Below are 56,977 nucleotides of genomic sequence, written 5' to 3' on the forward strand. Positions count from 1 at the left end.
GCGGCGCGCTCTCGCCATTGCCGACGAAGAGATAGGAGCCCGGCCGCTCCAGAAGCATGAAGGCGAAATCCTCGCTCGCCGTTCGCGGCTGAAAGCCTTCTGCAACCTGTTCGGCTGGAAAATGCCGTTTGGCGACGTCGCGGGCAAACGTTGTCTGCCTGATGTGATTGATGACGGGCGGGAAGCCACGGGAGTAGGTGACATCGGCGCTTGCGCCGAAGCTTTCCGCCTGTGCTTTGGCAAGGGCGGGAAGCCGCTCCTCCAGTCTGTCGCGCACGGCGGGCGAAAAGGCCCGCGCGGTAATCTGCAGTTCGACACTCTCGGGAATGACGTTGGAAGCAGTTCCGCCATGGATGGAGCCTACCGTCAGCACCGCCATGTCTCGCGGGTCGACATTGCGCGAGACGATGCTCTGCAAGGCGGTGACGAAGCTTGCCGAGGCAAGAACCGGATCAACCGTTTCATGCGGCGCCGCCCCGTGCCCGCCCTTGCCGATGATCCGAACCTTCGCCTTGTCGACGGAGGCCATGGCAGGCCCTTCGACAAAGCCGAATTGTCCGGTTTCGACACCCGGCCAATTGTGCAGCCCGAACACGGCATCGACGGGAAACCGCTCGAAAAGCCTGTCCTTTATCATCGCTCTAGCACCCGCACCGATTTCCTCGGCGGGCTGGAAAATCAGCGTCAGCGTGCCGGAAAAACTCGATGTTTCAGCTAGATAACGGGCAGCGGCGAGCAGGATAGTCGTGTGACCGTCATGACCGCAGGCATGCATCACACCCTGTGTCTGGCTGGCATAGGCAAGACCGGTTTCCTCGACGATGGGCAGGGCGTCGATATCGGCGCGGATACCCAGACGCTTGTCACCATGACCACGTTTCAAGGTGGCGACGACGCCATGGCCCCCGACACCCTCGGTCACCTCATATCCGAAGGAGAGGAGATAACGGGCAACGAGCGCCGCCGTGCGCTTTTCCCCAAGCGAAAGCTCCGGATGTCGGTGAAGATCGTGCCGGATGGCGATGCTTTCCTCGATGAAGGCAAGGATTCCCCGTTCGGCGTCGTCCTGCGGACGCGCGCCGTCAATGCGGATATTCATGGTTCTGGTCTCCTGCGCTGCGCTTTACCCGCACAGCACCTTGAAATTCTCTCCGGGCGGCAATGGCTGCCGCCCGACCCCGCTTTTATGCGATCGCCTTGCTGGAACCGCTTTCAGCGTGGGAATAGATGCTGTCCTTGAAAGGCAGGCCGAGATGCTCACGCAGCGTTCTGCCTTCCAGATGCGGTTCGAAATATCCGCGCCGTTGCAGCACCGGTATGACGAGGCGGATGAAATCATCCAGCCCTTCGGCAATCACCGGGAAGCCCAGAATGAAACCGTCGGCCGCATCGTGCTCAACCCAGCGGATGATCTCGTCCGCCACCTTGTCCGGAGTTCCGATGAAACCTTCGCGCGGGGTCGCCGCCTCCAGCGCCGCTTCGCGCAACGTCTGGCTCTTTTCCTTCGCACGGCGCTTGATGCGGTCGGTCGTCGAACGGAAGCTGTTCTTGCCGATCTCGCCAAGTTCGGGGAAAGGCTCATCCAGCGGATAGACACTGAAGTCGTGGTGGTCGAAGAAACGGCCGAGATAGGCGAGCGCATCCTCGATGGTGATGAGGTTGCGGATGATGTCGTATTTCGCTTCCGCCTCCTCCTGCGTTTCGCCCACAATCGGCCCGATGCCAGGGAAAATCTTCACGTCGGCTGCGGATCTGCCCTGCGCGACAGCACTCTGCTTCACGCGCTTGAGGAATGTCTGGTTTTCCTCGAGCGACGCAGAATTAGTAAAAACGGCGTCGGCATGTTTACCCGCAAGCCCTATACCGGCATCCGAAGAACCCGCCTGGAAAATCACCGGCTGCCCCTGCGGCGAACGCTGGATGTTCAGCGGGCCTTCCACCTGGAAGAAGCGACCCTTGTGGCCGAGCGTGTGGAGTTTTTGCCTGTCGAAGAACTGTCCCGTCTCGCGGTTACGCACGAAGGCATCGTCGTCCCAGCTGTCCCACAGGCCCTTGATCACCTCCAGATATTCATCGGCGATCTCGTAACGCAGCGCATGTTCGGGATGGTTGCGGCTGTAGTTCTTCGCCGTACCTTCGAGTGGCGTCGTCACTGCATTCCAGCCGGCCCTGCCACCGCTCAGAAGATCGAGCGAGGCGAACTGGCGCGCGATGGTGAAGGGCTCGCTGTAGGAGGTCGAAACCGTGCCGGCAAGACCGATCTTCGAGGTGACGGAGGCGAGCGCCGAAAGGATGGTCAAAGGCTCGAACCGGTTGAGGAAATGCGGAATGGACTTGTCGTTGATGTAAAGCCCGTCGGCAACGAAGGCGAAGGCGATGCCGGCGGCTTCTGCCTTCAGCGCGTTCTTCCTGAAGAAATCGAAGTTGACGCTGGCATCAACAGGGCTTTTCGGGTGCCGCCAGGCGTTCATGTGCCCGCCGGGGCCCTGGAGCATAATGCCGAAATGGATTGTCTTTTTCGTCATGTCATTTCCTCCTGAGGACAAGTTCACGCGGCCCTGGAAAGGCGGTGTGTGGCCAGCAATTCGATCGAGGCGAGCCTCTGATCGGCCCCCACATGCGGCGGCTCCACGATGAATTCCTCGATACCGTGCTCATCGGAAAGCGCGCGCAGCGCCTTGTGAATATCGTCCGGCCCGCCATGCAGGACGTTGGGCTTACGCTCCTCGATGCGATAATCGGTATCGCCGGACTGGCGGGCGAATTCTTCCGCCTGTTCACGGCGGCCAAGGTTGAACGCCTTGCCGTCGCTGAGGAACACCCGGTAGATGCGCTGACCTTCCACCTGCCGCGCCGCATGGTCGGGATCACTGGCGGCAAAGACGGAGAGGGCAAGGATCGGCGCCCTTCCGCCGCTCTCCTCACGGAAAGCCGAGAGGCTGCTGCGAAGAACCTCCGGATCACCATTGAGGTGGCCGGCAAAGACGAAATTCCATCCTTTGGAAGCTGCAAGCCTTGCGCTTTCCGGGCTGGCACCGAGCAGAAACCGTTCCACCGCAACCGGCGGCACCGGTGTTGCCTGCAACCCGGCCTGCGCATGCCCCTTCGGCGCGGCACCGGAGAGAAATGTGGTAAGCTCACCAAAAGCCGTTTCGAAATCCGGCTTGCGAGCGGGATCATAGGCCTGCTGTAGGGCAGACGTCGCAAGCGGCAGCCCGCCCGGTGTCTTGCCGACGCCGAGATCGACCCGACCGGGGGCAAGCGACGACAGCACGTTGAAAACCTCGGCGACCTTGTAGGGGCTGTAATGCTGCAGCATCACGCCGCCCGAGCCGACGCGGATACGAGAGGTCTTCGCCAGAATCCATGCAACCAGCGCTTCCGGCGCGGAACCGGCAAGCTCCGGCGAATTGTGATGTTCTGCCACCCAGAATCGGCGATAGCCCAGTTCTTCGGCGCGTTTGGCGAGATTGATCGTGTCGCGGAACGCGCTTGCCGCGTTCTCACCCGTTGGAACAGGGCTCTTGTCCAGCAAACTGAGAGTATACATCATCACCTCGCATGTCTTTTGATGCATACTTTGTCTACTGATTTTATATAGTAATAAAGGACGTTCGTTCCACGTTGCGACGCGATCAGAGAAAATATTGTTTCCCGCTATGGTTTCGGCAGGCGTCTTTGGCAAAGCAATCCGAAACGATGAGGAAACAGGGCGAAAAACGATGGTGTAAAGCCGCTTTGTGCATCGAGCCGGGACGAAACGGACTTGCGCGGGAATTCGGTAAAAACTACTTAGTAAGTTGAGAACACCATAACCCGGCACTCAGAAGGTGCTGGCCCTCTTTGCGGATCATGCGATGTTGACCAAAAAAGGCAAATACGGACTGAAGGCTCTTGTCGATCTGGCGCGGTTGCCCCAGGGCGAGACCGCCTTTGTGACCGAGATTGCAACCCGCAACAATATTCCGAAAAAATTTCTGGATACTATTCTTCTGGAACTGCGCAACAGCGGCATTCTGCGTTCCAAGAAGGGACCGAATGGCGGTTATTCGCTGTCGAAAATGCCATCGGAAATCATGATCGGGCAGGTCATCCGAACGCTGGACGGGCCCTTGGCCCCCATCCGCTGTGCCAGCCGCACCGCTTTTGAAGCCTGCGACGACTGCGACGATCCCGAGACCTGTCAGGTCAGGGTTTCGATGACGGACGTGCGGGACGCCATCGCAACAATCCTGGACAATATGACGCTCGCACAATTCGTGGCAAAAGGCGGACAAGACGCGCAATTTATTCCGGCAGGCGAGTAAGCGCCGTTTACTGCCGGCGCAGATCGTCTCCCAGGGTCGCAATCAGGCCGGATTCGCTTGCACCATCGATAAGGCCGAGACGGGCCATTAGAATTTCCAGCGTGATGGCATTGTTGCGGACAGAGCGAAAGGTCACGCTTTCCGCCCCCACCTGCGCCGCATCGATATTGGCCGCGAGGCGGGAAATCTGTGCCTTCAGCAATTCGATTGCGAGAAATATTTCGCCGATAAGGGGGCGCGCATCACCGTCCTCGGCCAATCTGTCAATCAGCAACGCTGAAAGCTCACGCTGTTTCTCACCCAGAGCCACGGCGGCCTTCAGAAGGGTGAAAACGGAGGCTGCCAGATTTCCAGCGCCCTGCGCAAGAAACGCGACCTGATCGGCGCGCAGCAGGCCGTCCCATGATGTATCCGGGCGATTGCGAAGAACAACGAGCACGGCCTGCCCTGCCGCGTTGACTGCCGGGACAACGATCCAGTCTGCATCTGAGGTAACAGATCGGGCAATGTCAGCGGGCAGCCGCAAGCCATAGTCGTCGCCAGTCAACAGAACCGCCTGATCCACGCCGGCGTCAGATGAGGCAAGCGCAAAAGTCTCACCAAGATCGAGGCGGGCGAAGAGGGTTTTGCGCTGCTCTTCGCTACCGGCGTTCCTGATGAATTCGAGCGCCGTGAAGTGTTCGGCAAGCGCATGCGCCGCCTCCGCATCCGCCGCGGAAATAATCGAGAGAGCTTGCGAGAGAACGTCGTTTGTGATGTCCGCCCCGCCCAGATCGTTTGGAACGGAGAGGGCGAGAAGGCCGGAACGGGCAATCCGCGCGTGGATTTGTGCGGCACTTTCCACCGCGCATTTTTCGGCAATCGTCCGGGCAACGGTCAGTACATCCCCATCCGCGCCGAGACGCGGGGACACGAAACGAATTCTTTCGCCGAGCGGCGTGACAGATCCCATGCTCAACTCCCTCAAAGAATGACCCAGTGAAAGCGCCGGAAAGGCCGGAGCTCAGTCCAGCGAATGATAACGGCCGTTTTGATAGACCAGCGAGTGACCCGACCCGATGCGGATCGCCTCCACCTTGCCGATGATGATGACGTGGCTGTGGCGCTCGATCGCCTCCTCGATGGTGCAATCGATCGCGGCAACGGCGTCCTCGAGGATGGGCGCGCCGCTCGCCAGACGGGTCCATTCCGCGCCGCGATAACGGTCCACACCTTTCAGACCGCCAACACCGGCAAACTGGTTGGCGATGAACTGATGGTTCGGGCCGATAATATTCACCGCCAGATGGCCGAAGCGCTGCACCACAGGCCATGTGGAGGAGGAGCGGTTGAGCGCAACCAGAATTCTTGGCGGATCGACCGACAGGGCTGTGGCGGATGTTACCGTAGCACCCGTGCGCGCATCACCCTCGCCCGCCGTAATGACACTGACACCGCCGCCCAGCGTCCTGAGCGCCGCCTTAAGGCTATCGGCATCCGGCGCCTTGCCAGAGACGGGATCGCGGAGATTGATGAATTGTTGATCCTTGGCCGCATATTGCAATGTCATCGATCGCTCCTGAAAACAGCTTGTTGCTCAATAGTTAGCAGCGGCGGCGGGGCGTGAAATAGACATCGTATTCCATAATACTTATATTCTATGGAAATAATGTTTTATATGCCGCTCTCCCGTGAACGCTCCGCCGAATGACGCCCATAGGAAAGGCTAACCGGAAGACAGGGCCGCCTGCCTTCCGGCGATTGATCACGAGCCGGATACCAGCTTGACGTTACCGCCGTGGCCGCCGCCGCCGAAAACCTGTTTTGTGCCGAAAGACGAACGGATCTGATTACGTGGCCCATCAAGCCCGATTTCCGGAAACAGCAATTCGGATAGACGATAGGCTTCCTCCAGATGCGGATAGCCCGATGCGATGACGGTATCGATGCCCAGCGCCTGATACTCCCGCAGCCGTGCCGCAACTGTCTTCGGCGAACCCACCAGCGCGGTGCCGGCGCCAGAGCGGACAAGACCGATTCCCGCCCACAAGTTCGGAGAGACTTCAAGCTGGTCACGCCGGCCATTATGCAGCGCCCGCATCCTTGCCTGACCGACCGAATCCGACGCCTTTAAGAAGGCCTCCTGAGCGGAAGCGATGGTTTCGTCGGAAAGCTTGGAAATCAGTTTGTCCGCATCGGCCCAGGCCTCCTCATCGGTTTCGCGCACGATGAAATGCAGGCGAATGCCGAATGTCACTTCTCGCCCCTTTTTCGCTGCGGCGGCGCGAACCTTGGCGATTTTTTCCGCCACCTGTGCCGGCGGCTCACCCCAGGTCAGATACTTGTCGGTGATACCGGCCGAGAACTCGATCCCGGCATCGGAGGAGCCGCCGAAATAAAGGGGCGGACGCGGTTCCTGCACCGGTGGCAGGCCGAGCCTGGCACCCTGTGCCTTGATATATTTGCCGTCGAGATCTCCCTTGCCAGTTTCGATCAACGAATTGAACACCTGGAAGAACTCGTCAGCGTGGTCGTAACGCTCGTCGTGCGGCAGGAAGATGCCATCACCAGCCAGCTCCTGCGCGCTGCCGCCAACGACGATGTTGAGAAGCAGCCGACCATGGGAAACACGGTCCAGCGTGGAGGCCAGCCGCGCATAATAGGCCGGCGAGGCAACGCCCGGACGGATGGCGACGAGGAATTTCAGTTTCTCGGTATAGGCGGCGAGATTGGCCGCGAGGATGAAGGATTCCTCGCAGGCGACGCCGGTAGGAATAAGCACCCCGGAATAACCGAGCCGATCCGCAGCCTGCGCTATTTCCCGAAAATAGCCGGGATCGGCGGGACGTGACAGATCGTCGGAGCCAAGATAGCTGCCGTCGCCTGAGGTGGGTATGAACCACAGAAAATCGAGTGGTTTGTCAGCTGTGCTCATCGACAGGTCCTTTGCAATCCGCCCATCGGGCAATTCGGCTGGGTACTAAAAGGGTAGCCAATTCCCCGCCGCGTTTAAGAAATTTTGTTCCAATTTCCGTGCCGCAAGGAGAGTTTATCTCCGCTGGGAAATGGGTCTGGGAAGCGAAAACAAACCTTTCGCCTCCCTGTGTCAGAGGACCGGATAAAGTCCGAGCATCGCAAAATTCATTTCGTAAATCTCTTCCCGCTCAAGGTCGAGATCGCTCTTTTCCCGCTTGATACGACCGGAATGATCCAGCGGCTGGAGACTGCCCTGATCAACCCCTCGCGGCCTACGCCTGGCCAGACCGAACAGATCGACAGTAAACGCATGAAGTCCCTGCGGCATGTGCGCCTCCTTTGGTCAATTCGCTCTATCCTCCGGCGAGCGCCCAGATTGGTCAATATTTTCCATAAAATTACTATTCTATAATTGGCGGATTGCCGGCAAACGTGGACTAAGGTTGCGGCAGCGGGAAAAATTCCGTTTCGAACCGCCAATAAAGGGGTCATCGCAATGGCACCGACACGATGGCCGCTGAAAGCACGGACTTGGGACGAAAAGACTATAGAGCGCCGGCATCACCCTGCAGCAGCGCACCGTGCAGAACGGGTGATCCGCGCTTCCTCGATCTGCTGGCCTTGATTTCGGACGCCGCTTTCAGGCGTGCGAAAAGAGCATAGCCCTCGGACCACCGGCCGAAACCGGCGGCAATATTGATGTGTCCAACGGAGCCGAGATTGACGATATCGCTTCCCCAGTCAGCAGCGGTGCGGGCTAACTCGTCCGGGTTCATATAGGGGTCGTTCATGCTACCTACGACGAGACTGGGGAAGGTGAGCGGCGACCGAGGAAATGCGCCGAAGCGGACGATGCATGGATGCATTGCCTCCACTCTGTCGAGATGGGCGGGCGCCACCAGAAGCGCACCCCTGATTTTGCTGGCCACGGGTCGTGTCGCCATATTGGCGACGAGCAGGCAACCCAGGCTGTGGGCGACAATATAGGCGCTTTCGGTTGCGGCGAGCGCCGCTTCCAGACGCTCAAGCCAGTATTCAAGAACCGGGCATTCCCAATTCTGCTGATCGACCAGCTGCGCCTCCGAATCTTCCAGCAGCCAGTGCCGCTGCCAATGCCCCTCATCCGAACCGTTGAGGCCGGGGACAATCAAGGTGGTACACATGCCTACTCCGTGGTTTGCGGGCGGGGTGTGCCAAGAATGGTGAATTTCGCAATTTTAGTCGACTATTGCCTTGCTCAGCTTTTCCGAACTCGAGAAAAATCGATCCAGACAATTCCGTTGCGGCAAAAAATACGTTCTCGGCAGCAGCCTTGGCACTGCGCATGTGGAATCATTGCCTAAAATATTTTCCATAGAAAATATGTTCTAATCGAGCAAACCGCGCGGAAAGCTTTTCCTCTGCCGCATTCCAAAAGAAACGCCGCTGCTTGGCCGTGCCGCCGCCGGTTTGTCATTCTCGCACTGTCGGAGACCTCAACCTCCCGAACCTCAAAATGGCAAATGCCGAGCCTCGGCACGGCCATTCCACCGCGACATAAAGCGAAAATTCAGGCGGATAATGTGAGCAGCACGAGCGAATTTCTCTGGTACATCCCCAATGACGTCAAACCCGGACATCGGGGCGACGCCGTCAGCGAAAACCACAACAGCCTCGATACTTTAACTACCCATGCCAGGGCGCTGGAAAACCATGGCTGGAAGGGCGCGTTGATCGGCACAGGCTGGGGGCGTCCGGATACCTTTACGGTTGCGGCGTCGCTTACCGCGCGTACCACCACTTTCGAGCCACTGATCGCTATCCGCCCCGGCTACTGGAAGCCGGCCAATCTCGCATCGGCCGCCGCCACGCTCGATCAGCTTTCTGGTGGCCGGGTACGAATCAATGTCGTTTCCGGCAGGGACGAGCTTGCGGCCTATGGCGACGAAGAAGGCGATCAGGCGCAGCGTTATGCGCGCACGAAGGAGTTCATGCGGCTGGTGCGGCGGCTCTGGACTGAGGAAAACGTCACTTTCAATGGCGACCATTTCCGGGTCAAGAACTCCACCGTCTCGCCGCGCATCAGCGAGAGTGCCGGCCGGCCACATCCCAAACTTTATTTCGGCGGCGCGTCCGAGGCCGCCGAACAGGTTGCCGCAACTGAAGCCGATGTCCAGCTCTTCTGGGGCGAACCGCTCGCCGGCGTGCGCGAAAGGATCGAACGTCTCAGACATTTCAGTGAGACCCTCGGCCGTGACCTGCCGCCGCTGCAATTCGGTCTGCGGATCACCACGCTAGTGCGCGAAACCGCGGCTGAGGCTTGGCGCGATGCGGAAGCAAAGGTGGCGGAGATGGCTGCGAACAATGGCGTGCGCTGGAACGATCATCTGCAAGGTGTCGCGGTCGGCCAGCGCCGCCTGCTGGATCTGCACACGCAGAGCGATGTGCTGGACGACAATCTTTATACCGCACCCGGCAAATTTGGCGGAGGCGGTGCCGCAACGACATGGCTCGTCGGTTCGGCGGAAGACGTCGCCGCGTCGCTGCGCAAATACCGCGCGCTTGGCATCACCCATTTCGTGCTTTCCGACACGCCCTATCTTCAGGAAATTGAACGGCAGGGCGACAAGCTGTTGCCGCTACTCCGGGACTGATGCGGGCGGCGTCAACATGGGCGGCCTGCCAAACAAAGCCGCCCATGTCTTCTACGGTCAGCCGCCAACAGCCTTGATGCTCTGACGGCCGAGGATAGTTCGGATCATGTGGCTTTGCGGCGCATGCGCCCTTGCCGTTATGGCGTCGCGGTGATGCCGCTCGAGATTATAGTCCCGGCGAAGGCCGCGATTGCCGCCAAGCTCCAGCGCCAGATCCGTCACTGCCAGCGCATTGTCGATCACCACATGACGAACGGCGAGCGCATCCGTGCCTACCCTCTCACCCGCATCGATATCACGCGCGACGGAGCGGAGCAGACGCCTGTTGGCCGCAAGAAGTACCTCGATCTCGCCCACACCTTCCTGAATGCGCGGAATGGATGACAGCGGCGCGCCGAGGCTTGCCGGAACATGGCCTGTCAGATGGCGCAAGAGGGCGTCACGCGCCGAAAGCGCGACACCGTGATAGACGGAGGCCAGCAGCACGAAGAAATTGTAACCGTCCGCCTCATCCCGCCGCAACGGCTCGTCCGCCGGCTGTTCGGCAACGATATCGGCGAGCGGCACCCTCACATTCTCAAGCAGGAGATCGTCGCTGGCGGTGGCATACATTCCTGTCGCTTCCCATGCCTTTTCCCGGCCGATGCCCGGCGCATCGAGCGGGACCAGAAGCTGGATCAGACGCGGCGCCTCTTCCGTCGTGACGGCAAGTACAATCGCCCATTTCAGACCCGGCAGGCCGGTGACGAAGCTCTTGCGGCCATTGACCACCCAGAAATCGCCCTCGATCCGCGCCGTCGTTTCCGGCAGTCCGCCATGGGCCGGGGAACCGATCCCCGGCTCTGCCTGCGCATTGTTCAGAAGCGCCCGCTCCCTGTTATTGGCGGCCAGCACTTTTGCCGCGAGATCTGCCGGCCACCTGCCGCGCCGGATGGCAGCATGAACGCTGTAATGCATGGCAAGGATGAGGGCGGTTGACGGATCACCCTTGGCAATGGCGGCGATGACGGCATGCGCGGTTTCCATGCCCTCTCCCCAACCACCGTCCTTTTCAGCCGTCACGAGACCAAGCAGGCCAGACTTGAAAAGTGCCTCGAAATTACCGGCGGCGAATTCGCCGCTTTTGTCATACTCCGCCGCAGTCAGGCTGAAATCTTCGGCGAGCGCGGTTGCGATGGCGACGGGATTCAAGTGCTGCTCCGGGCTCGGAACGGCGGATAAAGCGCCGCTCATGCCACCGCCCTTTCACTGGTCGTGACGAAACGGTCATCGATCCACGCAGCGAGATCGAAGTCGTTTTCAAGGAAACCCCATTGATGCAGGAAATCCTTGTAATGGCCGACGGCGGCGACGAGGTCTGCATCGAGGCCAAGACCTAGATGGCGGTGGACATCCGGGCCGTTGGCGGCCAGAACCTGCTCTTCGGTCGCACCCGCCTCGCGCGCGATAAAACGGCGGGTCTCTTCCGGATGCTGCTCCGCCCAGAGCGAGGCTTTGGCAATGGCGGCAACCAGCCGCTCCACCAGATCGGGGCGCTCATCGGCAAGTCGTCCGTCAACTGTCAGCACGCGGGGAGAGCCGGAGTTGATACGTATCTTCGGGTCGGGGTGAAAACCGAATTCCGCCACTTGCACGGCGCCGATCAGGTTCGCGGCGGCGATACCGGCAGTACCCTTGACGAAAATCGCATCGACCTCACCCCGCAACAGCGCGATGATCTCCTCACCGAAGGATTGTCGCCGCTTCAGGCCGAAAAGGGATGGTCCCTCCTGTGTCGCCAGCACGGAATCCTTGATCACGATATCCTTCAGCTCGATATCCTCGACCCTCAGCCCCTCCAGCGAAAGCGCCGAAACGATGCCCTTCAATGCTGTCGCTCGCATGAAATCGACAATCCCATCAGGTCTGCGCGGCACACCGAAACGGCGGCCGACGAGATCGGCAAGCGAGCGGATACCGTTTTCCGGAAGGGTGATGATCGCCTGGAACTCATCGGTCCAGGTAATGCCGATAAGACGCGTATTGCGCCCTTCCGAGCGGGCGCGGATAGGGGGCACATTACCGCCGTGGCGGAAGGACCATTCCAGCGTGTGGTTGAAATGGCTCTGCCGCACAGAACGATCCGGTGAATCGATGATGGATTTCAGCGATATCCCCACATCCTCAAAGGTCTGCGCGAGATAACCGAGCTGCGCCGCAAGCCCCACGGGCGTGGGCACCGGGCAACGTGTGTACCAGATTTCAGAAAGTGTCGTGCTCATGGCTTTGGCCTCGATGAAAACGATGACACCAGAAAGCGATGCTGCGGTGCCCGTCGACGAAAGGGAGATGCCCCTGCCCGCCGCAAACGGCGGGCAGGGGCTGGCGAGACGATCAGGATGCCGCGATATGCGCGAAGGCCAAGCTGCCCGCGACGCCTTCTGCACCGATAGTGTGATCGGCAATGCGCTTGTTGAAGATGGTGATTTCAGGTGCAGCAACGATATCGATGGCAGGAACGTCATCGACGAGGATCTGCTGTATTTCCTTCCATTGCGCGACGCGCTTGTCCGGATCGATCTCGACAGCGGCAGCTTCCAGCAGCGCATCCACCTTGGGGTTGCTGTAGGCGGCGCCATTTGAGAAGGGCACGCCCTTCTTGAAGTTTTTCGACCAGTATAGCCGCTGCACACCGACGGTCGGGTCGAAGAGATTGCTCATGCCCTCATAGGCAAAATCGAAATCGCGATCCGTGTAGATGCGCTTGGTATAGGTGGCGAAATCCTGCGTCCGCACCGTCACATCCACACCGACCTTCGCCAGCGCCTGGCGAATATAGTCCGCGCCACGCGGATAGGCTTCGGTGCTCGGCACATAGTCCAGATTGAGCTTGAAACGGATACCATCCGCGCCGCGCTTGTATCCCGCCTCGTCCAGCAGCGCTTCGGCCGCCTTCAGATCGATCGGATAGGTCTTCAGATCGTCCACGAACCATTTCGTCAGCTTCGGATTGATCGGGCCGGTGATTGTCGCGCCATAGCCATAATTGACCGTGTTGAAGATGACTTTGCGGTCAATGACATGCGCGAAGGCGCGGCGGACGCGGACATCCTTGAACACGTCCTTCTCGAGGTTGAACTCCACGCGGCTGATCGAATTGGTATATTGATAGCCATTGGTCTCGAAGCCGAGGCTCGGCAGCTCCTTCAGCCGGTCGAGATCGCTATAGGCGACCGGGGTGCTCGGAGCGAGATCGATCTCACCGGTTTCGATTGCGATGGCACGGGCCGACGCATCTGGAATGAAGCGAACAATCAGCTTGTCGAGATAGGGGCGCGGCGCATCCCAATAATCGGCATTGCGCTCAAAAACGATATGGCTGCCGCGCACCCATTCCTTGAACTTGAACGGGCCGGTACCAACAGGCGCGAGATTGATGGGATTTTCGGTGACTTTCGTGCCTTCATAAAGATGCTTGGGCACGATAGGCGTTTCAGCAGCGGCAAGCGCCGTTATCAGATACGGCGCAGGCTTGGAAAGAACCAGCACGGCCGTCAGATCATCCGGGGTCTCGACAGCAGTGAGGTTCAGGAAGGTATTGCGCCCGCGCGGATGCACTTCCTTGATGGTGTTGATGGAGAACGCCACATCGGCAGATGTGAAAGGCTTGCCGTCATGCCATTTTACACCGGGTCTCAGATTGAAGGTGTAACGCAGGCCATCGCCGCTGACATCCCATGATTTGGCCAGGAGCGGCTTGGGGTTGAGGTCGAAATCATAGGTCAGCAGGCCTTCCGTGACCTTGGGCGATATGTAGACGGAATTATAGGCCGTGTGCGCGATCGTCGTCAGAACCGGCGGCTCCGATGAGATGAGTAGGGTGGCTGTGCCACCGCTTGCCGGCTCCGCCGCGTTGAGCTTCAGCCCCGGCAACGACACCACGCCAAGAGCCACCGACGCCAGCAGAAATCCGCGGCGCGTCGTCTGGTTGAAAACAGTCATGCGATACCTCTCCTTAATTGAACCGGCGAAAAACCGGCAAAACTGAACGGCCGCGCTTGGGAAGAAGTTTGTTCCGCAGACGAGAGTGAGATTGGCATGAAGCACCAACCATTCTCATAAATAGGAATTATCTTTTCTTTATGGCGCATTTTTCCGTAAATTTCAGAAAATAATTCTATTACTCTTTGACAAATTCCATAAAATTAGTCAACTAATACCAACGCCTTTACGGGCCGATTTCATGTTTTCAAGCGAATGGACTGGAGCCGATGTCGAATTCGAAACGGATTTTATCGCAGGCAAGGCGGGTGGCCATTCAGGCCGTCCCGACGGTTCTCGGTATCGTCATCCTGAACTTCTTCCTGCTGCAGCTGGCGCCTGGTGATGCGGCTGACGTGCTGGCCGCGGAAGCGGGTTCGGCGACCGTCGAGACCATGGCCGAAATTCGCTCACGCTTCGGGCTCGACCTGCCGGTCGTCCATCAGCTCATGAACTATCTCGGCAATCTGGCCCAGTTCAGCCTCGGCTTTTCACCCCGCTACGGCATGCCGGTCGCCGATCTTATCGGCCAGCGGTTGCCCGGCACGCTGGCGCTGATGGGAGCAGCACTTGGCATTGCGATTTTCGTCGGCGTTTTCCTCGGCTCCATCATGGCGCTCTTTTCCGGCAAGCTGCCGGACCGGATCATTTCGATTGGCTCGCTAATCTTTTATTCCGTGCCGGGCTTCTGGATCGGCCTGATGCTTATCCTCACGTTCTCGGTCAAGCTCGGCTGGCTTCCGTCTGGCGGCGACAGCACCATCGGCAGCAGCCTCACCGGCCTCGACGCTTTTCTGGACAGGCTGCGCTATATCGTTCTCCCCGCCCTTTCGCTGGCGCTTTATTTTCTGGCGATTTATGCCCGCCTCACCCGCGCGGCGATGCTGGAAGTCAAATCCCAGGACTATGTGCGCACGGCACGGGCAAAAGGCGTTTCGCCTTTCCGGCTCACCACACGCCATATTCTGCGCAACGCGCTCATCCCAATCACCACCATGGCCGGCATGCATATTGGCGGCCTGCTGGGCGGTGCGGTCGTGGTCGAGACGGTCTTCAGCTGGCCAGGCCTTGGCCGTCTTGCTTTCGAGGCCGTCATGGCCCGCGATTTCAGCGTGCTGCTCGGCATTCTGCTTCTCTCTTCCCTTGTCGTCATCATTGTCAATGCCGCCGTGGACCTGTTGCAGGCATGGCTCGACCCCCGCATCGGAGAAAGCCGATGAATTCCTCCCAGACATCAGCAGTTCTCGACGCGGCCGAACTCAGTGCCGAAGAGAGCAATCCCAAACCTAAAAAACCTGAAGAAAAAGTCTGGCCCTATATCCATGCGCCGGACGCGCTTTCAGCCCGCTCCGTCTCCGTGCCGCGGCGCGGCTTGCGGCGGGAACTGAAGATTTTCCTGACCAATCCCAACGCCATCGTTGGGCTGCTGTTCCTTGCCACCGTCCTCATCGCCGCTGTCACGGCCCCGCTGATCTATCCGGGCGATCCGCTGGAAATGGTGGCCCGCCCCTTCCTCTGGCCCGGCCAGAATCCAGCCTATCCGCTCGGCACCGATTCCATGGGGCGTGATGTGCTGGCGGGCATCGTGCATGGCGCAAGCATCTCGCTCACCGTCGGTGTCGTCGCCACCCTGATAGGGCTGACGATCGGCATAACAATCGGTGCTTTCGCCGGTTATTTCGGTGGCATCATCGACGATATTCTTGTAAAGATCATCGAAATCTTCCAGACATTGCCGAACTTCGTGCTGCTGGTGGTGCTCGTCGCCATTGCCCAGCCTTCGGTCACCACGGTAACCTCGGCAATCGGCATCATTACCTGGCCACTTGTTGCGCGCCTGACCCGCGCCGAATTCCGCGCCATCCGCGAGAAGGACTATGTGCTTGCCGCACGAAGCCTCGGTTATGGCCATGCGCGTATCGTGTTTCAGGAAATTCTGCCCAACGCCCTGCCGCCGATCATCGTCACCTCCTCCGTCATGGTGGCGGGTGCGATCCTCATGGAAGCAGCCCTTTCCTTCATGGGACTTGGCGACCCCAACCGTGTTTCCTGGGGTTCGATGATCGGGTCGGGACGCGACGTCATTCGCACCGCCTGGTATCTGACCGCCCTTCCCGGCCTCGCCATCGTCTTCACCGTCATTTCGCTGAACCTCATCAGCGACGGTCTCAACGATGCGCTCAACCCCCGTTTTTCGGAGGAACGCCGATGAGCAAACTTATCGAAGTCCACGATCTTTCCGTCAGCTTCGGCTCAGCCCAACCGGTCAAGGGCGTCAGCTTCGATGTGGAGTCCGGCGAAATGCTGGCAATCGTCGGCGAAAGCGGCTCGGGAAAATCACTGACTGCGCTCGGCCTGATCGGCCTGTTGCCGTCGCATGCAAAAACCGGCGGGCGTGTTCTGCTCGAAGGCCGCGATCTCCTGCCGCTTTCCGAGCGGCAATGGCGCGGCATTCGCGGCCGCGATATCGGCATGATCTTTCAGGAACCGATGACCTCGCTGAACCCGGTCCTGACGGTGGGCGAACAGATCATCGAGGTGCTGCGCATCCATGAAAGGATCGACAGGCACCAGGCGCGCAAACGCGCCATCGAGCTTCTGGACCTCGTCAATATTCCCGACGCCCAGCGCCGCGTGGACGATTATCCGCACCAGCTTTCCGGCGGCATGCGCCAACGCGTCATGATCGCCATCGGCGTTGCCTGCAATCCCAAACTACTGATCGCCGATGAGGCGACGACCGCGCTCGACGTGACGATACAGGCGCAGATCCTGCAGCTGCTCGACAATCTGCGCCGCGATCTCAACATGGCCATCATCCTCATCACCCACGATCTTGGCATTGTGGCGCAATGGGCCGATCGGGTCATGGTCATGTATGCCGGCCGCAAGGTGGAAGAAGGATTGCCTGAACCGGTTTTCTCCAATCCTTACCACCCCTATACGCGCGGCCTGCTGGCTGCCTCTCCGCGCGCCGAAGACGGCCAGCATTATCGCGACGGGCCACTCATCGAAATTCCGGGTTCAATCGTTTCGGCCACGGGGGAGCGCGGCTGCGCCTTCCGGCCACGCTGTCCGAGCGCCCGCGGTTTCTGCGGGCAGTTCGTACCGCCGCTGAGGCTCGTCTCGGAAGGCCGCTACGCCGCCTGCCCCTTCGTATCCCCCACATCCCAAGAGGTATCCGATGACGCTCTTGTCAGTGCATAGTCTTTCCACCCACTATTCGGGAGGACGCGGAACAGTCCGCGCCGTCGACGATGTGTCGCTCGACATCGAGGCGGGCGAGACCGTGGCGCTGGTGGGTGAATCAGGCTGCGGCAAATCCTCGCTCGGCAAGTCGCTGATGCGGCTGGTGGAGCCCACTTCCGGCAGGATCACCTTCAAGGGCGCCGATGTCACGGCGATGTCGTCGTCGCAGCTGCGCGGCATCCGCCGCCGCATCCAGATGATCTTTCAGGACCCATTCGCGTCGCTCAATCCGCGCCAGACGGTGCGAACCATCCTTACCGGGCCGTTGAAGGTGCACGGCATTGGCGACAGGGCGCAACAGCGGGAGATCGTCGAGGCGATCGTCGCGCAGGTGGGGCTGCCGCCTGATGCACTCGACCGCTATCCGCACGAGTTTTCCGGCGGCCAGCGCCAGCGCATCGGCATTGCCCGGGCGCTCGTTCTCGAGCCGGAACTGGTCGTCTGCGACGAGCCTGTCTCGGCGCTCGATCTTTCCATACAGGCGCAGATCCTCAACCTTCTGGTGGAGATGAAGAAACGGCTTTCGTTGTCCTATCTCTTCGTATCCCACGACCTTTCGGTCGTACGCTATTTTTCCGATCGCGTTCTCGTCATGTATCTCGGCAAGATCGTGGAAAGCGCGCCGACCGCGGAGCTTTGGGCCTCGCCGAAACACCCCTATACCCGTGCGCTTCTCGCAGCCGTTCCCGATCCCGCGCGCCGCAAGCAGGCAGCGCCCATTTCCGGCGACCTGCCGAGCCCCCACAACCCGCCATCCGGCTGCCGGTTTCACACCCGCTGCCCGCTCGCCACCGATCTCTGTCGCGAAAAAGCGCCGGATTACACCCTTTTCGGCAAGAACTACGCCGTGGCTTGCCACCATGCCCAATAAACTGAAGGAGCAACCATAATGGTCGACTATCGCTATCTCGGACGCAGCGCGCTGAAAGTTTCACCGCTGAGCCTCGGCACGATGATGTTCGGAGGCCCGACGCCGGATGACGTGGCCTTCCGCATCATCGACAAGGCACGCGAGCAGGGCATCAACTTCATCGACACTGCCGATGTCTATCACGACGGCAAGTCGGAAGAAGTCGTTGGTCGCGGTATCAAGGCCAGTCGCGATCACTGGGTTCTGGCAACGAAATTCGTCAATTCCCACACCAAGGGTCCGAACCTTGGCGGCCATTCGCGCAAATGGGTGATCGAGACCGTCGAGAATTCGCTTCGCCGTCTCAACACCGACTACATCGATATCCTCTATTTCCACCGCGCCGTCTTCGACGCGCCGCTGGAAGAGCCGGTACGCGCCATTGCCGATCTCATCCGTGCGGGCAAGCTGCGCTATTTCGGCGTTTCCAACTTCCGGGGCTGGCGCATCGCCGAAATTTCGCATTTGGCCGATCAGCTCGGCATCGACCGGCCTATCGCCAGCCAGCCGCTCTACAACATCGTCAACCGCACGGCCGAAGCCGAGCAGCTGCCTGCGGCACATAATTACGGGCTGGGCGTCGTTTCCTATTCGCCGCTGGCACGTGGCGTGCTGACCGGCAAATATCAGCCGGGTGAGCAGCCGGGCGCAGATACCCGTGTCGGCCGTGGCGACAAGCGGGTTCTGGAAACCGAATGGCGCCCCGAGTCGGTCGAAATCGCCCAGAAGGTTGCGGCGCACGCCGCATCAAAGGGTGTTTCGGCAGCGGATTTTGCGCTCGCCTGGGTGCTGAACAACAAGTTCGTCACCGCCGCGATCACCGGCCCGCGCACTGAAGACCATTGGGACGGTTACGTCCGCGCCCTCGATGTGAAGATCGATGCGGAAGACGAGGCGCTGGTCGACAGCCTTGTGACGACAGGCCATCCCTCGACACCCGGCTTCAACGATCCGAGCCATCCCGTCGAAGGCCGCGTGCCGCGCAATATCGAACCGGCTCCCCGCCCGGTCGTCAAGCCGCGCGCGGTCGCCTGATCGTCCAGAAGAAAATGCCTGCGGCGCGACCGTGCCGCAGGTCATCACATCCGCTCAGGGAAATCCGCAATGTCCAATCCTAAAATACAGACCGCAACCACCGATAATTCCAGCGTGCCGAGCCGAGACGACATTCTGGCCCGCGCCAGGGACATTGCGGCTGTTGCCGCCAAGGATGCCGCTCGCCGTGAGCGTCAGCGGGAACTTCCCTTCGAAATCTTCGGCCTGATCAAAGAAGCCAGGATCGGCACGCTGCGCATCCCCGAGGCCAAAGGCGGGCCGGGAGGCTCGATTGCGGACTATATAGAAGTCCTGATGATCCTCGGGGAAGCCGACAGCAATATTCCGCACGCACTCCGCAGCCATTTCAATTTCACAGAAAACCTCGCTCTCACACCGATCGAGCTCGAGGATCGGCGGCACCTCGAAAATGTCCTCACCGGCAAGCTCTTTGCGGGCGCCAGCACGGAACAGGGCACCAAACGTCCCGGCGAAATCACCACGCGCCTCAGCGCCGATGGCGACCGTTATCGTCTGAACGGCCGCAAATGGTATGCGACCGGCACCGCCTTCGCAGATTTCGGCACCTTTAGCGCTGTCGGCGACGACGAACAGCCGATCGGCGTCCTCATTCCGCTTGATCGGCCCGGGATCACCATCCTCGACGACTGGGACAGCATGGGCCAGCGCATGACGGCAAGCGGCGGCGTTTTGCTTGAAAATGTCGAGGTGCTCCCGCATGAACTGACGACCCGCAAGCTCGGCAGCCAGATCGGGCGCCACAGCTCGGCCATGCGACAATTGCACCTCGCTGCCTCTGCCGCCGGTGCCGTTCAGGGTGCACTCAACGATGGCATCGACTATGTTCTGCGCCAGGCGCGCACCACGCTCCACAGCAGCGCCGAAACCGCCAATCAGGACCCCTTTGTGCAGAAGATGCTCGGCGAGATCAGCGCCGGTGCCTTCGCCGTCAAGACGCTGATCCGCGAGGCGGCAAGAACGCTCGACAGGACCGCCGCCGCCTTTTCCAGCGGCGACGAAGAGGCGATAGAAGCGGCTTTGCTGGAAGGTTCTCTCGCCACCGCCCGTACCCAGATCATCGCATCGCAGCTTTCACTAACGGTCGCCACCAACCTTTACGAACTCGGCGGCGGATCGGCGACGTCCAGCGAGCGGAATTTCGACCGCCACTGGCGCAACATCCGCACGGTCTACAACCACAATCCGCTTGCCCACAAGGCGCGTGTCATCGGCGACTATTATCTCAACGGCACCACGACGCACCTCAGGGAAGGCCGGGTATTCTAGCGATAAAGGGAAAACGGCCATGAGAACGGAATTCATCCCTCCTTCGGTCGCAAGAGCGGCTTTCCGGTTGCCGACGCTTTCCCGGCTGCCGCCGCTGACGGCCCTGCGCGCATTTGTCGTGGCCGCGCGTCACGCCAGCTTCTCGCGGGCGGCGGAAGAACTGCATGTCTCGACTGCCGCAATCGGCCAGCAGGTGCGCATTCTGGAAACCCATCTCGGGCAAACACTCTTCAGCCGCCAGCGCGGCGAGCTGGTGCTGACCGAGGCCGGCAGCACGCTTTACCCCGGCCTTGCGGACGCTTTCGAGACGATGATCGGCAGTCTTTCCGATCTCATGGCCTCCGGCGGCCGGCGGCAGGTGAGGGTTCTGGCGGAAGGCTGTTTTGCGGCCCGATGGCTGGCACCACGGTTGGGAACCATCGTTCCAGCCCTTGGAGACGTAGATATCTCGATTGAATCTCTCGAGGGCGACGCCATCGACCTCACGCATTTCGATGCCGATTGCGCGATCGTCGCCACCCACGGACAAATCCCCGGTTTCATTCACGAACCGCTTTTTGCCGACACCGTCAGTGCCGTCTGCACCCCGGATTTTGCCACCCGCTACCAGCTTGGTGGTGAACCCGAGCGGCTTCGGGATATCTCTTTTGCGATGTTGCGCGGCAACGGCACCGATGCTGCCTTCGAATGGGCAAACTGGCTGCGCGCCTGCCGCATTCCGCTTCGGCTTTCCGCAGCAGGACCGCGCTTTTCGCGTCAGACCGCGCTGATAGAGGCACTCTTGTCCAGCCACGGCATCGGCCTTGCGCGCCACTCGCTCATTTCCGAAGAGCTTCGAACCGGCCGTCTGATCGCACCTTTCGGTGTGCCTCAGCCGACCGCCAGCCGGTATCATCTTCTGACCAGTCCTGACAGGCGGCGGCTGCCGGAAATCGCATCTCTACTCGCCTTGTTGCGCGAGGATACACGCTCTCTCGAAGCCGCCGCCTGAACACGCCCGTCCCACATCAGGCGCGTTCCCTTTGCAACTCCCTGGTCGTATGGATGTTTTCCGGCCGGGGCAGGCCGTAATGATCACGCAGCGTGTCGCCCTCGTAGTCCTCGCGGAACAGCCCGCGCTGTTTGAGGATCGGCACGACCTCGTCCACGAAAATATCGAACCCGCCATTCAGCCATGGCGGCATGATGTTGAAGCCGTCGGCAGCACCTTCACGGAACCAGGTCTCTATCCAGTCTGCCACCTGTTCCGGGGTTCCCGAAATCACCTTGTGGCCGCGCCCGCCGGCAAGCCGGTGCAGCAATTGCCGGATCGTCGGATTTTCCCGGTCGATGACATCGAGAACCAGCTGATGCCGGCTGCTGTCCGCCTGCGCACGCGTCGCTTCCACCGCCTCCTTCGGCAACGGCTGATCGAGATCGGCCGATGAGAGATCAATGCCTGTAATGCGCTGCAACTGCCCAAGCGAAAAGGCCGGCTGGATGAGATCGTTGAAACTCGCCTCGAGCTTTCGCGCCTCCTCTTCGGTGGAGGCGATGAAGGGGCTGATCCCCGGCAGGATTTTCACATGGGCGGGATTGCGCCCCGTGGCCGCCACGCGCCTCTTTATGTCGGAATAAAAAGACCGCGCACTCTCCAGAGTTTGATGCGCGGTAAAGATTGCCTCGGCATAACGGGCAGCAAAGCCACGACCGTCCTCCGAAGAGCCGGCCTGCACATAGACCGGCCTGCCCTGCGGCGAGCGTGGCAGGTTGAGCGCGCCCCGCACCCGGTAGAACTCGCCCTCGTGATTGGCAGGATGGATGCGGTCGGTATCGGCGAAAAGACCGCTCTCCTTGTCGGCGACGATGGCATCGTCTTCCCAGCTGTCCCAGAGCTTCGTCACCACATCGACGAACTCAGTCGCCTGCCGGTAACGGTCGGCATGCGGCGGATGCTGCTGGAGATTGAAGTTTCCGGCCGCCGCATCGGCCGAGGTCGTCACGATGTTCCAGCCGACCCGGCCGCCGCTGATATGATCGACCGAGGCGAACAGCCGCGCTAGATTGTAAGGCTCGTAATAGGTGGTGGAGGCCGTCGCAATGAAGCCGATCTTTTCGGTGACGGCCGCCAAGGCCGCCAGCATGGTGATCGGTTCCAGCCGGTGCCGGGCGGCATAGCGGATATTGGCGTCCAGCACCGGCGCATCGGCAAAGAAAATGGCATCCAGCTTTGCCGCCTCGGCCTTGCGGGCGATATCCTGGTAGAGCCTTATATCCGTGACGCGCAGTGGCTCCGACTCGGGGTGGCGCCAGGCTGCTTCATGGTGCCCACCCGGATAGATGAACGCATTGAGGACCAGCTTCTCGGATTTTCTGCTCATGGCGATGAACCCTTTTCAACTTTGACGCGGCTTTAAACGAGAGGTGAGGATGCGCTTACGCCTCCTTCGTCACCCACGCTTTGGCGAGATTGCCGCTGAGCCCCTCCGCCCCTGTCGCGTAATCCTTGATGCGGACGCTGCCGACGACCGGCTGGATTGGCGAAACGAGATTGATGACGGGAAGATCCTTGGCGACGACGGCCTGAAACTCCTTGAAGAAGGCTGCGCGCTTTTCGATATCCGGCTCCACCGCGGCCGCTTCCAGCAGCCGGTCCACTTCCGGATTGGCGTAGTGGCTGGCGTTTGAGAACGGCAGGCCGATCTTGAAGTTCTTGCTCCAGTAGACACGCTGCACGCCGGCCGTCGGATCGAAGGTATTGGAGAGGGATTCGACTGAAAGGTCCCAGGCGCGATCGGTATAAACGACCTTCACATAGGTGCCGAAATCGAATTTCTGGATATCCGCCTCGATGCCGATCTTGGAAAGCGCCTGCGCTATGAAATCCGAATAGGTCTGCGGGTTGAACGGGTTGGTGGTGACCCTGAGCTTGAAGCGCTTGCCGCCATCCTTGCGCGGAAAGCCCGCCTCATCCAGCAGCTTTTCCGCCAGCGCGACGTCGAATTTGGCAAAACCGATATCCGGATTGTGGAACTTCGCAAGGCCGGGGCTGATCGGCGTGGGCGATGGCACGGCGTAACCGTAAAGCACGGTATCGATCAGCGCCGGAACGTCGATCGCGTGGGCAATAGCCTGCCTCACCTTCAATTCCTTGAGATATTCGTTCTCAAGGTTGATGACGAGCTGGTTCTGCTGGCCGGCATAGGCGTAGATGCGGTCATCCACCTTCAGCGTCGGGATGGATTTCAGTCGTTCCAGATCGGCAAGCGCCACCGGGTTCGGGCCAATGTCGCCCTCTCCGGTTTCCAGCGCCGCCGCGCGAGCGCCCGCATCATTGATGAGGCGAATGACGACGCGGTCGAGATAAGGACCTGACGCGTCCCAGTAGTCGGCATTCTTTTCCAGAAGAATATGGCTGCCCGGCACCCATTCCTTCAGGACGAAGGGGCCGCTGCCGATGATCTGGGCGGGTTTTGGATTGTCAGTCGGCTTGAAGGTCTCGAAGATGTGCTTTGGCACAACAGGCGATTCCGACGAGGCGAGCGCGGTTATCAATCCCGGCGCCGGCTTGGAAAGCTTCACCTTCGCGACCAGCGGATCGGAAGTATCGACGCTTTCAACATGCGAGAAAGTCGCCCGGCCGCGCGGATGGGCTTCCTTCAGCCGCAGGATCGAGAACTCCACATCCGCCGATGTCACCGGCTTGCCGTCATGGAACTTCGCATTCGGCTGCAGATGAAAGACATATTCCAGCCCGTCGGCGGAAACGCTCCATTCTTTGGCAAGGCTCGGCTTGGGCGAAAGTTCGTAATCGTACGTCAAAAGCCCGTCGTAAATCTTCGAGCCAATGAACTGCGGACCGCCCGCACTGGTATTGATTGCCACGAGCTGCGTCGGCTCGGGAAAATAGACGATCTTGAGCGTGCCGCCCGAAACCGGCTCTTCAGCAGCAGCGAAAGAACCACCTGGAAGCGCCACGAAAGCGCCGGCGGCGAGTGCAATTTTATGAAACTGGCGTCTGGAAAAGGTCATGTCTATCTCCGATAAAAATCCGATGTGCGGGGTGCGGCATCTCAGTGCAGTTGCGGGAACCCGTGACGCTCGGCGAGGATTTGCAAAATGCGTTTCGTGTCCTGAATGAAGTGCGTGTCGCCTTTGGTCGTCGCATCGGCTGGTGCATCGCCGGTAAAGACGAACAGCGGCAACGACTGGTTTTCCTCACCCACGACGGCGATGACCGCTTCGCGCGGACGCTGAAAACCGACCCGGTGGATATCGATCCCGGCGGCAAGGTCCGGAAAGGCGGCAAGCAGGCCTTCGATCTGGTTACAATGCGGGCAGACGAACCGGACACCGGGGTGCTTGGGGTCTTCAAAACCGGGGGCGATCAAAAAAAGCGTATCCTTGGCCATGGCATCCATCGTGTGCGGGTGAGATTTCATGGACACAGTGCAGGCAGAGAAATCAGAGGTCCAGAAAGCTATTCTTCCCGCAAAACGAAGAATTCCTTCGCCCTAAATTATTGAAGAAATTGATTTTTTTAGAGTTCCGATAATTGGCATCACCGTTCCTGCCGGCCTGTTCCAAAGGCAACGTTTTTCCCGAAAACGCCGTTATCCCGCGATAGTGAAAAAAGGCCGGAGGGCCGTTTTCAGCAATAAAAAACCCGGCAAAATTGCCGGGTTTTTTATTGCCATATGCAAAACGCTCACTCGTTCTTCCAGGCCGTCGACAGATCGCCATAGGCAATGTCGATGGTGGTGACGAGAGACTGCAGGCTGGTGTTGCGCAGAATGACGGTCGGCAGGGCGACGATAGAGAAATTCGGCAATTCGTCACCGGTGATTTTCTGGATATCGTGGAACTGCCCCGCCCGTTTCGTTTCATCCACTTCAATCGCAGCGGCGCGGAAAAGATCATCCACCCTGGGATTGTTGTAGTGGGCGGCATTGACGTATGGCGCGGGTTTCTTGATGCCATCGGACCAGTAGAGCCGCTGCACGCCCGCTGTCGGATCAAACAACCGGCTGATGCCGTTCACCGTCAGGTCAAAACCGCGCTCCGTATAGACGCGCTTGATGAAGGTCGCGAGATCGCCTTCGACGATATCCACCTTCACGCCGAGCTTGCCGAAGGACGAGCGTAGATATTCGGAGGTTTTGCGGAAAACGTCGGAGGGCAGGAAGGCCAGCCGCAGCGAAAAACGCGTGCCATCCGCACCCCTCGGATACCCCGCCTTGTCCAGCAGCTCATTCGCTTTGGCCAGATCGAAGGGATAGGTAAAGGGCTTCTCGTCATTATAGGCGGTGAATACCGCTGGAATGTTCGAACCGGCGGGTTTCGCCGTGCCGAAAAAGATCGCGTCGTTGATGAAATTGCGGTCGATGGCATGTGCCAGCGCGTGCCGCACCTCCTTTTTCGCGAGGATCGGGTTCTCCAGATTGAACTCGAATATGGCGGCGTTATTGAGATAGGAGTCGGTATAGACCTCCACCGAAAGCTTGGGATTCTGCCGCAAACGCTCCAGATCGCTGTAGGAGACATCGGCGGTATAATCCGCCTCGCCCGTTTCCACCGAGATGGTGGTGGAGGCCGCGTCAGCGACGAACCTCGCCACGAAGCCATCTAGATAGGGAAGATCGGCCTGCCAGTAGTTCGGGTTCTTCCTGAGCTTCACATAGCTGCCGCGTTTCCATTCCTCAAACACAAAGGGGCCAGTGCCAACGGGCGCGTTGCCGTTCGGACTCTCATTGTAGTTTTCCGAAGCATAGGCATGGGCCGGCAAAATGGGCGTTTCGCCACCAGTCAGCGCCCTCAGAAGATAAGGCGCAGGTTTGGAAAGCACCACTACCGCCGTCAGCGGATCGGGCGTTTCGATATCAGCAACATTGGCGAAAGTGATACGGCCGCGTGGGCCCACCTTCTTGAAGGCAAGCAGGGAAAATTTCACATCCTGTGCGGTGAAATCCTTGCCATCATGCCATTTGACGCCCTTGCGCAGCTTGAAGGTGTAGCGCAGCCCGTCGGTGGAGGTTTCCCAGCTTTCGGCGAGAACCGGATGCGGCTTGAACTCGCTGTCGAAGCGTACCAACCCTTCCAGGATCTTGCTGGAAATCGCGCGCGTTCGCGTATTGGAATCGGAAAGCGGCACAAGCGTCGTCGGCTCACCGAGACCCGCAAGGGTGACAATACCACCCTTTTTCGGCGTTTCTGCCGCCAGCACCGGCACGGATGGCAGCAGCATGGCCGCACCTAGCGCAGCACTCAAAAGCAATGTCTTACGTCTTGTAATATCCATGGATGTTTCCTCTTGCAGGCTTGTTTTCAAATTTTCAGGCAGGCTTCAGCCGGGTTTCGACCAGCCGGGCAAACAAGGTGGCGCCGACCGGCAGGATGGCATCGTCGACAATGAAACCGGGATTATGGGCTGGCACGGTGCCGGAATGACCGAGGGTGAAAAACGCACCGGACGCATGTTTCAGGAGGTCGGCGAAATCCTCGCTGCCCATGAAGCGGCTGGGCTCGGTGGAAACGCGCTCGTCTCCGAGAACTTCGCGCGCCACCCCGGCCACAATCTCCACCGATGCGTCATCATTGGTCAGAACCGAGAATATGTCGCGAATATCCACCTCGGCGGTGAGCCCGTAAGCGGCGGCAATGTGATCGGAAATCGTGCGGATTCGGCCCCTTATGGTCTCGCGCACGCTGTCGGAGAAGGCCCGCACCGTGCCTGCAATCGAGGCCGTTTCGGGGATGACGTTATAGGCAGATCCCGCCTCGATGCGGGTGATCGACAAGACGGCCGGATCGGTCGGCGGCACATTGCGGCTGACGATGGTCTGCAATGCCTGGATGAGTTCACCCGTCGCCGGCACCGGATCACGCGAGACATCCGGGTGAGCCGCATGCGCGCCCCTGCCCTTCAGCCGGATATCGAAGAAATCGGCGCCTGCCAGAATGGTGCCGGGCGAGACCTTCAGATGGTTGGGTGCTGCATGGGAGGAATTGTGCAACCCGTAAATTTCATCGACGGGGAAATCCTTGAACAACCCATCGGCGATCATGGCGCGTGCGCCACCCAGTCCTTCCTCGGCGGGCTGGAAAATGAAAATCACCGTGCCGGCAAAATCACGGGTTTCCGCCAGATAACGGGCGGTGCCAAGCAATATGGTGGTGTGCACATCATGCCCGCAGCCGTGGAACTTACCGGGATAGACCGATGCATAAGGCAGCCCTGTTTCTTCCGGCATCGGCAGGGCATCCATATCCGCCCTCAACCCGATTGAACGGTTGCCAGCATGACGGCCACGCAGCACGCCGACCACGCCGGTCTTGCCATAACCGCGATGCACCTCGATGCCCCAGGAGGTGAGCTTCTCGGCGACGATGCCGGAGGTGCGCACCTCTTCGAAACCGATTTCCGGATGCTGGTGCAGATCGTGGCGGATGGAGACGAGTTCGGGAACATAGGTCCCGATCCGGTCTATGACTTTCGGCGCGGGCGTTTTGACGGGATCGACGGCAATATTCACGGTATCTCCTCAGGGCAAAAAAGATCGTTCTCGCAATCTCTGTGATTGCGAAGTGCTAAGCTTCAGAACTGGAAATCTGAGGCGGGAGAGGCGTCAGAGCCTCAGGCCAGCCTCCTTCATCAAGGGCAGAATGCGCTCAGCGAAATATTCGAGATCTTCGCGGAAATCGTAGAAATTCAGCTGCACGCCATCGATGCCAGCCTTTTTCAAGCCGACAAGCTGCTCGACCACCTGCTCCGGCGAGCCGATGATTTCGATATTGCCGCCGAGATTGCGCCCCTGCTTTTGGCGTGCATCGCCGCGACCCCGCCAGGCATGGGCGTCGCTGTCGTAATTGTTGGTCGCAAAGGCACGGGTGCCGGGCTGCGGTTTTCCCGCCTCGATGGCGTCGGCATAGGCGATCGCTTGCCTCTCCGTATCGCGGCTGACGATGATCGGATTGATGAGCGTCTTCACATGACGGCCATAGGCCCTGGCGCGGTTCTTGATGGTGGCGATATGATCGGGAAGCGTTTCCAGCGCGCTATCGATATGCGCGCCGCCGGGCGAGGTAACGAAAACCAGATCGGAATGGCGGGCGGCGAAATCGATACCGGCCGGCGAGCCGGTCGCCGTCACCAGCGGCGGGCGGCCAAAGGCGGGCTTTGGCGTTATCCAGCCGTTGTTGATGGCCCAGGGGTTAAGCTTGCCCTCGTAGGAGAAGTTTTCGGTTTCTCCCCACAGGCGATGCAGCACATCGAACAACTCGCCCGCCATGTCGTAGCGCTTGTCATGGTCGATCCGCTGCCAGCCGAACATTTCATGCTCGATGGCGCGGTGGCCGGTGACGATGTTGATGCCCCATCGTCCCCTGGCGATATGATCCAGCGTTGCGCCATATTTCGCGATATGAAGCGGATGCAGGGGACCGTAAAGCACATGGATGGTGGAGATTAGAAGAATACTCTTCGTGACCGCCGCCATGGCGCCGAGTGCGATGAAACTGTCGAGCGAGGATTCTCCGTCATAACCGCCCTTGGGCAGCCATTGCGTGCGGCTGAACGCGATTTCGAAACCAAGCTCCTCCGCGCGCTTCACCAGCTCCGCATTGTAGTCGAAGGTCCAGCTATTGCTGGTTGGCAGGCTGGAGAAGTTGATGTCCTGCAGATTGAGGAACAGCCCCAGCATCAGTGGCTGCTTCACCGCGCGGCTGAGCGGGCTGTCTTCGAAATCAGTGGGGCTTTTCAGTTCGGGACCTTCAGCCAGTGAAACAGTCAGCGCCATGTCTTTTCTCCCTCGGAATGATTACTCTGCGGGGTGGTCGCTGCCAGCCGGGCGCGCAAATAGGCCTCCACGCTGCGGGGCTGCCGACCGGTAATCCGCTCGATGTTGTCGTTGACGGGGGCCGCGAGGCCCTCGCGGATGAGTTGGCCAAATTCACCAATCGCCGTCTGTTCGAACGCTCCGATATGCGGCGGAAAAACGGAAGCGGAATGATGCGATATCCCCACGGGGCGATGCAGGATACGGGCCGCGATGCGGGCGATTTCCAGTGCCGTCAAGGCTTCACCGCCGGTTAGCACCAAGGCGCCGGAAACAGACGTGCTCGCAGTCAAGGCGTGAACCGCCACATCGGCTATATCGTCGGCATCAATGAAGGAAACGGCCGCATCGCCGAAACGGGCGGGCACATCCTCCCCCTGGCGTAGTGCTGCGACGACGGGTTCCAGCGCCACCTGCATCCAGGCATTCGGCCGCAGCACCGTATGCGCAATGCCGCTCCCGGCCAGATGTTTTTCGACCTCGGCATGGGCGGCACCCGAGATGGAGCGTGCGGCATTGGCGATGGTCCAGTCGGAGCCGGATATTTTCACGATCCGCGATACGCTGGCGGAGAGAGCGGCATCGATGACCGCTTTCTGGTCCGCCGCCAGCGTTTCACCGATTGGGGAAAGCAGGAACACCGTGTCTGTTGCGCGTGAGGCCTCTTTCAGGCTGGCGGGATCGGAGAAATTACCCTCCGAAATATCCACCCTGTCGCCCCAAAGCTTGAGCGCGTCCTCACCCCGCCGGGTCAGCACCCTAACCTTCGCCTCTTTCTGCAAAAGGCGGCTGACGACGCGTTGGCCGAGCTTGCCGGTTGCACCCGTTACAAGAATGGTTGCTGTCATGACGCCCTCACTTCGCCGCAGCCTGTTGCAGTAAAGAAAGGGCGCGCGGATCGGCCCAGTCGTTCACATCGAAATCGTCAGGGATGAATTTCCATTCCAGCAGGAAATCCTTGAAGTGGCTGAGCGCATCCAGCTCCGCCGGATCGAGATCGAGCCTCAGGCTTCGGTACACATCCGCCCCGTTGGCGACGATAACCGCTTCCTCGCTGACGCCGATCTCGCGGGCGATGAAACGCACCGCTTCCGCCGGATTGTCATTCGCCCAGCCGGCAACCCGCTGTACCGTGGCCACGAGGTCGGCGACGAGATCGGGCCTTTCATCGGCAAAGGTGGCATCCACGGTCAAAGGACGTGGCGTGCCGTTATTGATGCGGATTTTCGGATCGGGGTGAAACCCGGTCGACACGACGACGTGCGCGCCAATGAGATTGGCGACGGTGACGCCCTCCGCTCCTTTGACAAAAAACGCATCGATCTTTCCGCGATGCAGTGCCGCGATCTCCTCCCCATAGGGCAGCCGTCGGTGCAGGCCATGGAACCTGTCGTCAGGCGGTCCGAGCAGCACCGGCTCGGTTGCGGTGAGATCGACCAGCTCGACCTCCGCCACGGAAAGGCCGGAAACGGTCAGTGCCGACACGATGCCCTTGAGCGATGTGGCGCGCTGGAAGTCGATGGTTTCGTTCGGTCGTTTCGGCAGCCCGATGCGCCGGCCCTTCAGCTCGCCGCCCTTTGTTATACCACTGGCTGGCAGCGCTATGACCGCCTGAAACTCGTCGGTCCTGGTCAACCCCACCAGACGCGTCTGGCGTCCGCCGGATTTTGCCCAGATAGGCGGAATATTGCCGCCCTGACGGAAGGACCAGTCCAGACGGTGATCGAAATGGCTCTGGCGAATGGCCGGATCCGCCGCATCGCGAATGGAGGACACAGTAATACCGTGGCCGGCGAAACTCTCCTCGATCCAGCCAAGCTGCACCGCGATGGAAAGCGGCGTCGGCGCCGGGCAGCGCGTGTACCAGACGGTTTCAGGGTGGGTTATCTGGCGAAGGGCCGCATCAGCCATGGCGTTCGTCCTCTCAATTGCGATCTCTACGACACGCTACACGCCATAAAATATTTTCTATAGATAAAGTGTACTATTTGAGAGGCCATTGAGGAAATTCGTTTCCATATCAGCATGGCTTCGTGCTTCCGGTAAAATATCCTTTCGGAAACGGCGTCATTCGCGAGCGATACTTCGGCTGAGAGCGGCACGCGATGTGAGCCTCTCCTTGGGAGCGTCGGCCATGGCTCGGAAGTTTTTCTTCTCCTGACAGCAAGGATTTTTAACTCGCGACCGGAACACCGGCTGTTACGCTTCCCCGCAATTGCGCCGGACCCGCAAGCCGGCAATCCAACAGACCTGAAAGAAAAAGTGGCAGCATGAGCACGAACAAACGCCGGCTCAATCTCAATGTCGGCATCAATACCACCGGATACCTCGCCAATGCCTGGAAATACAGAAGCGGAGACCGGCACGATATCAACGATATCGGCTATTACCGGCGACTGACGGAACTGGCTCACAAAGGCCGGTTCGACGCCGTTTTCCTTTCGGATCACCCGGCATTGCTGACCGACCCGACAAGCCGGCCATTTCACACCATCGATCCGCTCATCCTTTCCACATCGCTTGCCGCACAGGTGCCGGACATCGGGTTCGTGGCGACCGTGTCCTCCACCTATAACTCGCCCTATAATTTTGCGAGACGAACGCAATCCATCGATATCGTCACGGGCGGTCGGCTGATCGTGAACATCGTCTCCTCCTTCAATCCGAACGTCGCCGCCAATTTCGGCAACGACCCGCTGCCGCCGCGCAATGAGCGATATGCCAAGGCCACGGAATTTCTCGATGTCGCGAAAAAGCTCTGGTCGAGCTGGGATCCGCGCCGCGAAGGCGAGATATCGGAAGACCGCTTCTGGGATGCGGCGACGGCCGAGACCATCGATCACGAGGGGCAATATTTTCATGTCAAAGGCCCGCTCAACGTCCCTCGTGGACCGCAGGGGCACCCCGTCATCGCCCAGGCGGGCGCTTCCGAGGGCGGCATCGATCTGGCGGCACGTCATGGCGAGATTATCTATTGCAACATATTGTCCCGTCCCGCCGGCCAGGCCTTTGGCAAAAAGGTCCGTGACCGCGCAGTGTCTTTCGGCCGCGATCCCTCCGGCATCCGCATCGTTCCCGGCCTCGTCGTCATTCTCGGCGAGACGCGCGAGGAAGCGCTGCGCAAACACGAACTCTACAGCGGAACCGGCTCGGAAGACGGTCTTCTGGCACGCTTCGCCAAGGAAAACGGTATCGATCCCCGCGATTTCGATCCCGATGCGAAACTGGATGGCGAGCGCTTCATTCCCGACCAGAACCGGCAATGGGCTGTCGGCATGGGGCTTGGCCTTTCCGAACTGCTGACCCATGAAAAGCTCACCGCCCGCGAGGCCGTGCGGCGCTCGGAGGGGCATCACCGGCTGCTGCTCGGCACAGCGGAAGAGGTGGCGGACGGCATCATCGATCTCTGGCAGGACGGAACGGTTGACGGCTACACATTGCAGCCGCCCCGTGCCCCTGACGATATCGCCGAATTCGTCGAACAAGTCGTGCCGGTGCTGCAAGACCGCGGCGTTTATCCGCGCGAATACGAAGGCACGACCATACGCGAGAGATACGACCTGCCTCAACCAAACTGACGCTGTTCGCCTCGTTCGCCATTCCCACGCTCGGCGCAGGAATGGCGACGTTGTGAACGCACTATTGAGCTGTTGCCACTTTCAAAACCGGCCTTTCGCCGGAAAGCTGCGGCAGCACAGATGCGAAATCCGTCACGATCTGGCGATAATCTTCCGGCTGGAATTCATAGGGCAGTTCCAGACGGAATTCCGAGACAAACGGCAGAACGGGGTCGCGCGACAGCTTCTCCAGAATTTCATCCGTCGTCCCGACAATATCAGGCAGAAAAAGCGTGCGGCGCGCACCATGCGGCGTATGCGTGCGCTTGTCGCGCTCGGCCGCAAACTCCGCATAACGGCGGCGTGTCGAAGGGCTGGCACTGTCCGTCGGTAAAATCACGCGGCCAAGGGCGACGCGCGGCTGGCGCTCATGCGCCCATTCCTGCCGGAACCGGGCAACGAGGGCCGCCTGCGCCGTCAGAAAATCATCGGTATTTTCACCGCTGACGATATTGCCGGTCAGCAGATTGAATCCCGCCTTCCCCGCCCAGCGAGCGGAATTCTGCGATCCGCCGCCATACCACAGCCGGTCGGTCAACCCCTTGGCGAAGGGCCGAAGGCGCGGCACCTGCGCGCCCGCTGCATTGCCCGCCTCCGTTTCGCTGGACAGCGGTTCTGATCTCAAGGCCCTGGCGAGCTTCTCGGCGCGGGCATGGCTGTAATCCGCATCGGGCGCCGTATCGACATAATCCGAAATCAGATGGGCGAAGGGCGGCGCGCCGACAGAGACGCCGACATTCAACCGTCCGTGTGACAGCACATCCACGGTGGCGAGATCTTCCGCCAGCCTGAAAGGGTTTTCATAACCCAGTTGAATGACGGCGGTGCCGAGGCCAATCCGCTTGGTGCGCTGCGACGCCGCCGCGAGAAAGGTGGCGGCCGAGGACACGCCGCGTTCCAGATGGCGCTGGCGGACCCAGGCGCTATCATAACCCAGCGCCTCGCCGGCTTCGAAAAGCTGCAGAGTTTCCTCCAGCCCCTGCGCAGGATCATCATCGTGATAGTTGCCGGGAACCAGAAAAGCAAAATGCGAGATATGGGAAATAGGCATGGTGTGCATCCGGGAATGTTTGTTGAGGCATGATGAAGCTCAGACAGCGCAGGTGCGGCCATCATCCTGTACCGCGCATACCCAAGCAGAATGCACGATGACCGGCATCGCTGGCGCGGCATGGTCTTTTATAGTCCCGGCGATTTTTGAAAGATCGTTGCGCGATTCAGTAGTCTACTAAAATTATAGATTAATCCTCAAGGAGCGGTCGCTTTGTCCCCTCTCCATCCTTTTAAATACGCCGACGTATCGAGCGCCGCGCGAATGCCCTTGATTTTCCTCCCCAACATGTAATACAGATTATCATACATGTTGACAAATAATGCATACATGTATGACATTGCAGCCATCACGAACGCTGCGATACCTGCATGAGGGAGGAATTATGATCATCACCGACGTCGAGGTCCGTGTTTTCCGCACGACGACCCGTCGGCACTCGGACAGTGCCGGTCACGCACATCCGGGTCCGGCGCATCAGGTGGAACAGGCCATGCTGACCATCCGCACGGAAGACGGGCAAGAAGGCCATTCCTTCACAGCGCCGGAAATCGTTCGCCCGCATGTCATCGAAAAATTCGTCAAGAAGGTGCTGATCGGCGAGGATTATCGCGACCGGGAACGCCTTTGGCAGGACCTTGCTCACTGGCAACGCGGCTCGGCGGCGCAGCTGACGGACCGCACGCTGGCGGTGGTGGACTGCGCGCTCTGGGACCTTGCCGGTCGCAGCCTCGGACAACCTGTATACAAGTTGATCGGCGGTTATCGCGACAAGGTGCTCGCCTATGGCTCGATCATGTGCGGGGACGAGCTGGAAGGCGGCCTAGCAACGCCTGAAGACTACGGCCGGTTTGCCGAAACGCTGGTGAAGCGCGGTTACAAGGGCATCAAGCTTCACACCTGGATGCCGCCCGTCAGCTGGGCGCCGGATGTGAAGATGGACCTCAAGGCCTGCGCGGCCGTGCGCGAAGCGGTCGGGCCCGATATCCGCCTGATGATCGACGCCTTTCACTGGTATTCCCGCACCGATGCGCTGGCATTGGGACGTGGCCTTGAAAAGCTCGGCTTCGACTGGATCGAAGAGCCGATGGATGAGCAGTCGCTCTCCTCCTACAAGTGGCTCGCCGACAATCTCGATATTCCCGTCGTCGGCCCGGAAAGTGCTGCTGGCAAGCACTGGCACCGCGCAGAATGGATCAAGGCCGGCGCCTGCGATATTCTTCGCACCGGCGTCAACGACGTCGGCGGCATCACGCCGGCGCTCAAGACCATGCATCTGGCCGAAGCCTTCGGCATGGAATGCGAGGTGCATGGCAATACGGCCATGAACCTGCATGTGGTCGCCGCCACCAAGAATTGCCGCTGGTACGAGCGCGGCCTCCTGCATCCCTTCCTCGAATATGATGACGGCCACGACTATCTGAAGTCTTTGTCCGACCCAATGGACCGCGATGGGTTCGTTCACGTTCCCGACCGACCGGGCCTTGGCGAGGATATCGATTTCGATTTCATCGACAACAACCGGGTGAGATAAGGCTATGAAAACCGTGCTCGCCTTTGGAGACAGCCTCACCTGGGGCGCAGACCCGGCAACGGGTCTCCGCCACCGGCCTGAGCATCGCTGGCCGGAGGTGCTGGAGGCAAAGCTTTCCGGAATGGCGAAGGTTCATGCCGAAGGACTTGGCGGACGCACCACCTGTTATGACGACCATGCCGGCCCGGCCTGCCGCAATGGCGCACGGGCGCTTGAAGTCGCGCTTTCGTGCCACATGCCGCTTGATCTCGTCATCGTCATGCTCGGCACCAACGACATCAAGCCGGTGAATGGCGGTCGCGCGGAAGCCGCCGTTTCGGGCATGCGGCGGCTGGCGCAAATCGTCGAGACCTTCATCTACAAGCCGCGAGATGCAGTGCCTAAGCTTCTGATCGTCGCGCCACCGCCCTGCGTCGCGGGCCCCGCCGGAGAACCGGCGGGCGGCCGCGATATCGGACAATCACTACGGCTTGCGCCGCTCTATCACAAACTCGCCGCCGAACTTGGGCATCACTTCTTTGATGCCGGATCGGTCGCCAGCGCCTCGCCAGTGGATGGCGTGCATCTGGAAGCGCTGGCAACGGCCGCAATCGGCCGGGCGCTCGCCGCTCCGGTCAGAGACATTCTTGGCTGATCACACGAAGCCTGTGGAGGAACAGGCGCGCGGATCGAAACGTGGAAGGCCGTATGAACCGGCCGTATGGGAGGAAAAATGAGACATTTTCTTGCAACCGCAGCCCTCGGTGCACTGCTGATCGGCGCCGTGCCGCTCAGCGTCTTTGCCGAAACGCCGAAGGACCAGCTCATCGTCGCCACGACCATGAGCAATATCCTGACCCTTGATCCAGCCGCCATTACCGGCCGCGAGACGGTGCAGGTTCTGAATAATATCTACGACACGCTGGTCGTGCTTTCGCCCAAAGACCGCAGCGTCCAGCCCCGCCTTGCCGAACGTTGGGAAATCGCCGAGGATCGGAAATCGATCCGCTTCCACCTGCGGGCCGACGCCAAGTTCGCGTCGGGCAACGCCGTGACGGCAAAGGACGTGGCTTGGAGCCTGAAACGTCTGCTCGCCCGCAATCTGGCGCAATCGTCTTTCCTCAAAACGCGCGGTTTCAAGCTGGAGGATGCCGACAAGCTTTTCGTCGCCGAAAACGACCAGACCTTCGTGCTTAATATTCCGAAGCCTGATGATCCCAACCTGCTGCTGATGATCCTTGCACAGAATGGGCCCGGCTCGATCATCGACAGCCAGACGGCGCTTGCCAACGAAAAGGACGGCGATCTCGGTGGCGCGTGGCTGACGCTCAATTCGGCGGGCTCCGGCCCGTTCAAGCTGACCCAGTGGAAATCCAACGAATATATCATTCTCACCCGCAACGACGATTACTGGGGTGAAAAAGCCAAGATGAAGCGCGTCCTGATGCGCCATCTGCCGGAATCGCAATCGCAGCGGCTGATGCTGGAAAAGGGCGATATCGATGTCGCCTATTCCCTGCAGGCGCCGGACCTGAAGTCGCTCGAAGCCGACAAGACCATCGCCATCGAATCCACACCCGGCTCCGGTTTTTATTACCTCAGCGTTTCGATGAAGGACGAGCGCTTTGCGAACAAGAAAGTGCGCGAAGCCCTGCGTTACCTGATCGACTACGACGGTCTCGACAAGGCGGTCATGCCCTATTACGGCAAGCTGCATCAGCGCTCTCTCAGCACCGGTGTGATGGGCGCGCTGCCGGATCAGGGCTACAAGCTCGATATCGCAAAAGCCAAGGCGCTTCTGGCTGAAGCCGGTTATCCAAACGGTTTCAAGACGACGTTGCGCGTGCTCTCGGAAGACCCCTTCATGAAAGCGGCAACGGCCATCCAGAACACACTGGCCCAGGCCGGCATCCAGGCCGAACTGATCAGCGGTTCCGGCGACCAGATTTACGGCGCCATGCGCGAGCGCAACTTCGAACTGCTTCTCGGCCGCGGCGGCGGCGGTCAGCAGCCGCATCCGGACAACAACCTGCGCTCCATCGCCTATAATCCGAACAATGCGGACGACGCCAAGCTCACCAACTATCAGAGCTGGCGCACGAGCTTCTTCGATGAAAAGCTGAACAAGATGATCGAGGAAGCCCTTGTCGAGCGCGACGTGGCGAAACAGACGAAGCTCTACGAGGACCTTCAGGCCTATATGGACGAAATCGTCATGTCCATTCAGCCATTTTCCGAAGTCGTCGACACCGCCGCTTTCCGCAGCGACATCAAGGGTATGATCGTCAGCCCATGGCTCTCGCGCTTTGAAGAGGTGAGCAAGGAGCGGTGATCGGCTGCCATATCTGCGATTAGGAAAAGGCGCGGCTAACCCCGCGCCTTTTTGCTGTAGTGAAGCTCCATTCACCCAAGGTGTTAGGCGCAAGCGAAGCCTCCGCACTCCGTAACGCCGGACGAGATCCGGGGTCTTGTGTGAGCAGCCCAAGCGCAGTTGGCGGCCCGCCCTCCCGCCGTAGCCATCCAAAAAAATTGCCCGGCACTGAAGGCCGGGCGAGGAAGGAGGATTTTATTATTCGTGATGCCCCGGAGGAGGACGATCACGCTTTGGGAGGTGTCATGCGCCTTCATATTCCAGCGAGGCACCGATCAGTTCGCGCGCATAGGGATGTGTCGCGCCATTGCCGGCGATTGCCTCACGCGGCAGGATTTCGGTGATTTCGCCGCGCAGCATCACGGCGAAGCGGTCGCACATGTGGTCGACCACGGCGAGATCGTGCGTCACCATGATATAGGTGAAGCCGCGCTCTTCGCGCAGGCGCTGCAACAGGTTGAGGATTTCGGCCTGCACCGAAACATCGAGCGCCGAGGTCGGCTCGTCGAGCAGAAGCAGCGACGGTTCAAGGATCAGCGCACGCGCAATCGCCACGCGCTGCCGCTGGCCGCCGGAAAGCTGATGCGGGAAGCGGTCCAGGAACGACACGGGCAGACCGACATCCGTAATTACCTTGCGCATGCGCTCTTCACGATCGCCCAGTTTATGGATGGCAAGCGATTCTCCGAGAACGGTGCGCACCGACTGGCGCGGATGCAGTGAACCATAGGGATCCTGAAACACCATCTGCAACGTGCGGCATCGCTCGATCAGCGGCATGTCGCGAACCGACTTTCCATTGATGAGGATTTCGCCGCTCCAGAAATCATTCAGCATCGACACGCAGCGCAACACTGTTGATTTGCCCGAACCGCTTTCACCGACTAGACCGAAACACTCGCCCGGCTCGACGCGAAAGGACACCGAAGGCAACACTTTCAGCGCCGTGTGGCCGCTGCCGAAGGTGATTGAGAGATCGCGGGTTTCAACGGAAACGGCCATTATACTTTCTCCTCCAGCCATTCGGGGCGGCGATCCAGCACCGCAAGTGGCGCACGCGTGCCGCCAATCCGCGGCTGCGCCGCGAGCAGGCCGCGCGTGTAGGGGTGCTGCGCTTGATCGAGGTCGCGCGCGGCAAGCGTTTCCACCACCCGGCCGGCATACATGATGAGTACCCGGTCGCAGAAATTGCGCACGAGATTGAGGTCGTGGCTGATCATGATGAGACCGATGCCTCTATCCCGAACGAGGCCATCGAGAATATTCAGAACCTGCAGCCGCACCGTCACATCCAGCGCAGAGGTCGGCTCGTCGGCAATGACCAGATCAGGATCGGCAAGCAGCATCATCGCAATCATGACGCGCTGGCCCATGCCACCGGAAATCTCGTGCGGATATTGCTCGTAGACGCGCGCGGCGTCGCGGATTTTGACCGCATCGAGCATGGCGAGCGCCTTTTCCCGGGCTTCCGATTTCGACGCCTTGAAATGGCGCAGATAGGTCTCCGTCACCTGATCGCCGACACGGCGGATGGGATTGAGGGAGAATTTTGGATCCTGAAGGATCATCGACATGCGCCGTCCGCGAACCTTCAGCATCTCCTTCTCGCTGAGCGACAGAAGATCGAGGCCATCAAAATCAAGCTTGTCGGCCGTTATCGTCGCCGATGGCAGGAGGCGCAGCAAGGCCCGGCCGACGGTGGACTTGCCCGAGCCGCTTTCGCCGACAATGCCGAGACGCTCCCGGCCAAGGGTGAAGGAGATGCCGCGCACGGCCTCGGTGGGCGAGCCGCCATAACGGATGCGAAGATTTTCGACGTCGAGGATTGGTTTTTCCATGGCCCTATTTCCGGTTCATCTGCTTCGGATCGAGCGCATCCCGCAGGCCGTCACCCAGAAGGTTGAAGGCGAGGCTGACGGAAAGGATCGCAACGCCGGGGAAAGTGACGAGCCACCAGCTGTCGAGCATGTAACGGCGTCCGGTCGCGATCATCGCGCCCCATTCAGGCAGGGGCGGCTGCGCGCCAAGGCCGAGGAAGCCGAGGCCTGCGGCGGTCAGAATGACGGTCGCCATATTCAGCGTCAGACGGATCAGGACCGAAGGCAGGCACATGGGCATGATCGATTTTATGATGATGCGCAGCGGCGAAGCACCCTGCAGCCTTGCGGCGGCAATGTAGTCCGCCTTGCGGAATGTCATTGCTTCGGCGCGTGCGAGCCGCGCGATCGGCGGCCATGAGGTGAGCGCGATCGCGATGATCGCATTGTTGAGGCTGGGTCCGAGCGCGGCCACGAAGGCGAGCGACAGGATGAGGCTCGGGAACGACAGGAAAATATCCGTGATGCGCATCATCACCGTATCGAACTTGCCGCCGAGATAACCGGAGGCCGTGCCGACCAGCAGACCGACCGGACCGACAATGATCGACACCAGCGAGATGATGGTCAGCGTGATGCGCGCGCCCCACAGAAGGCGACTGTAAATATCGCGTCCAAGCTCGTCCGTGCCGAAGAAATGGCCGTTACCGGGCGGCTGCAGCGTCTTGGCGAGATCCTGCACGTAAGGATCATGCGTCGCAAGCCAGGGCGCGAAAATCGCCGCGATGACGAGAAGCAGCAATATCACCAGGCCGAAGGCCGATGTCGGGCTTTTCAGCAGGAAGACAATGATGTTCTTCAGCGCGTTCAAAGGCACGGGAAGACGCAAGGAAGTTTCAGCACGAGCCGTCATCAGCGGGTCCTCGGATCGAAAAAGCGGTACAGAATGTCGGACAGGAGATTGAGCCCGATGAAGATGACGCCGACGATAAGCACGCAGGTCATCACGGCATTCATGTCGCCGATGATAAGATTGCTGGTGAGATATTGGCCGAAGCCCGGCCAGGCGAAGACGGTCTCAATAAGGACAGCGCCTTCCAGCAGTGAGCCGTAAGCAAGGGCAATGATGGTGACGAGCTGCACGCGGATATTGCCGAAAGCATGCAGCCACACCGTCTGGCGTTGCGACAGGCCTTTGACGCGCGCAGTCGTCACATATTCCTGGCCCAGCTGGTCGAGCATGAAGCTGCGCGTCATGCGGGTGATATAGGCCGACGATGAATAACCAAGCAGAGCGGCGGGCAGGATGAGGTGATTGATGGCCGACCAGAAGACTTCCATATCGCCCGCCAGCAGGCTGTCGATGAGCAGGAAGCCCGTTCGTTCCTCCACGAGGCCGATATAGAACTGGTCCATGCGGCCACCGCCGCCGACAAGCCCGAGATGAGCGTAAAAAACGATCAGCGCAATCATACCGGTCCAGAAAATCGGCATGGAATGGCCGAACAGGCTGAGCACCCGGACCAAATGGTCCTGCCAGCGGTCTTTCTTGACGGCGGCATAAACCCCCATGGGAATCCCGAGGCCGGCACCGATCAGGATCGCGAAGGTCGCAAGCTCCATCGTCGCCGGCATGACGCGTATGATATCCTGGATGACGGGCTGGCCCGTGCGGATCGAGGTTCCGAAATCGCCGGTGAACACATCGCCGAGATAATAGATGAATTGTTGCCAGAGCGGACGGTCGAAACCGAGCGCATGGTAAACCTGCTCATAGGTTTCGCGGGTCGCGTCCTCGCCGACGATGGCCCGCACCGGATCAGCGGGCATCAGGCGGCCGATGAAAAAGGTCAGCAGCAGCAATCCGAGCAGCGTGACCGCAATACTTCCGATCTGGCCGGACAGGCCATACAGCGAAAGGCGTCTTTTTGGCATGGTTCCTCCCTTGCCAGAAGTCGATTGCACAAAATAACAAAGGCGCAATCCTGTCTGACAACTATTCGCAAGTTGTCACAGGTGTGGAGAGCTGTCAAGCATATGCCGATAAAATTGGTCCTGCGGCAGGCTTGGAAAATGAGTGAAGCAGGCAACAACGCTGCCTTTCAAGACCGAGATTTCATCCGAAATCCAGCGGTTCTTTGCTTTGCCGGAGAAAGGAATCACACATATTGCCGCGATGACAAAAGCCTGTATTCTTCGCTTCGAACTGCCTGTGGAGATGCCGGTCCGGCACCGGCATATCTCCTGCTTCACCGGGGAGGAAGACATGGCGGAAATGACACTTCTGGCATTTGCGATAGTTGCCTTTATCGGTATTGCCACACCTGGCCCGACGGTTTTGCTGGCGCTTGCGAATGGCTCGCGTTTCGGGGTTCGCCGCGCCTTTACAGGTATGGCCGGCGCGGTGCTGTCAGATTTCGTCCTGATCGGCGCGGTTGCACTGGGATTGGGAGCATTGCTCGCCGCCTCGGAGTTCTGGTTCGGCGTCGTCAAATGGGTCGGCGTTTGTTATCTCGCCTTCCTGGGCGTCATGCTTTTGCGCTCCAGAGGCTCGCTCGATGGCGCTCTTCAATCGGCAGACACTTCCGGGGCCACTTCCGCCCGCTCGATTTTCCTCAAAAGCTTCCTTGTGGCCGTGACCAACCCCAAGGGATATCTGTTCTTTTCGGCTTTCCTGCCGCAATTCATCGATCCGGCAGCACCGCAGATCCAGCAATATGCGGTGCTTGCGCTGGTTTTTGCCGGCATCGATTTCATCGTCATGTTCGGATATGCCCTGCTGGGCTCGCAGGCCGTCAGACTGTTGCGGAAGTCAGGGGCGTTATGGCTCGACCGCATTTGCGGCGGCGCACTTTTGACGCTTGCCGCCTCTCTGGCTTTCTACCGACGGGCGAGCGCTTAACCTGCTGAGAAAGCTGAAATTTCCTAGTTATTCAGCGGCTGTACGGGAGCGCAAAAGCACCTTGTAGCGCTCAAGACTACCGCGCAGATGCGCCGCCATATATTGGCGGGCAGCATCGGCATCGCCTTCGATGATGGCGTCAACGATCTTCGCATGCTCCTCCTGGAGATGAAGATTGTAGTCCTTCGGACGGGAACCGGGCGCCGCCCCCTGTAATTCGCCACGCGGGATGATGCCGGAGCGGATGAGTTGAAGAAACTCGGGGAATCGCCTGTTCTGCGTCGCCTGTGCAATGGCCAGATGGAACTCGAAATCGGCATCCCGCGTCGGCAACCCGGCGGCGAGACAGTCGCCAACGCGCCGATGCGCATCGACAATCGACTCCACCTGCACGGCGGAACGGCGCGATGCCGCAAGCCCGGCGGACTCAACTTCGAAGACGGTGCGCAATTCCAGCAGTTCGATTACCGAGGAGATCCGCCCCACGGCGAGATCATTGAAAGGCACTTCCTTGGCCGGCTTCACCTCAATGGCAAAAACGCCCGCTCCCTTGCGGGCCTCAACGAGACCATCCGCGCGCAGAATGGCGATGGCCTCCCGTACCACGGTGCGGCTGACGGAATATTCGCGTGTCAGCGCGCTCTCACTCGGGAGACGGTCGCCGGGACGGAACACGCCTTCAGACAAATCCCGCCGCAATGCGGAGCTGATTTTCGCCGCGAGCGATATTCCCGGCTTCGTGCTGCTCTCAACGTCCATTCCGGCCCACCTGTTTTAAACTTGTCTGGCATGTTAGCAAACACCCGCCACATTGCAAGGGCCGCGCTTCTCGCACCAAACTCGTTGCGAAGCGGCAATGTCGCAACAGCGGGATTTGCCCTCAGGCGGCCACCATGGCCGAACCGCTGGAAAAGCGGTTTCTGTACTCGCCCGGCGAGAGGCCGAGAATACGGTGAAATACACGACGGAAGGCAGCGGCATCCTCGTATCCCACCGACCAGGCGATCTGGTCTACCGAACGACGGGTGAATTCCAGCAGTTCCCGCGCCTTGCCGACACGAAGATGCTGGACATATTCGATAGGTTTCATACCGGTGGCGGCCTTGAAGCGGCGAAGGAAGGTTCGCTCCTCAAGCCCGGCATGTGCGGCCATATCGGAGACACTGGTCGCCCGCCCGGCGCGCGCCTGCAGCCAGTGCTGTACCTTCAGGATCGGCTCGTCGCCATGCGTCAACCGCGGCGCAAAACTGCTGTAATGTCGCTGCTCCCGACCGGAGGGGTCTATCAGCAGGAATTTACCGGTCTCGATCATCACCGAAGGCCCAAGCAGCCGGTCAACAATGCGCAGACCAAGATCGGTCCATGCCATCAGCCCACCCGCAGTGATGATATCGCCGTCTTCGATGACGATCTTGTCTATCTCCAGGCGGATATCGGGAAAGCGCTCGCGAAACCGTTCTGCAAACAGCCAGTGGGTCGTGGCCGGGCGGCCGGCCAAAAGACCTGTCGCAGCGACGATAAAGGAACCGCCGCAACTGGCGGCCAGCGTCGCGCCCTGCGCATGCCGGTCCAGCAGCCAGCGGGCATAGGGCCCGGCCTCGTCGATTTCGGCTGGCCCGGTCAGCCGGCCGGGTACGACGAAGATATCGGGATGCCCCGGCCTGCCCGGCTCGGTGTCATGACAGCGGGAAAACTCACCGCCCTCACCCATGCTCCAGTGGCTGACGCGCAGTTTCGGCCCACCACGATCCTCTGAGAAGACCGACGCGATGGCAAAAAGATCCGTAATGCCGTGCACCATGGCGACCTGACAGTCCCGGTAGAGAACCAGACCGACTTCCCGCGCACTTCCCGCAACACCCGCCATGCCCCACATCCCCGTTTTGTCAGTTTCGGCTCGTTTTCTGTCAGAAGCGCCAATCCAGCCCCGGCTGTCTCCAGAGTATCTCTATTCCCACGGGACGCAAGCAAACCACCCGCAACAGGAGAGAGAGCCATGACAACGATAGTCACCAGAGACGGAACGCACATCTTCTACAAGGACTGGGGTTCGAAAGACGGCCAGCCCATCATCTTTTCCCACGGCTGGCCGCTCAGTGCCGATGCATGGGACGCGCAGATGGTATTCTTTGCCAATAACGGTTTCCGCACCATCGCCCATGATCGCCGCAGCCACGGCCGCTCCGACCAGGTCTGGCACAACAACACCATGGATCAATATGCTGACGATCTGGCCGAGCTAATCGAACAGCTCGATCTTCACGACATCATTCTCGTCGGCCATTCCACCGGCGGCGGCGAGGTGACGCGCTATACTGGCCGCCATGGTACGGCCCGCGTCGCCAGGATCGCCCTCATCGGCGCAGTACCGCCGCTGATGCTGAAGACGGAAAGCAATGCCATCGGCCTGCCGATCGATGTTTTCGACGGCATCCGCAAGGGTACCTACGACAATCGCAGCCAGTTCTTCAGGGATCTGACCATTCCTTTCTACGGCTATAACCGTGAAGGTGCTGTGATTTCTGAAGGTATTCGCGACGAGTTCTGGCGGCAGGGCATGATGGGCGGCCTCAAGGGCCAGCTCGACAGCATCCGCGCCTTTTCGGAAAGCGATTTCCATCAGGACCTGAAGGCTTTCGACAAGCCAACGCTCGTACTGCACGGCGACGACGACCAGATCGTGCCGATCGGCGCTTCGGCGCTCTCCACGGTCAAGATCGTCAAACATGCGACCCTCAAGGTCTATGAGGGCGCCGACCATGGACTGACACAGACCCATCAGGACCGGTTCAACGCCGACCTTCTTGCTTTCATCAACGCCTGAAACCATCAGACAAAGGAAACACGGGACATGACACAGAATACGTTTCTCATCACCGGCGCGTCCGATGGCATTGGCGCTGTTTATGCCGAGCGCCTGGCAAAACGCGGCCACGATCTTATCCTCGTGGCGCGACGCGCCGAAAAGCTGAAGGCGCTGGCCGAGCGGCTGGAAAAGGATCACCAGATCGCTGTCGAGGTTCTGGCAGCAGACCTTTCACGGGCGGAAGACCTCGAAAGGGTAGAGGCACGGCTGCGCGAGGACCGGCGGATCACCGGTCTCGTCAACAATGCCGGTATTGCCGGAGACGGCGCTATCACGGAACTGGACCCGGCCCATGTCACGACGATGATCAATCTCAATATCCTTGCCGTCACCCGGCTTGCAGCGGCGATCGCACCGCGTCTTGCAGCAGATGGAAAGGGCACGATCATCAATATCACCTCGGTCACGGCCTTGATGCCGGCGGCATTTACCGCCGTTTATCCGGCGACCAAAGCCTTTGTGCTTGCCTTCACCGAGGCGCTGCACGCGCAGCTTTCCCCTTCCGGCGTGCGGGTTCAAGGTGTCCTGCCGGGCATCACCCGCACGGCCATCTGGGAAGAGGAACGTCTCGACGCCATTCCCGCCGCCATGGTCATGGATGCTCACGAGATGGTGGATGCAGCCCTGGCCGGTCTTGATCTGGGCGAGACGCTGACCATTCCTTCCCTGCCGGATACGGCAGACCTTGAAAATTTTCTTGCGGCCCGCGCTGCATTGAGGCCCAATCTATCGCATGCACATGCCGCCAGCCGGTATCGTGCAACCCAAACTGAATAGAGGGAGACGCATCATGATCCTCGGACTGACCATTCCCCAATTCACGACATTGCACGTTGCCTTGAGCCTCATAGGCATTGTAACCGGATTGATCGCCCTGCCCGCTTATGCGGCAGGGCGATGGATGCCGCGCATGATGGCGCTGTTTCTCGTCACCACGCTCGCCACAACGCTCACCGGCTTCCTGTTTCCAATCGGCAACTTCACACCGGCACTCGGCGTCGGCATCATCTCGACCATCATTCTGGCGGTCGCGCTGGTCGCGCTTTACGGATACGGTCTCAATGGCAGGGCGCGAACTGTTTATTCGATCACCGCCACGATGGGCCTTTATCTGAATATGTTTGTGCTGATCGTTCAGTCCTTTCTCAAGGTCGAGGCACTGAACGCACTGGCTCCGAACGGCAACGAACCACCATTCCTTGTCGCTCAACTCGCCCTGCTTATTGCGGCAATCTGTCTTGGCTGGAAAGCGACGCGCCGCAAGCTTTTAGCCTGAAGCCAGCCCCCGCCCACACTCACCTGCGGGCTTCCCGGAAAAGCACACTTGCTCGATCCCCTTCGGGCAAGCTTGTGATTTCGTCGTGAACACAGGAAATCGCCGCCTCTGAAATTTTCTCTTCCGTCTGTTGCCGCCGAACAATATACATTATATGATAACGTATATTAATTTAGAACAACAGGAGAAACCGATGAGTGCCGTGAGAATCAACGAACGTCTGACGGTCGCAGGCCAGCCGGATATCTCCGACTTTTCATCGCTTTCCGATCAGGGCTACAAAAGCATCATCAATGCCCGGCCGGATGGCGAAGAGCCCGGCCAGCCGGGCAATGAACATGAAAAAAGCGCCGCCAATGCTGCGGGTCTTGCCTACAGTTTTATTCCGGTCAATGGCCCGACTATTACCGAAGCCGATATTCGTGCCTTTCAGCAGACGATGACCGAGGCAAAAGGCCCCGTATTCGCCCATTGCAAGGGTGGAGCTCGGGCGCTAACGCTTTATGTGCTTGGCGAAGCGCTGGACGGGCGCATGAAACAAAGCGAGATCGCGACTTTCGGCCAACAGCATGGTTTCGATCTTTCCGGCGCCGTCCGCTGGCTGGAGCGGCAGGCTGCGGCAAAGCCGCACGTCAAGGCTTTCTTCGATCCGAGCACATCGAGCGTGCAATATGTCGTTTCCGACCCCGCAACCCGGCGCTGCGCCATCATCGATCCGGTCTACGATTTCGACGAGAAATCGGGGGCGACCGGCACGGTGAATGCCGATGCCATTCTGGCCTATGTCAAGGAGCAAGGCCTGTCGGTGGAATGGGTTCTGGACACGCATCCGCATGCCGACCATTTTTCCGCCGCGCACTATCTCAGCCAAAGAACCGGCGCGAAAACGGCAATCGGCGCCAAGGTCACCGGTGTGCAGCGGCTGTGGCAGGAGAAATATAACTGGCCCGATCTTGAAACAGACGGCTCGCAATGGGACCGGCTGTTTGAAGCGGGAGACCGGTTCAACATCGGCTCGCTGGAAGCTCGCGTGCTGTTTTCACCCGGACATACGCTTGCCTCCGTAACCTACGTGGTGGGCGACGCCGCATTCGTGCATGACACTCTTTTCATGCCTGATTCCGGCACGGCGCGCGCCGATTTTCCAGGCGGCAGCGCCAGAGAACTCTGGGCATCCATTCAGGAGATTCTCGCCCTTCCCGACGAAACGCGGCTTTTCACCGGACACGACTATCAACCCGGTGGCCGCGCGCCCAAATGGGAAAGCACTGTTGGAGAACAGAAACGCGGCAATCCGCATCTGGCTGGCATGACAGAGGAAGGCTTCATCCAGCTGCGTGAGGCGCGGGATCGCACCTTGCCGATGCCGAAGCTCATTCTGCACGCCTTGCAGGTCAATATCCGTGGCGGGCGCCTGCCTGAGCCGGAGGCCAATGGCAAACGTTATCTGAAGTTCCCGCTTGACGTGCTGGGGGGCAGCACATGGTAAAGGAAAACATGCGGAAACAGATACCTGATATCACCGAAATCCCGCTTGCCGAGATGGAGGAACGCGCAGTCGAGGTCGCCATACTCTTGAAGACACTTGCCCATCCCGCGCGGCTGATGCTCGCCTGCACGCTGGCGCAGGGGGAGTTTTCTGTTGGCGAGCTGGAAGCCAAGCTGGATATCCGCCAGCCCACACTTTCCCAGCAACTTGGGGTTTTGCGTGAGGCGGGCGTTGTTGAAACGCGGCGCGAGGCCAAACAGATCTTCTACCGGTTAACCGAGGAAAAAGCGGCGCAGCTGATCGAGGCTCTCTATACCATCTTCTGTGCGCCGGAGGAAAACCCGTGACAGCCTATTGGCCCTCTCTATTCGGCGGTATGCTGCTCGGCCTCGCGAGTATTCTTCTGTTTCTCTTTAACGGCCGCATCGCCGGTATCAGCGGCATCCTGGGCAATGTGCTCGGCAAGGAACGGCGCTTGACGGATGTGGCCTTCGTCGCAGGTTTGCTGACAGGCCCGTATCTTTACGCCGCCGCATTCGGCCGCTTTCCCGCGCTCACCATATCTGCACCCTGGCCGCTGATCGTCATTGCTGGGCTGCTGGTGGGGTTCGGTACGCGCATGGGATCCGGCTGCACATCCGGCCATGGCATCATGGGTCTTGCTCGATTTTCCCGGCGCTCCATCACCGCCACTGCCATCTTCCTGATCACCGGTATCCTTGCCGCTACGATAACCGGAGCGCTGTCATGAAAAATCAGGTCATGGCGCGTTTCGTGGTGGCACTTGCGGCCGGGGCACTGTTCGGATTTGGCCTCTCCCTGTCCGGCATGATCGATCCTGCCCGCGTTTCAGGCTTTCTCGACGTGGCAAGCGGCCATTGGGATCCGAGCCTGATGTTCGTTCTCGGCGGTGCGGTTTTGGTCGCCGTGCCGGGCGTTCTGTTGTGCCGTTTCCTTGCCAAACCAGTTCTCAGTGCTGAATTTCACCTTGCCGCCAAAACTCGGGTCGACGCGCCGTTGGTTGTGGGCTCGGCTATTTTCGGCGCAGGCTGGGGGTTTGCCGGTTTCTGCCCCGGCCCGGCGATATCGGCGCTTGCTCTCGGCCTAATGCCGGTCATTCTCTTCGTTTGCGCCATGATCGCCGGCATGCTCGTTCACGACCGAATCTACGCCAAACGGTAGGCATTTCCGCCTTGCCTGGACATGCGCGAGAGCAGCAGGCTCTCGCGCATCATCGCTGGATTACAGGTCGATCAGGCTTTTGCCCGTCATTTCCGCAGGCAGCGGCACATTCATCAATTGCAGCAGCGTGGGAGCGACATCGGCAAGGATACCGTCATGCAGCTTCGCGCCTTCAGGTCCGCCGAACAGGATCACCGGCACCGGATTGGTGGTGTGCGCGGTGTGCGGGCCACCAGTTACCGGGTCAACCATGGTTTCACAATTACCGTGGTCGGCAATCACCAGCATGGCGCCGCCAACCTTTTCCAGAGCGGCAACGACTGCGGCGAGCCCCCGGTCCACGGCTTCGCAAGCCTTGATCGCGGCTTGCAGATCGCCGGTATGGCCCACCATGTCGGGATTGGCGTAATTGGTGACGATGAGATCGTAACCCTTGCCGATCGCCTCGACGAATTTCTCCGTCACCTCAGGCGCGCTCATTTCCGGCTGCAGATCGTAGGTCGCAACCTTGGGAGACTTCGGCATGAAGCGGTCTTCGCCCACTTCAGGTTCTTCCTTGCCACCATTCAGGAAGAAAGTGACATGCGGATATTTTTCCGTCTCGGCCAGTCGGAACTGCCGCAGACCCTGCTTGGCAACCCACGCGCCCAACGTATTTTCGATATCGCGCTTAGGGTAAGCCGTCGTCATGAAGGTCGCATGTTTGGTGGAATATTCCACCATGCCAAGCAGCGCCGAAAGCACTGGCTTTTCACGGACAAACCCGTCGAAATCATCCGCACCGATAGCAAGCAGGATTTCACGAGCGCGGTCGGCACGGAAATTCAGGCAGAAGAGACCGTCGCCCGATTTGAAGCCTTCGTAACCATCGATGACCGTTGGCAGGATGAATTCGTCCGTAACATCATTTTTGTAGCTTGCGGCAACGGCGCTCACCGCGTCCGGCGCATGTTCGCCCCGGCCGAGAACCATGGCGTCATAGGCCTTTTCAACACGCTCCCAGCGATTATCGCGGTCCATCGCATAATAACGGCCGATCACCGTGCCAATGCTGGCGCCTTGCGGCAGGCTTGCCGCAAATGCGGCGACGAAGCCTTCCGCGGACTGCGGCGCGACATCGCGACCATCGGTGATGGCGTGCACGACGACCTTCAAACCCAGATCGGTCAGCAGCTTCACCGCCGCCCGACCGTGGACGATGTGGCCGTGAACGCCGCCATCGGAAACGACGCACATCACATGCGCCACGCCGCCCGCAGCCTTCACCTTGGCGGCGAAATCGAGCATCGCAGCGTTCCTGAAAAAGCTGCCGTCTTCGATAGCCAGATCGATCTGGCCAAGATCCATGGCGACGATGCGACCGGCGCCGATATTGGTGTGTCCAACTTCCGAATTGCCCATTTGCCCGGTGGGCAGGCCGACATTCGGGCCGAAGGTGGTCAGCCGCGCATTCGGGCAGGTGGCGAAAAGCCGATCCATGGTGGGCGTGTTTGCCAGTACCGGCGCATTGCTGGACGTGTCCTCGCTCAGTCCCCAGCCATCGAGAATAGTCAGGACAACGGGTTTGGGAGTGCTCATGAAAGGACCTTCTTCTTCATTCGGTTGCCGACGAACAGCGAAGCGCTGGGCACCGGAGCGCCCCCGTCCGCCACTATGATCATGATGAGAAAACACGCTTCTCGTTCTTTCTCTTCTATACTCGAAGATCGCGAACGCAAGCCTATACCGACACCGAAACAGTTCCGTGAAGCTGAAGTGCTTCACGGAAGAAAATCCTTTTCGAACGAAGCTCAGCCGTCGATGAAGATCAGCGCCGGCTTTTCCAGCAGCGCCTTGATGGCCTGAATGAAGACGGCGGCATCCCAGCCGTCGACGACTCGGTGATCGAAGCTGGAGGAGAGGTTCATCATCTTGCGCGGCACGAAACCGCTGCCATCCCAGACCGGTCGCGTCACGATCTTGTTCACGCCGATGATCGCCACCTCCGGGTGATTGATGATGGGCGTCGAAACGATACCGCCAAGGGGGCCAAGCGAGCTGATTGTGATGGTGGACCCCGTCAACTCGTCCCGTTGCGCGGCGCCGGTGCGCGCCGCCTCGGCCACGCGCACAACTTCAGCAGCACACTCCCAAAGGCCGAGCGCTTCCGTGTGGCGAACGACCGGGACCATCAGCCCCGTAGGTGTCTGCGTGGCTATGCCGATATGCACCGCTTCGTAGTGACTGACGACCCCTTTTTCGTCATCGAAGGTGGCATTCATGCCGGGATGATCGGCGACCGTTTTCACAAGTGCGCGCATCAGGAACGGCAGGATCGTCAGTTTCGGCTGTCCTGACCGGCGGTTGCCATTCATGGTCGTGCGCAAATCCTCCAGATCGGTCACGTCGATTTCCTCGACATAGGTGATGTGGGGAATGCGGGAGACAGAAAGCGTCATCTTCTCGGCGATCTTGCGCCTAAGCCCTGTCACCTTCACCTCTTCGACAGCGCTATCGCGGGAAGCTATCGGCGCAGCGGGCCGCTCAGATTGCGACCGTGCGGTCAGAAATGTATCGAGATCGGCGTGGGTGATATGCCCGTCCGGCCCTGTTCCCCTCACTTGTCCGAGATCGATATCGAGATCGTCGGCGCGCTGGCGAACGGCTGGCGACGCCAGAGGTTTATGGTGTTCCACCTCAGGGGAAGGCGGCGCATCCTGTATTTCGCGGGCGGGCTGGATTTCAGCCGCTGGCGGCTCTTCCGTCATGTCGGATGGCGCTTCCGGCTCGGTCACATCCGCGGGGGCAGCAGCAACAGCGGAGGCATTGGTTTCGATGCGCACCAGCGGCGCCTTAACCGCCACCGTATCACCCACCTCCGCTGCCAACCATGTGACGACGCCCGCAACCGGCGATGGGATTTCAACCGTCGCCTTGTCGGTCATCACAGCGGCCAGCACCATATCCTCGTGCACGGGATCGCCGGGTTTGACATTCCATTCCACCAGTTCGGCTTCCGCAACACCTTCGCCGACATCAGGCATAGTGATAACAAATTCCGCCATCTTCAGGCCTCCATGACTTCGACGAGAGCGCGCCCGACGCGGGCCGGCCCCGGAAAATAATCCCACTCCTGCGCGTGGGGATAAGGCGTATCCCAACCAGCCACACGGACGACCGGTGCTTCCAGATGATAGAAGCAGTGCTCCTGTACCAGCGACACGACCTCCGCACCGAAGCCTGACGTGAGCGTTGCCTCATGCACCATGACGCAGCGACCGGTCTTGGCAACGGACTTCACAATGGTGTCCAGATCGAGTGGCAAAAGGCTGCGCAGATCGATGATCTCGGCATCCACGCCCGTTTCTTCCGCTGCGGCGAGCGCAACATGCACCATGGTGCCGTAAGCGATGACAGTGACATCCTGCCCGGCGCGGCGGATTTCGGCCTTGCCGATCGGAATGGTGTAATGTCCTTCCGGCACCTCGCCCATCTCGTGCTTCGACCATGGCGTTACCGGCCGGTCGTGATGGCCGTCGAAGGGGCCGTTATAAAGCCGCTTCGGCTCCAGAAACATCACCGGATCCGGGTCTTCGATCGAGGCGATCAGCAACCCCTTGGCGTCGTAAGGATTGGAGGGAACCACCACCTTTAGCCCGCAGACATGGGTAAAAAGCGCCTCCGGGCTCTGACTATGCGTTTGCCCGCCAAAAATGCCGCCGCCGGTCGGCATGCGCAGGACTATGGGGCAGGTGAAATCACCATTGGAGCGATAACGAATGCGCGCCGCTTCCTGGGTGATCTGGTCATAGGCCGGGTACATGTAATCCGCGAACTGGATTTCGACGCAGGGGCGCAGGCCATAAGCGGCCATGCCGATGGCCGTGCCGACAATACCGGATTCGCTGATCGGCGCGTCGAAACAGCGGGTCTTGCCATATTTGCCCTGCAAGCCCTGCGTCGCACGAAACACGCCGCCGAAATAGCCCACATCCTCACCGAAAACCACCACATCGTCGCTGCGCTCCATGGACACATCCATGGCGCTGCGGACGGCTTCGATCATCGTCATTCTTGTCATGTCTCACCACCCTGCCTTCTGGCGCTGGCGGGCGAGATGCGGCGGCATCTCGGCGTAAACGCCCTCGAAAATATCCTTCTTTGGCGGCTTACGGCCCTCATGCAGCGTACCGTGGCTTTCCGCCTCACGCTGCGCCTCAAGCACCTCGTCGGCAATTTCCGCTTCCGCCTGCCGGTGCCGCTCCTCCGACCAGACGCCGCGCAGGATGAGATGTTTCTTCAACCGCAGAACCGGGTCACCCAGTGGCCATGCCTCGGACTCGGTCTTGGGGCGATAGGCGCTCGGATCGTCGGAAGTGGAATGCGCACCGACACGGTAGGTCACGTATTCGATCAGCGTCGGTCCGAGATTGCGCCGCGCCCGCTCCACCGCCCAGCGTGCCACGGCATAAACGGCGAGATAATCGTTGCCGTCGACCCGGAGCGCCGGAATGCCGAAGCCCAGGCCTCTGGCCGCAAAGGTGCCGGAACCGCCGCGCGCGATACCCTGAAAGGTGGAAATGGCCCATTGGTTGTTGACGATGTTGAGTATGACCGGCGCCTTGTAGGTGGAGGCGAAGACCAGCGCCGAGTGGAAATCCGATTCCGCCGTTGAGCCGTCACCGATCCATGCTGCCGCGATCTTCGTATCGCCCTTGATGGCAGATGCCATCGCCCAGCCGACCGCCTGCACATATTGCGTGGCAAGATTGCCGGACACGGTGAAGAAGCCATGCTCCTTCGAGGAGTAAAGAACCGGCAATTGCCGCCCATGCAGCGGGTCCAGTTCGTTGGAATAGATCTGGTTCATCATGGTGACGAGCGGGTAATCGTCGGCGATCAGCAGACCCGCCTGCCGGTAGGTCGGGAAATTCATGTCGCCTTTGGAGAGCGCCTTGCGGAAGGCGCAACTGACCGCTTCCTCACCCAGATGCTGCATGTAAAAGGAGGTCTTGCCCTGCCGCTGTGCCATCAGCATGCGGGCATCGAAAGCCCGCAGCCGCATCATGTTCTTCAGGCCGACGAGCAAATCCTCATCCGAAAGCAGCCCGGCCCACGGGCCGACAGCCTCACCCTGATGATTGAGGACGCGGATGATGGAATAGGCCAGATCGCGCATGTCTTCAGGTGCTGCGTCCACCTCCGGGCGTGGCACGGAGCCGGCCTTGGGTATCTTCACATTGGAGAAATCCGGCTGGTCGCCTGGCCGCACCGCTGGTTCGGGAACATGCAGGCTGAGATGCGTGGTTTCGGTAATATCCATTCTACTCCTCCCATCGCCATCTCCTCCAGACGACGAAACAATTTTCAGAGGTTTCGCGCGATGACCATGCGCTGGACATCGCTGGTTCCCTCGTAAATCTGGCAGATGCGCACATCGCGATAGATCCGTTCCACCGGATAATCCGCCATGTAGCCGTAACCGCCGTGAATCTGGATGGCGTCCGAGCAGACACGCTCCGCCATTTCCGAGGCAAAGAGCTTGGCCATCGAGGCCTCCGAGAGGCAGGGCTCGCCCGCTTCCTTCAGCGCCGCCGCATGCAGCACCAGTTGCCGCGCCGCCGTTATGCGCGTTGCCATATCCGCAAGCCTGAACGCCACGGCCTGATGCTCGATGATGGCTTGCCCGAAGGCCTTGCGCTCGCGGGCATAATCCCGCGCCGCCTCGAAAGCCGCCTGCGCCATGCCAACCGCCTGTGCGGCAATGCCGATACGACCGCCTTCCAGATTGGCGAGCGCGATGCGATACCCCTGCCCCTCTTCACCGAGCCGCAATTCGGCTGGGACCGCCATGTCGGTAAAGGCAATCTGGCAGGTATCCGAAGAATGCAGACCGAGTTTTTCCTCGATCCTGATTACCTCGTAACCGGGCGTATCTGTCGGCACGATGAAGGCCGTGATACCTTTTTTGCCGGCAGCCGGATCGGTGATGGCAAAAACGATGATGACATCGCCGTTCTTGCCCGACGTGATGAACTGTTTTGCGCCGTCGATGATATAGCGGTCGCCATCGCGCCGCGCTTTTGTCTTCAGATTGGAGGCGTCGGAACCGGCCTGCGGTTCGGTCAGCGCAAAACCGCCGATCCATTCGCCGGAGGCGAGCTTGGGGAGGAAGCGCTGCTTCTGCTCTGCCGTGCCGAATTTCAGGATCGGCACGCAGCCAACCGAATTGTGGACGCTCATGATGGTGGAACAGGCGCCGTCACCGGCAGCGATTTCCTCCAGCGCCAGGGCGTAGGCGACAGCACCGGTTTCCGACCCGCCATAGTCCTCCGAGACCAGCATGCCGAGAAAGCCGAGTTCACCCATTTCTTTCAGCTCGTCTTTCGGGAACCGGCTTTCCCGGTCGCGCGCGGAAGCGCCGGGGGTGAGCCGCTCGCGGGCGAAATCGCGGGCCATGTCCCTGATCTGTTGCTGGGCTTCGTTCAGGATCATCTCCGCCTCCCTTCAGTGCCGCTCGACCGCAAGCGCAGTCGCCTCGCCGCCGCCGATGCAGACGGCGGCAACGCCGCGTTTCAGTCCGTGACGCTGCAAAGCGGCCAGCAACGTGACGACGATGCGTGCACCGGAAGCCCCGATGGGATGGCCGAGCGCGCAGGCGCCGCCATGCACATTCACCTTCTCATGTGGCAGATCGAGATCACGCATGGCCGCCATCACCACAACCGCGAAAGCCTCGTTGATTTCGAACAGATCGACATCCTTCGCCGACCAGCCGGTTTTTTCGAACAGCTTTGTCATCGCGCCGATGGGAGCCGTCGGATATCTGGCAGGTGCATCCGCATGGGATGCCTGACCGATAATGGTCGCCAGCGGTGAAAGGCCTCGTCTTTCCGCTTCGGAACGGCGCGTGACAACGAGAGCGGCTGCGCCATCCGAAATAGAACTGGAATTCGCCGCCGTCACCGTTCCGCCGTCGCGAAAGGCGGGCTTCAGCTGCGGTATCTTTTCCGGCTTTGCCTTCCCCGGCAACTCGTCCACGCCATCATCGCCAACAGGCGCGATTTCCGCTTCGAACGCACCTTCCTCTATGGCGCGTCGCGCCCGTTCCAGTGAGGCGAGCGCAAAATCATCCTGCATCGCGCGAGTGAATTGATACTCTTGCGCGCAATCTTCAGCAAAAGTCCCCATCAGCCTGCCCTTGTCATAGGCGTCTTCGAGACCGTCGAGAAACATGTGGTCGGTGAGCTTGCCGTGGCCAAGACGATAGCCGTTGCGGGCGCGGTCCAGCAGATAAGGGGCGTTGCTCATGCTTTCCATGCCACCTGCAAGCACGATGGAAGAGCTTCCCGCCGCAAGCTGGTCATGTGCCAGCATGATCGCTTTCATGCCCGAGCCACACATCTTGTTGATTGTTGTTGCGCCAACCGAGTTGGGAATGGCGGCGGCAATCGCTGCCTGTCTGGCAGGAGCCTGTCCCTGCCCGGCTGAGAGCACGCAGCCCATCAGCACATCGTCAATGTCAGCGGAAGAAATTGCAGCACGTTCGACGGCCGCGCGGATTGCCGCCGCCCCAAGATCGGACGCCGCCACCGATTTGAATTCGCCCTGGAACCCACCCATAGCAGTACGGGCGGCCCCGACGATAACGACAGGGTCATGCACAGCCAAATTCACCTCCCTT

Annotated in this window: 53 protein-coding genes (2 of these 53 cut by a window edge); 21 read left to right on the forward strand and 32 right to left on the reverse strand. The window is 60.0% G+C overall.

What is annotated here, in order from left to right; genetic code table 11:
- The 3 genes from G6L97_RS16610 to G6L97_RS16620 form a co-directional block, all read right to left on the reverse strand.
- Nucleotides 1–1,099, reverse strand: the 5' portion of a protein-coding gene (locus tag G6L97_RS16610) for a M20 aminoacylase family protein (RefSeq protein ID WP_065704250.1). The gene continues 89 nt to the left of window position 1, outside the view; 1,099 of the gene's 1,188 nt are visible here — the first part of the coding sequence; it begins with the start codon at nt 1,097–1,099; its stop codon lies off the left edge, out of view.
- Between the two features lie 85 nt (nt 1,100–1,184).
- Entirely contained in the window at nt 1,185–2,525 is a 1,341-nt protein-coding gene (locus G6L97_RS16615; protein ID WP_065704252.1) for an LLM class flavin-dependent oxidoreductase, read from the reverse strand.
- A gap of 23 nt (nt 2,526–2,548) precedes the next feature.
- Nucleotides 2,549–3,553 carry an LLM class flavin-dependent oxidoreductase gene (locus G6L97_RS16620; RefSeq protein WP_065704254.1) on the reverse strand — a complete coding sequence of 335 codons (1,005 nt, stop codon included), beginning with the start codon at nt 3,551–3,553 and terminating at the stop codon, nt 2,549–2,551.
- A gap of 304 nt (nt 3,554–3,857) precedes the next feature.
- On the opposite strand from G6L97_RS16620, the gene G6L97_RS16625 reads away from it, so the two are divergent.
- Nucleotides 3,858–4,307, forward strand: a complete 450-nt coding sequence (locus G6L97_RS16625) for an RrF2 family transcriptional regulator (RefSeq protein WP_003511094.1) — start codon at nt 3,858–3,860, stop codon at nt 4,305–4,307.
- A gap of 7 nt (nt 4,308–4,314) precedes the next feature.
- Here G6L97_RS16625 and G6L97_RS16630 read toward each other — a convergent pair whose 3' ends face one another.
- The 5 genes from G6L97_RS16630 to G6L97_RS16650 all read right to left on the reverse strand — a co-directional run bounded on the left by G6L97_RS16630 (nt 4,315) and on the right by G6L97_RS16650 (nt 8,425).
- On the reverse strand, nt 4,315–5,259 hold the full coding sequence (locus G6L97_RS16630) for an acyl-CoA dehydrogenase family protein (RefSeq protein ID WP_065704256.1): 945 nt from the start codon (nt 5,257–5,259) through the stop codon (nt 4,315–4,317).
- A gap of 51 nt (nt 5,260–5,310) precedes the next feature.
- Nucleotides 5,311–5,856 (reverse strand): flavin reductase family protein, encoded by a 546-nt coding sequence (locus G6L97_RS16635; RefSeq protein WP_003511097.1) that lies wholly within the window; start codon nt 5,854–5,856, stop codon nt 5,311–5,313.
- Nucleotides 5,857–6,051: 195 nt separating this feature from the next.
- On the reverse strand, nt 6,052–7,221 hold the full coding sequence (ssuD, locus tag G6L97_RS16640; protein WP_003511099.1) for an FMNH2-dependent alkanesulfonate monooxygenase: 1,170 nt from the start codon (nt 7,219–7,221) through the stop codon (nt 6,052–6,054).
- A gap of 171 nt (nt 7,222–7,392) precedes the next feature.
- Nucleotides 7,393–7,590: a hypothetical protein gene (locus tag G6L97_RS16645; RefSeq protein ID WP_035199524.1), complete on the reverse strand. Its 198-nt coding sequence runs from the start codon at nt 7,588–7,590 to the stop codon at nt 7,393–7,395.
- 217 nt (nt 7,591–7,807) lie between these two features.
- A complete protein-coding gene (locus G6L97_RS16650; RefSeq protein ID WP_065704260.1) occupies nt 7,808–8,425 on the reverse strand; it encodes an alpha/beta hydrolase in 618 nt (205 codons plus the stop codon).
- 399 nt (nt 8,426–8,824) lie between these two features.
- Here G6L97_RS16650 and G6L97_RS16655 point away from each other — a divergent pair, with 399 nt between their 5' ends.
- A complete protein-coding gene (locus tag G6L97_RS16655; protein ID WP_065704523.1) occupies nt 8,825–9,895 on the forward strand; it encodes an LLM class flavin-dependent oxidoreductase in 1,071 nt (356 codons plus the stop codon).
- A gap of 57 nt (nt 9,896–9,952) precedes the next feature.
- Here G6L97_RS16655 and G6L97_RS16660 read toward each other — a convergent pair whose 3' ends face one another.
- The 3 genes from G6L97_RS16660 to G6L97_RS16670 form a co-directional block, all read right to left on the reverse strand.
- Nucleotides 9,953–11,128 (reverse strand): acyl-CoA dehydrogenase family protein, encoded by a 1,176-nt coding sequence (locus G6L97_RS16660; protein WP_065704262.1) that lies wholly within the window; start codon nt 11,126–11,128, stop codon nt 9,953–9,955.
- Nucleotides 11,125–12,156: an ABC transporter substrate-binding protein gene (locus G6L97_RS16665; RefSeq protein ID WP_065704525.1), complete on the reverse strand. Its 1,032-nt coding sequence runs from the start codon at nt 12,154–12,156 to the stop codon at nt 11,125–11,127. Before G6L97_RS16665 ends, G6L97_RS16660 begins: the two co-directional genes overlap by 4 nt.
- Nucleotides 12,157–12,268: 112 nt before the next feature.
- Nucleotides 12,269–13,876 (reverse strand): ABC transporter substrate-binding protein, encoded by a 1,608-nt coding sequence (locus G6L97_RS16670; protein ID WP_076845533.1) that lies wholly within the window; start codon nt 13,874–13,876, stop codon nt 12,269–12,271.
- Nucleotides 13,877–14,145: 269 nt separating this feature from the next.
- On the opposite strand from G6L97_RS16670, the gene G6L97_RS16675 reads away from it, so the two are divergent.
- From G6L97_RS16675 to G6L97_RS16705, 7 genes are all read left to right on the forward strand, one after another.
- Complete coding sequence (locus tag G6L97_RS16675) at nt 14,146–15,135, forward strand: ABC transporter permease (RefSeq protein WP_026330697.1); 990 nt, start codon at nt 14,146–14,148, stop codon at nt 15,133–15,135.
- Nucleotides 15,132–16,127 carry an ABC transporter permease gene (locus tag G6L97_RS16680; RefSeq protein WP_174003470.1) on the forward strand — a complete coding sequence of 332 codons (996 nt, stop codon included), beginning with the start codon at nt 15,132–15,134 and terminating at the stop codon, nt 16,125–16,127. Before G6L97_RS16675 ends, G6L97_RS16680 begins: the two co-directional genes overlap by 4 nt.
- Complete coding sequence (locus G6L97_RS16685; protein ID WP_065704268.1) at nt 16,124–17,122, forward strand: ABC transporter ATP-binding protein; 999 nt, start codon at nt 16,124–16,126, stop codon at nt 17,120–17,122. The genes G6L97_RS16680 and G6L97_RS16685 overlap by 4 nt, the downstream gene beginning before the upstream one ends.
- On the forward strand, nt 17,100–18,035 hold the full coding sequence (locus G6L97_RS16690; RefSeq protein WP_065704270.1) for an ABC transporter ATP-binding protein: 936 nt from the start codon (nt 17,100–17,102) through the stop codon (nt 18,033–18,035). Before G6L97_RS16685 ends, G6L97_RS16690 begins: the two co-directional genes overlap by 23 nt.
- Nucleotides 18,036–18,053: 18 nt before the next feature.
- Nucleotides 18,054–19,109 carry an aldo/keto reductase gene (locus G6L97_RS16695; protein WP_003511118.1) on the forward strand — a complete coding sequence of 352 codons (1,056 nt, stop codon included), beginning with the start codon at nt 18,054–18,056 and terminating at the stop codon, nt 19,107–19,109.
- Nucleotides 19,110–19,178: 69 nt separating this feature from the next.
- Nucleotides 19,179–20,417 (forward strand): acyl-CoA dehydrogenase family protein, encoded by a 1,239-nt coding sequence (locus G6L97_RS16700; RefSeq protein WP_019564762.1) that lies wholly within the window; start codon nt 19,179–19,181, stop codon nt 20,415–20,417.
- Nucleotides 20,418–20,436: 19 nt separating this feature from the next.
- Nucleotides 20,437–21,408, forward strand: coding sequence for a LysR substrate-binding domain-containing protein (locus tag G6L97_RS16705; RefSeq protein WP_065704272.1), 972 nt, complete (start codon nt 20,437–20,439; stop codon nt 21,406–21,408).
- A 16-nt stretch (nt 21,409–21,424) separates the two neighbouring features.
- On the opposite strand, the gene G6L97_RS16710 is transcribed toward G6L97_RS16705, so the two are convergent.
- The 8 genes from G6L97_RS16710 to G6L97_RS16745 all read right to left on the reverse strand — a co-directional run bounded on the left by G6L97_RS16710 (nt 21,425) and on the right by G6L97_RS16745 (nt 31,141).
- Nucleotides 21,425–22,777 carry an LLM class flavin-dependent oxidoreductase gene (locus tag G6L97_RS16710; RefSeq protein WP_003511124.1) on the reverse strand — a complete coding sequence of 451 codons (1,353 nt, stop codon included), beginning with the start codon at nt 22,775–22,777 and terminating at the stop codon, nt 21,425–21,427.
- A gap of 55 nt (nt 22,778–22,832) precedes the next feature.
- Complete coding sequence (locus G6L97_RS16715; RefSeq protein ID WP_065704274.1) at nt 22,833–24,428, reverse strand: ABC transporter substrate-binding protein; 1,596 nt, start codon at nt 24,426–24,428, stop codon at nt 22,833–22,835.
- 41 nt (nt 24,429–24,469) lie between these two features.
- Nucleotides 24,470–24,808: a DUF3088 domain-containing protein gene (locus G6L97_RS16720; RefSeq protein WP_026330699.1), complete on the reverse strand. Its 339-nt coding sequence runs from the start codon at nt 24,806–24,808 to the stop codon at nt 24,470–24,472.
- A gap of 296 nt (nt 24,809–25,104) precedes the next feature.
- Nucleotides 25,105–26,694 (reverse strand): ABC transporter substrate-binding protein, encoded by a 1,590-nt coding sequence (locus G6L97_RS16725; RefSeq protein ID WP_065704276.1) that lies wholly within the window; start codon nt 26,692–26,694, stop codon nt 25,105–25,107.
- Nucleotides 26,695–26,728: 34 nt separating this feature from the next.
- Nucleotides 26,729–27,928, reverse strand: coding sequence for a M20 aminoacylase family protein (locus tag G6L97_RS16730; RefSeq protein ID WP_065704278.1), 1,200 nt, complete (start codon nt 27,926–27,928; stop codon nt 26,729–26,731).
- Between the two features lie 93 nt (nt 27,929–28,021).
- On the reverse strand, nt 28,022–29,191 hold the full coding sequence (locus G6L97_RS16735; protein WP_112401904.1) for an LLM class flavin-dependent oxidoreductase: 1,170 nt from the start codon (nt 29,189–29,191) through the stop codon (nt 28,022–28,024).
- A complete protein-coding gene (locus G6L97_RS16740) occupies nt 29,182–30,078 on the reverse strand; it encodes an NmrA family NAD(P)-binding protein (RefSeq protein ID WP_065704284.1) in 897 nt (298 codons plus the stop codon). The genes G6L97_RS16735 and G6L97_RS16740 overlap by 10 nt, the downstream gene beginning before the upstream one ends.
- Before the next feature lie 7 nt (nt 30,079–30,085).
- A complete protein-coding gene (locus G6L97_RS16745; RefSeq protein WP_065704287.1) occupies nt 30,086–31,141 on the reverse strand; it encodes an ABC transporter substrate-binding protein in 1,056 nt (351 codons plus the stop codon).
- Between the two features lie 359 nt (nt 31,142–31,500).
- Here G6L97_RS16745 and G6L97_RS16750 point away from each other — a divergent pair, with 359 nt between their 5' ends.
- Entirely contained in the window at nt 31,501–32,808 is a 1,308-nt protein-coding gene (locus G6L97_RS16750) for an NtaA/DmoA family FMN-dependent monooxygenase (protein WP_065704290.1), read from the forward strand.
- Between the two features lie 61 nt (nt 32,809–32,869).
- Here G6L97_RS16750 and G6L97_RS16755 read toward each other — a convergent pair whose 3' ends face one another.
- On the reverse strand, nt 32,870–33,898 hold the full coding sequence (locus tag G6L97_RS16755; RefSeq protein WP_065704527.1) for an LLM class flavin-dependent oxidoreductase: 1,029 nt from the start codon (nt 33,896–33,898) through the stop codon (nt 32,870–32,872).
- Between the two features lie 385 nt (nt 33,899–34,283).
- Here G6L97_RS16755 and G6L97_RS16760 point away from each other — a divergent pair, with 385 nt between their 5' ends.
- From G6L97_RS16760 to G6L97_RS16770, 3 genes are all read left to right on the forward strand, one after another.
- Nucleotides 34,284–35,432, forward strand: a complete 1,149-nt coding sequence (locus tag G6L97_RS16760; protein WP_003511150.1) for a mandelate racemase family protein — start codon at nt 34,284–34,286, stop codon at nt 35,430–35,432.
- A gap of 4 nt (nt 35,433–35,436) precedes the next feature.
- Nucleotides 35,437–36,066, forward strand: a complete 630-nt coding sequence (locus tag G6L97_RS16765; RefSeq protein WP_065704292.1) for an SGNH/GDSL hydrolase family protein — start codon at nt 35,437–35,439, stop codon at nt 36,064–36,066.
- Nucleotides 36,067–36,144: 78 nt separating this feature from the next.
- A complete protein-coding gene (locus G6L97_RS16770; protein ID WP_025595510.1) occupies nt 36,145–37,743 on the forward strand; it encodes an ABC transporter substrate-binding protein in 1,599 nt (532 codons plus the stop codon).
- 282 nt (nt 37,744–38,025) lie between these two features.
- Here G6L97_RS16770 and G6L97_RS16775 read toward each other — a convergent pair whose 3' ends face one another.
- The 4 genes from G6L97_RS16775 to G6L97_RS16790 are packed head-to-tail and all read right to left on the reverse strand — an operon-like array spanning nt 38,026 to nt 41,534.
- A complete protein-coding gene (locus G6L97_RS16775) occupies nt 38,026–38,784 on the reverse strand; it encodes an ABC transporter ATP-binding protein (RefSeq protein ID WP_003511153.1) in 759 nt (252 codons plus the stop codon).
- The gene (locus G6L97_RS16780) at nt 38,784–39,620 is read right to left on the reverse strand and encodes an ABC transporter ATP-binding protein (protein WP_013761686.1); all 837 of its coding nucleotides are present in this window, start codon (nt 39,618–39,620) and stop codon (nt 38,784–38,786) included. Before G6L97_RS16780 ends, G6L97_RS16775 begins: the two co-directional genes overlap by 1 nt.
- Before the next feature lie 4 nt (nt 39,621–39,624).
- Nucleotides 39,625–40,512: an ABC transporter permease gene (locus G6L97_RS16785; protein ID WP_003511156.1), complete on the reverse strand. Its 888-nt coding sequence runs from the start codon at nt 40,510–40,512 to the stop codon at nt 39,625–39,627.
- Nucleotides 40,512–41,534, reverse strand: coding sequence for an ABC transporter permease (locus G6L97_RS16790; protein ID WP_003500347.1), 1,023 nt, complete (start codon nt 41,532–41,534; stop codon nt 40,512–40,514). Before G6L97_RS16790 ends, G6L97_RS16785 begins: the two co-directional genes overlap by 1 nt.
- Nucleotides 41,535–41,865: 331 nt before the next feature.
- Between G6L97_RS16790 and G6L97_RS16795 the strand changes: the two genes are divergently transcribed.
- Entirely contained in the window at nt 41,866–42,501 is a 636-nt protein-coding gene (locus tag G6L97_RS16795) for a LysE family translocator (RefSeq protein ID WP_065704529.1), read from the forward strand.
- A gap of 27 nt (nt 42,502–42,528) precedes the next feature.
- Here G6L97_RS16795 and G6L97_RS16800 read toward each other — a convergent pair whose 3' ends face one another.
- Entirely contained in the window at nt 42,529–43,260 is a 732-nt protein-coding gene (locus G6L97_RS16800; RefSeq protein ID WP_003511162.1) for a FadR/GntR family transcriptional regulator, read from the reverse strand.
- A 121-nt stretch (nt 43,261–43,381) separates the two neighbouring features.
- Nucleotides 43,382–44,368 (reverse strand): GlxA family transcriptional regulator, encoded by a 987-nt coding sequence (locus G6L97_RS16805; protein WP_065704531.1) that lies wholly within the window; start codon nt 44,366–44,368, stop codon nt 43,382–43,384.
- A gap of 129 nt (nt 44,369–44,497) precedes the next feature.
- On the opposite strand from G6L97_RS16805, the gene G6L97_RS16810 reads away from it, so the two are divergent.
- The 7 genes from G6L97_RS16810 to G6L97_RS16840 all read left to right on the forward strand — a co-directional run bounded on the left by G6L97_RS16810 (nt 44,498) and on the right by G6L97_RS16840 (nt 49,314).
- Entirely contained in the window at nt 44,498–45,325 is an 828-nt protein-coding gene (locus tag G6L97_RS16810) for an alpha/beta fold hydrolase (RefSeq protein ID WP_065704297.1), read from the forward strand.
- A gap of 27 nt (nt 45,326–45,352) precedes the next feature.
- Nucleotides 45,353–46,144 carry an SDR family NAD(P)-dependent oxidoreductase gene (locus G6L97_RS16815; RefSeq protein WP_065704299.1) on the forward strand — a complete coding sequence of 264 codons (792 nt, stop codon included), beginning with the start codon at nt 45,353–45,355 and terminating at the stop codon, nt 46,142–46,144.
- Between the two features lie 13 nt (nt 46,145–46,157).
- Complete coding sequence (locus G6L97_RS16820; protein WP_065704301.1) at nt 46,158–46,643, forward strand: hypothetical protein; 486 nt, start codon at nt 46,158–46,160, stop codon at nt 46,641–46,643.
- A 193-nt stretch (nt 46,644–46,836) separates the two neighbouring features.
- Nucleotides 46,837–48,132, forward strand: a complete 1,296-nt coding sequence (gene blh, locus G6L97_RS16825) for a bifunctional sulfur transferase/dioxygenase Blh (RefSeq protein WP_065704303.1) — start codon at nt 46,837–46,839, stop codon at nt 48,130–48,132.
- Nucleotides 48,126–48,479 carry a sulfite-sensing transcriptional repressor BigR gene (gene bigR / locus G6L97_RS16830; RefSeq protein WP_003511171.1) on the forward strand — a complete coding sequence of 118 codons (354 nt, stop codon included), beginning with the start codon at nt 48,126–48,128 and terminating at the stop codon, nt 48,477–48,479. The genes blh and bigR overlap by 7 nt, the downstream gene beginning before the upstream one ends.
- Nucleotides 48,476–48,883, forward strand: coding sequence for a YeeE/YedE family protein (locus G6L97_RS16835; protein ID WP_003511172.1), 408 nt, complete (start codon nt 48,476–48,478; stop codon nt 48,881–48,883). Before bigR ends, G6L97_RS16835 begins: the two co-directional genes overlap by 4 nt.
- Nucleotides 48,880–49,314: a YeeE/YedE family protein gene (locus tag G6L97_RS16840; protein ID WP_013761694.1), complete on the forward strand. Its 435-nt coding sequence runs from the start codon at nt 48,880–48,882 to the stop codon at nt 49,312–49,314. Before G6L97_RS16835 ends, G6L97_RS16840 begins: the two co-directional genes overlap by 4 nt.
- A 60-nt stretch (nt 49,315–49,374) precedes the next feature.
- Here G6L97_RS16840 and gpmI read toward each other — a convergent pair whose 3' ends face one another.
- The 6 genes from gpmI to G6L97_RS16870 form a co-directional block, all read right to left on the reverse strand.
- Complete coding sequence (gene gpmI, locus G6L97_RS16845) at nt 49,375–50,892, reverse strand: 2,3-bisphosphoglycerate-independent phosphoglycerate mutase (RefSeq protein WP_019564782.1); 1,518 nt, start codon at nt 50,890–50,892, stop codon at nt 49,375–49,377.
- A 212-nt stretch (nt 50,893–51,104) separates the two neighbouring features.
- Nucleotides 51,105–52,358, reverse strand: coding sequence for a dihydrolipoamide acetyltransferase family protein (locus G6L97_RS16850; protein ID WP_019564783.1), 1,254 nt, complete (start codon nt 52,356–52,358; stop codon nt 51,105–51,107).
- A gap of 2 nt (nt 52,359–52,360) precedes the next feature.
- Entirely contained in the window at nt 52,361–53,374 is a 1,014-nt protein-coding gene (locus G6L97_RS16855; RefSeq protein WP_013761697.1) for an alpha-ketoacid dehydrogenase subunit beta, read from the reverse strand.
- A gap of 3 nt (nt 53,375–53,377) precedes the next feature.
- Nucleotides 53,378–54,616 carry a 3-methyl-2-oxobutanoate dehydrogenase (2-methylpropanoyl-transferring) subunit alpha gene (locus G6L97_RS16860; RefSeq protein ID WP_003511177.1) on the reverse strand — a complete coding sequence of 413 codons (1,239 nt, stop codon included), beginning with the start codon at nt 54,614–54,616 and terminating at the stop codon, nt 53,378–53,380.
- Between the two features lie 44 nt (nt 54,617–54,660).
- Nucleotides 54,661–55,788 carry an acyl-CoA dehydrogenase family protein gene (locus G6L97_RS16865; protein ID WP_065704306.1) on the reverse strand — a complete coding sequence of 376 codons (1,128 nt, stop codon included), beginning with the start codon at nt 55,786–55,788 and terminating at the stop codon, nt 54,661–54,663.
- A 12-nt stretch (nt 55,789–55,800) separates the two neighbouring features.
- Nucleotides 55,801–56,977: the 3' portion of an acetyl-CoA C-acyltransferase gene (locus tag G6L97_RS16870; RefSeq protein WP_111782968.1), read on the reverse strand. 32 nt of this gene lie beyond the right edge of the window; 1,177 of the gene's 1,209 nt are visible here — the last part of the coding sequence; the start codon falls outside the window, past its right edge — the gene reads right to left on this strand; its stop codon occupies nt 55,801–55,803.

Origin of the sequence: Agrobacterium tumefaciens (assembly GCF_013318015.2) — a bacterium.
GTDB lineage: Bacteria > Pseudomonadota > Alphaproteobacteria > Rhizobiales > Rhizobiaceae > Agrobacterium > Agrobacterium tumefaciens.

Coding starts and splice junctions, on each gene's coding strand:
- G6L97_RS16615 (WP_065704252.1), bottom strand. CDS start 2,525: ATGACGAAAAAGACAATCCATTTCGGCATTATGCTCCAGGGCCCCGGC.
- G6L97_RS16620 (WP_065704254.1), bottom strand. CDS start 3,553: ATGATGTATACTCTCAGTTTGCTGGACAAGAGCCCTGTTCCAACGGGT.
- G6L97_RS16625 (WP_003511094.1), top strand. CDS start 3,858: ATGTTGACCAAAAAAGGCAAATACGGACTGAAGGCTCTTGTCGATCTG.
- G6L97_RS16630 (WP_065704256.1), bottom strand. CDS start 5,259: ATGGGATCTGTCACGCCGCTCGGCGAAAGAATTCGTTTCGTGTCCCCG.
- G6L97_RS16635 (WP_003511097.1), bottom strand. CDS start 5,856: ATGACATTGCAATATGCGGCCAAGGATCAACAATTCATCAATCTCCGC.
- ssuD (WP_003511099.1), bottom strand. CDS start 7,221: ATGAGCACAGCTGACAAACCACTCGATTTTCTGTGGTTCATACCCACC.
- G6L97_RS16645 (WP_035199524.1), bottom strand. CDS start 7,590: ATGCCGCAGGGACTTCATGCGTTTACTGTCGATCTGTTCGGTCTGGCC.
- G6L97_RS16650 (WP_065704260.1), bottom strand. CDS start 8,425: ATGTGTACCACCTTGATTGTCCCCGGCCTCAACGGTTCGGATGAGGGG.
- G6L97_RS16660 (WP_065704262.1), bottom strand. CDS start 11,128: ATGAGCGGCGCTTTATCCGCCGTTCCGAGCCCGGAGCAGCACTTGAAT.
- G6L97_RS16665 (WP_065704525.1), bottom strand. CDS start 12,156: ATGAGCACGACACTTTCTGAAATCTGGTACACACGTTGCCCGGTGCCC.
- G6L97_RS16670 (WP_076845533.1), bottom strand. CDS start 13,876: ATGACTGTTTTCAACCAGACGACGCGCCGCGGATTTCTGCTGGCGTCG.
- G6L97_RS16675 (WP_026330697.1), top strand. CDS start 14,146: ATGTCGAATTCGAAACGGATTTTATCGCAGGCAAGGCGGGTGGCCATT.
- G6L97_RS16680 (WP_174003470.1), top strand. CDS start 15,132: ATGAATTCCTCCCAGACATCAGCAGTTCTCGACGCGGCCGAACTCAGT.
- G6L97_RS16685 (WP_065704268.1), top strand. CDS start 16,124: ATGAGCAAACTTATCGAAGTCCACGATCTTTCCGTCAGCTTCGGCTCA.
- G6L97_RS16690 (WP_065704270.1), top strand. CDS start 17,100: ATGACGCTCTTGTCAGTGCATAGTCTTTCCACCCACTATTCGGGAGGA.
- G6L97_RS16695 (WP_003511118.1), top strand. CDS start 18,054: ATGGTCGACTATCGCTATCTCGGACGCAGCGCGCTGAAAGTTTCACCG.
- G6L97_RS16700 (WP_019564762.1), top strand. CDS start 19,179: ATGTCCAATCCTAAAATACAGACCGCAACCACCGATAATTCCAGCGTG.
- G6L97_RS16705 (WP_065704272.1), top strand. CDS start 20,437: ATGAGAACGGAATTCATCCCTCCTTCGGTCGCAAGAGCGGCTTTCCGG.
- G6L97_RS16710 (WP_003511124.1), bottom strand. CDS start 22,777: ATGAGCAGAAAATCCGAGAAGCTGGTCCTCAATGCGTTCATCTATCCG.
- G6L97_RS16715 (WP_065704274.1), bottom strand. CDS start 24,428: ATGACCTTTTCCAGACGCCAGTTTCATAAAATTGCACTCGCCGCCGGC.
- G6L97_RS16720 (WP_026330699.1), bottom strand. CDS start 24,808: ATGGCCAAGGATACGCTTTTTTTGATCGCCCCCGGTTTTGAAGACCCC.
- G6L97_RS16725 (WP_065704276.1), bottom strand. CDS start 26,694: ATGGATATTACAAGACGTAAGACATTGCTTTTGAGTGCTGCGCTAGGT.
- G6L97_RS16735 (WP_112401904.1), bottom strand. CDS start 29,191: ATGGCGCTGACTGTTTCACTGGCTGAAGGTCCCGAACTGAAAAGCCCC.
- G6L97_RS16740 (WP_065704284.1), bottom strand. CDS start 30,078: ATGACAGCAACCATTCTTGTAACGGGTGCAACCGGCAAGCTCGGCCAA.
- G6L97_RS16745 (WP_065704287.1), bottom strand. CDS start 31,141: ATGGCTGATGCGGCCCTTCGCCAGATAACCCACCCTGAAACCGTCTGG.
- G6L97_RS16750 (WP_065704290.1), top strand. CDS start 31,501: ATGAGCACGAACAAACGCCGGCTCAATCTCAATGTCGGCATCAATACC.
- G6L97_RS16755 (WP_065704527.1), bottom strand. CDS start 33,898: ATGCCTATTTCCCATATCTCGCATTTTGCTTTTCTGGTTCCCGGCAAC.
- G6L97_RS16760 (WP_003511150.1), top strand. CDS start 34,284: ATGATCATCACCGACGTCGAGGTCCGTGTTTTCCGCACGACGACCCGT.
- G6L97_RS16765 (WP_065704292.1), top strand. CDS start 35,437: ATGAAAACCGTGCTCGCCTTTGGAGACAGCCTCACCTGGGGCGCAGAC.
- G6L97_RS16770 (WP_025595510.1), top strand. CDS start 36,145: ATGAGACATTTTCTTGCAACCGCAGCCCTCGGTGCACTGCTGATCGGC.
- G6L97_RS16775 (WP_003511153.1), bottom strand. CDS start 38,784: ATGGCCGTTTCCGTTGAAACCCGCGATCTCTCAATCACCTTCGGCAGC.
- G6L97_RS16780 (WP_013761686.1), bottom strand. CDS start 39,620: ATGGAAAAACCAATCCTCGACGTCGAAAATCTTCGCATCCGTTATGGC.
- G6L97_RS16785 (WP_003511156.1), bottom strand. CDS start 40,512: ATGACGGCTCGTGCTGAAACTTCCTTGCGTCTTCCCGTGCCTTTGAAC.
- G6L97_RS16790 (WP_003500347.1), bottom strand. CDS start 41,534: ATGCCAAAAAGACGCCTTTCGCTGTATGGCCTGTCCGGCCAGATCGGA.
- G6L97_RS16795 (WP_065704529.1), top strand. CDS start 41,866: ATGGCGGAAATGACACTTCTGGCATTTGCGATAGTTGCCTTTATCGGT.
- G6L97_RS16800 (WP_003511162.1), bottom strand. CDS start 43,260: ATGGACGTTGAGAGCAGCACGAAGCCGGGAATATCGCTCGCGGCGAAA.
- G6L97_RS16805 (WP_065704531.1), bottom strand. CDS start 44,368: ATGGCGGGTGTTGCGGGAAGTGCGCGGGAAGTCGGTCTGGTTCTCTAC.
- G6L97_RS16810 (WP_065704297.1), top strand. CDS start 44,498: ATGACAACGATAGTCACCAGAGACGGAACGCACATCTTCTACAAGGAC.
- G6L97_RS16815 (WP_065704299.1), top strand. CDS start 45,353: ATGACACAGAATACGTTTCTCATCACCGGCGCGTCCGATGGCATTGGC.
- G6L97_RS16820 (WP_065704301.1), top strand. CDS start 46,158: ATGATCCTCGGACTGACCATTCCCCAATTCACGACATTGCACGTTGCC.
- blh (WP_065704303.1), top strand. CDS start 46,837: ATGAGTGCCGTGAGAATCAACGAACGTCTGACGGTCGCAGGCCAGCCG.
- bigR (WP_003511171.1), top strand. CDS start 48,126: ATGGTAAAGGAAAACATGCGGAAACAGATACCTGATATCACCGAAATC.
- G6L97_RS16840 (WP_013761694.1), top strand. CDS start 48,880: ATGAAAAATCAGGTCATGGCGCGTTTCGTGGTGGCACTTGCGGCCGGG.
- gpmI (WP_019564782.1), bottom strand. CDS start 50,892: ATGAGCACTCCCAAACCCGTTGTCCTGACTATTCTCGATGGCTGGGGA.
- G6L97_RS16850 (WP_019564783.1), bottom strand. CDS start 52,358: ATGGCGGAATTTGTTATCACTATGCCTGATGTCGGCGAAGGTGTTGCG.
- G6L97_RS16855 (WP_013761697.1), bottom strand. CDS start 53,374: ATGACAAGAATGACGATGATCGAAGCCGTCCGCAGCGCCATGGATGTG.
- G6L97_RS16860 (WP_003511177.1), bottom strand. CDS start 54,616: ATGGATATTACCGAAACCACGCATCTCAGCCTGCATGTTCCCGAACCA.
- G6L97_RS16865 (WP_065704306.1), bottom strand. CDS start 55,788: ATGATCCTGAACGAAGCCCAGCAACAGATCAGGGACATGGCCCGCGAT.